A 57,671-nucleotide genomic window follows, 5' to 3' on the forward strand; every position below is an offset into this window, starting at 1 on the left:
CCGGCGACGGCGATCAACCAGCGTAGCGATGTGTGTGCGGTTCCCGCTGCTGCGGTGGTGGCGGAGGCGATGGTGGCGTTGGTCCTCGCTGAGGCCGCTGTGGAGAAGTTCGGTGGTGACTCGGTGGTCGAGATCCGCCGCAACCTGACCGGTTACCTCGACAGCCTGATCATCCGGTGAGCGCCGGCTACCAGGAAGGGCTGACACGGGTGAGCGCGAGGAGTGCGGCGCAGCGCAGCCCCGCAGCCGCGAACGGAGGGCTCCACCGGTGATCCCGGGCCGGGGCGCTGCGGTGACGTCCGCCGCGTGCCCCGGCATTGCCGCCTCCCGGCGCTACCGGCAAACTCCTCCCTGATCCGACTGAACTTTCGGCTTGCTCGGTGCGTTGAGAGGTCGAAGCCACAGCCTGTCGAGGAGCGCACCGGTGCCACTGACCTTCACGCCCCACCGCGAGCGGCTGGAACGATTTGTCGGTGGGGTGCGGCAGCGGTTGTCACCGCTGCCCGACGTCGTACGGCGACGGCTGTCGCGCCTGCCCGGCCCGCCGATCGTCGCGCGGATCATCGCCGGTCTGGTGGCCCTCGCGCTCGCTGTGCTGGCCGGTTTCGCCGCCACCACCGGGTTCGGCACGGCCACCGCCGACACCGTGGAGGGCAAGCCGGTCCCCGCCGACCAGGCGCCGCTGATCGCCCAGGCCGCGCTCTCGTGTCCGGCGCTCACCGCGCCCCGCCTGGCCGGGCAGCTCATGGCCGCCTCGGGTTTCGTGGCCGACGCGCGCACCGACAACGGTGGTTCCGGGGTGGCCGGGTTGACCGACGAGCTGTGGCAGCGGTGGCTGCCCTGGCCCGACGCGCCCCGCCTGGACGTCGCGGCGAACATCGTCGCGCTGGCCCACCACATGTGCGACCTCGTCGGGCAGGTCGCCCGGGGCGACGTCGACGGCGACACGTGGGAGCTGGCACTCGCGGCGCACCGCTCCGGGATGCCCGCGGTCCAGGCCGACCGGGGTATCCCCGAGGCGGCGGCCGGGTACGTGCGGACCGTCGTCGGCTACGCCGAGTGGTACTCCCGGCAGCCCGACTTCGACCGGGACGCGACGGGCGGGCCACCGACACCTGTCCCACCCGCGCCGACCGCCGGCAGCGCGCCGCGCCCCATCCCCGACGAGTACCTGTCGGCGGTCCTCGCCGCCGGCCGCGCCTGCCCGGCGGTGACCCCGGCCAAGATCGCCGGACAGCTCATGGCGGCGTCGGGGTTCAACCCGAACCTGCTCGGTGCGAACGGCGCGCAGGGCATCGCCCAGTTCCTCCCCACGGTCTGGAGCCGCTACGCGACGGCGGGTCAGTCACCGTGGGACGCCGCCACGGCCATCGCCACGCTCGGCCGGACCATGTGTGCCCTCACCACCGACCTGGGGGGACTCACCGCCGACCCGTACCCGCTCGCGTTGGCCGCCTTCCAGTGGGGTCCGGGGGTGCAGGCCGGTGGCGCCCCGGACCTGAGCATGGTGGACGAGAACGCCAGCCGGGTCCTGGCCTATGCCGCCTTCTACGCCCAGGATCCCCGGCTCGGCGGCCGGCCGTCGACGCGGCCTCCGCTGCCGGCCGGCACCCGGGGCCCGGTGCTGGCCCTGCCGCCCACGCCCGCCGGTGCGGGCCCCGGTCCCGGTCCCGGCGCCGGCACGACCAGGCCCGGTGCCAACCCGACCAAGCCCGCCCCGGCGGCCGCCGCCCCGTCCACGCAGGCAGCGGCCCGTCCCACCACCCCGGCGCCAGCGCCGGCGGCGTCCACCGGCTACCGCATCCGCGGGTACGGCAGCACCTGTGTGTACGCCCCCTCCACCGTCGACGGTCAGCAGTTGGTGATCTGGGACTGCAACAGCTCGGCCCGACAGAAGTGGACCTTCGGCGGTGACGGCACGATCCGGATGGGTTCGCTCTGCATGGATCTGGCGAACGCCTCCAGCGCCGACGGCACCCGCATCCAGTTGGCGACGTGCAACGGCGGCTGGGCCCAGAAGTTCTGGATCAACGGCTCCGGCGACATGGTCAACTCGGCGATCGGCAGGTGCGTCGACATCCGGGACTGGTCCACCGCCAACGGCACCGGCCTGCAGCTGTGGACGTGCAACGGCGAGGCCAACCAGAAGTGGACGAAGGTGAAGGCCTAGCCGGCGAGGACCGACGGGACAGCCGGACCGACGGGACGACGGGAGCACGGGACGGCCGGACAGCCGGAGCATGGGACAGCCGGACCGACCGGACAGCCGGAGGCACGGGACGGCCCGGCGGGACCAGTAGGGGCGGCGGGACGGGGCTGGTCAGCGGGGGCCGGTGGGGCGGCCGATCCGGGCCGACACGACCGCCGTCCCGTCGGCCTGCGCGACCGCGAAGAACGCCAGGGTGTCGACGGCGACCGCGATCTCACCGGTGACCTCCTGCGGCCCGGTCGTCGCCGTCCACTGTGCCACCTGGTAGGTCCGGGTGTCGGCGGCGACCGCGTAGAGCCGGTACTCGACCCCCGCCGTCAGGCCGACCACTGTGGCCCGTACGTCGGCGACCGGCCCGGGTCGGTCGGTACGGGCCGAGACGGTCACGGAGAGCCGTGCCGAGGCACCCACTCCCTCCACCGTCACTCCCGCGTTGACCGGGTTGACGGTGGACCGTCCGGCGACGGGTGCACCGCTCTGCTGCCGCTGCCCGAGCGTCACCCCCAGGGACACCGCCGCGACCATGGCGAGCGTGCCGGCGACGAGCCACCGCCGTCGCCCCCGCCGGACCCGGTCAGACTCACGGCCGGCCGGACCACGGCCGGCCGCGTCCCGGCTGCGCGGTCGATCGGTCGGGCCCGGCCGCGACGGCGCGGGAGCCGGACGTGACGACTCGGGCCGGCCGGGCGCGACATCTGCACCGGTGGCCGTGGCCGCGCCGTCCGCCCCGACGGCCACCGGACCGGTGGACACCGTCGCGGGGTCGGCACCGGACCCCGCGCGCGGAGCCGGGGTCGGGGTGGACCCGGGGTGCCCGGTCGGGGGCGGGGCGGGGGCGGAACCGGGCCGCTCGACCGGGACCGGGCTGGGGGCGGGCGGGCCGCCCGCCGTCGGGGTGGGACCGGACGGGCGGGCCGCCGTCGGGGTGGGACCGAGCGGGCCGGACGGCGTCGGGGTGGGAGCGGCCGGGCCGGCCGGCGTCGCAGCGGTGTCGGCGGTGAGTAGGCCGGCGACCTCACCGGTGGTCAGCCCGGAGAAGGCACCCACCAGCGGGCCCAGCCGGTCACACTCGTCCAGGCAGATCACGCAGGTGCCGAGGTGGCGTTCGAACTCCCACTCGTCCTGCGGGTCGAGGTCCCCCCACAGGTAGGGAGCGCACTGCTGCAGTGGGGCGTGGGCCACCGGACCGGGGGCGTCGCTGTCGCTTCGGAGGTCGGTCATGGCCTGTCAGCTCTGCTCGGGGAGGCAGCGCCTCGCGGCCCGCCGCCGCAATCGTATGCCATCACGGCCGTGGTGGACGTCTCACGCACCGTCAACCTCCCCGATCACGGCGCGTAGCGCGCGCAGGGCGTAGTGTGCCCGGGATTTGACCGTCCCCTCGGCGATGCCGAACGCCGCCGCGATCTCGGCGGTGGACAGTCCACGGAAATAGACGGCCTCCACCACCCGGCGGTGCTCGGTGCTGATCTTGGGCAGGGCGTCCCGGATGGTCTGCGCGGTCACCACCCGCTCGGCCACGTCGGCGGTCGCCGGCATCCGGTTGAGGTCCAGCGCGCCGACCTCGGTCGGGCGGGCCTGCCGGGCCCGCGCCACGTCGATGGCGACCCGGCGGGCCACGGTGAACAGCCACCGCCGTTGGGTCTCCAGGTCGTCGGCGAGGCTGTCGATGCTGCGCCAGGCCCGCATCATCGTCTCCTGGAGCAGGTCCTCGGCGAGTTGCCGCTCGCCGACGGCCAGCCTGAGCAGGAACCGGAACAGCGGCTCGGCATGCGCGGCGTGCAGCGCCTGCAGCCGCTCGTCGGGCGTCAGGTCGGTGGCGGGTGGTGGGACCCCGGCTGCGGTCGCCGCGTCCGCGTCGGCCGCCACCCCGATGCCGGCCCCGCCCGGCGCGTCCGCGTCCGGCACGCGAGAAAGACCTGCCAACCGGTGCCTCCCCAGCACGCTCACCGTCGGCGTGACCGGCTGCGCAAGCGCTCTCGCACCTCCGGTCCCACGTCGATCCAGGAGAGCATACGGGGCGCCCCCGGGCATGCCGTCGCTGATGTCACCCGGTCTGCGGCGACGCCGCCGGGTCCGACCCGGACGGTCCACCTGCCGGGCGGTCAGCACGCCCACCACCCGGTCCGGCTAGGCATGTGCCACCGCCGGCGTGACGTCCTCCGCCAGCAGGGTCCGCAGGTCCGCGACGGTCGGCCCGGTCAGGCCGCGCAGCCGACCGGCCTGCCGGGTCACCGCCTCGTCGAGGACCTGGCGGGCGTACCGGCCGTTGCCGAGGGCCCGGCCGGGCGGGGCCTGCTCGAAGTGCTGACGCAGGGCGGCCAGCGTCTCCCCCGGACAGTCGTACCCGCCGGAACGGGCCAGCCCCTCGAAGATGGCCACCAACTCGTCGGCGGTGTACGGGGCGAAGTGGACCCGGCGGGAGAACCGGGAGGCCAGGCCGGCGTTCGCGGCGAGGAACTGCTCGATCTCCGCTTCGTAGCCGGCGACGATCACCACCACCTCGTCACGGTGGTCCTCCATCAGCTTGACCAGGGTGTCGATCGCCTCCCGACCGAAGTCGTTACGGGCGTCGGGCGGTGCCAGCGTGTACGCCTCGTCGATGAACAGCACGCCACCGCGGGCCCGTTCGAACGCCTCCCGGGTGCGCTGCGCGGTGTGCCCGACGTACTCACCGACCAGGTCGGCGCGGGCCACCTCGACCAGCTGCCCGCCACGCAGCACCCCCAGCGCGGTCAACAGCTGCCCGTAGAGGCGGGCCACCGTCGTCTTGCCGGTGCCGGGCGGCCCCGAGAAGACCAGGTGCCGGGAGACCGAGGGTGCCGGCAGGCCGGCCCGCACCCGGGTCCGGGCGGCGGCCAGCAGGTCGGTCAGGTCGGCGACCTCCTGTTTCACCGCGTCCAGCCCGATCATGGCGTGCAGCCGGGCCAGCAGCGTGTCCACCGCGCCGGCCGGCGGTTCGTCGTCCGCCGGGCCCGCCGTCTCGTCGAGGTCCTGCGGCAGCAACTGGGCCAGCTCCACCCCCGAGGCGGCACCGCTGTCGGACAGCCGGAACGCCTGCCGGCTGACCATCTCCTCGAAGGTCTGCCGGGCCACCCGGGCGTTGCCGAACGACCCGGTACGCGGCATCGACTCGAACCACGACTCCAGGGCGATCCGGGTGTCGTACTCCAGGGCGTAGTGGTGACTGCTGCACAGCCGTTCGACGATCTGCACCAACTCCGGGGAGGTGTAACTCTCGAACTCGACGGTCTTGGAGAACCTGGAGGCCAGCCCCGGGTTCGCCGCCAGGAACGTGCGCATCTGCGCCGAGTAACCGGCGACGATCACCACCACCTCGTCGCGGTGGTCCTCCATCAGCTTGACCAGGGTGTCGATCGCCTCCCGACCGAAGTCGTGCCCCGATCCGCCACCGTCGACCGGGGCCAGGGTGTACGCCTCGTCGATGAACAGCACCCCGCCGATCGCCTCGGTGAACCGTTCGGTGGTCTTCACCGCCGTACCGCCGATGTGTTCGGCGACCAGGTCGGCGCGGGCCACCTCGACCAGTTGCCCGCCGGGCAGCACACCGAGGGCGGCCAGGATGCGGCCGTAGAGCCGGGCCACGGTGGTCTTCCCGGTGCCCGGCGCACCCGCGAAGATCATGTGCCGGGACATGGGTGGGGCGGGCAGCCCGGCGGCGGCCCGCCGCCGGCCGATCCGGTGCAGCCCGACCAGGGTCGCCACCTCCCGCTTCACCCCGGCCAGGCCGACCAGCGCGTCCAGTTCGGCCAGCAACGGCGCGGCCGGGTCGTCGGCGGGCGAGCCGGCGGGCGGTGCCGCCGACACCACCGGGGCGGGGTCGGCGACCCGCACCGGGCCGGTCGGATCGGGGCGTGCCGCAGGTGGCGACGACGGGGACACCGGCGTCGCCCCGGTCCCGTCCGCCGGGCCCGACGGCGTCTGCCCACCGTCGGTACCGACGAGTTCGACCGCGGCGGCGTCGACCGTGGTACGCAGCCGACCGCCCACGTTTCCCCGCAGCTCGGTCTCGACCAGCCGCACCGGCCGACGCGTCTGCACCAGCACCCCCGGGCCGGTGTTACCGAACACCTCGCACCCGGTCACCTCGCCCTGCGACTCCCCGCCCAACCACACCCCCGGCCCGTCGCTACCCCGCACCCGGCTGCGCCGCAGCTGCACCGTCGCCCCGCGCTGGGCGGTCAGCCCGGCGCCCCGGCTGCCGAGCACGTCCACGCCGGTGGCCCGCAGCCGCCCGCCCGACACGACGAGACCGGTGGCGCAGTCGCGCAGGGTCATCCCCTCCACGGTCAGCTCCCCGTCGGTCACCGACACACCGGCCGACCCGGCGTCGGTCACCGCTCCCCCGCGCGCCCGCAGCCGGGCCGACTCCGCCACCCGCAGCCCCTCCTGCGTCGGCGCGGTGACGGTCAGGTCGTCGACCTCGGGCCGGGAGGTGCCCCGGGCCAGCAGCCCGGACCGGACCCGGACGATCGTCACCTCCCGGGCGCTGCCGGTCGCCGCGTCGGCGAAGAGCAGGCCGACCCCGTCGGTGGCGGTCAGCGTGCCGCCCTCGATCCGGGGCGCCGCCGTACCGCTGACCACCACCGCCGCCCCGGTCTCCACCTCGACCCGTAACCCCAGGTAGCTGCCGGTGGCGGCGGCCTGGACACTCAGCCCGTGCCCGCTGCCGGCCCCGACGACGCAGTCGCGCAACGTCGGGTCGGCCGTCCCGTCGACCAGCACCGCCGGGCCGGTCGCCGTGCGGATCTCGCAGCCGGTCAGCTCGGGGCTGCCCCCGGTCACCAGCACCGGGGTGCCACCGGTGTCCACGATCCGGGTGTCGACCAGCCGGATCGTGCCGTCCTCGACCACCACGCCGGGGCCGTCGACGGCGGAGATCACACACTGCTCCACCAGCCCCCGGCCGCCGCCGGTGCACAACAGCCCGCTGCCGCGTACGTCGGTGATCGTGCAGCCGCGCAGCACCGGGTCGCCGCCGGTGACGGCCACCGCCACGGTGCCGATCCCGGCGACCGTGGTGCGGACGACCTCACCGGTGCCGGCGCGTTCGAACAGCAGACCCGCCCCGGCGGGGTTGCCCACCCGGCAGTCCCGCATGGTCAGCTCCCCCCGGGGCACGTGCACCGCGACGACACCACCGGCCCGTACGCCACACCGGGTGAGGTCCAACCGACCGCCGCCGACCTGAACGGCCGGCATGTGCCCGCCGCCACCGAGCAGCTCGATCCCGTGCAGCGTCACCTCTCCCGCGCCGACGTGCAACGCCACCCCGTCGCCCCCGTCGATGGTGACCGTGCCCGGCCCCTCCTCGGCGATCAGCGTGACGTCGCCACCGAGCTGGAGCTGTTCCCGGTACACCCCCGGCTGCACGACGACGGTGGCGCCGAACGGGGCGACGGCCAACGCGCCGGCGATCGTCGGCGGGCACCCCGGTTCCGTCTGGGAGACCGCCATCACGGTGCTGTTCACCCCTCACCACCCTCTCGTCTGGTTGTTCCCCCGCCCACCGCACCCCGCGCGCCGCCGCCCGGCCGACGGTGGGCGGGTTTCGTCGTACCGGCCCGCCCCGCCACCGGCATCACCCCGACGGCGGGACGAACAGCCGCCCCGCCCCGTCGACGCCGACCCCCACCGGCAACGGCGGGGTGCCGCCGCCCGGCACGTCCCCCACCCCGGCGACCGCCCGCAACCGTTGCAGCGTCTGCTCGCCACCCGGGGTCGGCCGGCCGGCCGGCAACTCCCGCAGGAACACCTGCCGCAGCTCGCGGTCCCCCACCGGCTCGTCCGCCAACACCTGGAAACAGGTCCCGGCGGGGAAGACCGCCGTACCCTCGGTCCGGGGTCCGGTGTGGACGCCGGCGGATGTGGTGCGGGCCCCGGTGCCGGCCGTGCCGAGTCCACCCAGCCGGCGGGCGCCGACGGACCAGATCACGAACTGCACCCCGGCGTCCGGCACCGACGCGGGCGTCGGGTCGACGTCGAGGAAGGCCGGCTCCACCAGCAGTGTGCCGGGCGGGTAGCCGCCCGGTGGTGCGACGGCCGCGGCGCGGAAGACCGGACCGAAGACCACCGGCAGGCGACGCAGCCCGTAGCCCACCCAGCGGGCCAGCACCGCCGCATCGTCGGCCGGCATGGCGTCGCCCCGCAGGACCGCGTTCACCGTCTCCCGTTCCCCGACGCAGTAGGCGCGGACGGCGACCAGGCCCGCCGGCAGGTCCGGCGCGCTCACCGCGGCCACCCGCAGGCCGGGTTCCTCCGCCAGGGTCCGGGTCACCACCTGCGTGTACGAGTCGTAGCGGCCGGCGAGGATCCGCCGCAGTGCCGTCCGGTCCCCGGCGGTGGGCGCACTCCCGTCCAGCCGGAACGTCACCGGGACCCGCGTCGGGCCCGGCGGGGCCGGCCGCGGTCCGGGGACGGCGGCCGGCGGCACGCCGGGGCCGCCGGCCACCGGGCCGGGTGCCGGTTCCGGTCGGCCCGGCACCGCGTCGGGCGTCCCGACCGGGATGTCCGGACGGCCGAGTGCCGGGGCCGGTTGGTCGGGAGCTGCGACGGGTGGCACGGTCGGGCCGGGGGTCGGGCTCTCCGGGCCGGGCGGGGGCGCGTCCGTCGGCTGCGGGGCCTGCGGACGACCCTCCCCGGTCACCTCCGGCGACGCGACCCGCAGCAGGTCGAGCCGGGGAGCGGCGATCCGCTGCCACCGGTCCACACAGTCCACCGGCACGGCTGCCGGGTCGACGGCCGACGCGGACACACCGACCAGGAGCACCCCCGGGGTGTCGCGGGCCGTACCGGAACCGTCCGACGGCACGGCGGCCGGCCCGGCCCGGCCGGCGGCGGTCACGACGGGCTCGGCACGGGTCATGGCGGGCGCGGTGCCGGTCGTGGCCGGCGCGGCACCGGTCATGGCCGGCGCGTCGTCAGGTGGTTCGGAGGTGGCGGGCGCGACGGGTGGCGTGGGGGACGCGGCGGGCAGGTCCGCCGGGGCGGGGAGCACCGGGCCGAGGTCGGTCACCGTGCGGGCGGTGCCCGCCGCCGGCCGGGGACGCCACCGGCGGAACGTTCCCGTGGTGGTCAGCAGCCCCGTCGCGGTGACCTCGACCCGGGCGTCACCGGCGACGACCGGAGCGCCGAGGGCGTCGGCGAGAGCCCCGAACAGCATCCCGGCCGTGGCCGGGTACGGTGCGTCCCCGCAGAGCACCACGGGTCGCCCGGTACGCCGCAGGGCGGCCAGGTGACCGGCGAGCACCCCGGGTGGCACCGGCCGCCCGTCCACCTGGAAGCCGCCCGCACCGAGCGCCACCTCGACCAGGTAGACGTCGAGCGGCACCGGAGCCTGCCGGCCCGGGTCCGCGACGTCGTCCCGCCCCACCGGCGTGCCGGCGGTCGGCGGGCCGACGGGGTCGGGCAGGAAGGACCAGCCACCGGGGACCGGTCGTCCCGGCGGGCGGCCCCGGTCACCGGCCGACTGCCCGCCGGGAGCACCCGGACCGCCACCACCCGCCGGTTCCGGCCGTCCCGCGTCCTCAACGGACCGGACAGGCCCGACGGACCGGGCGGGCAGGGTGGGTTCAGCGGACAGCGCGGGCACGGCAGGCGGGGCGGGTTCGGGGGCACCGGGGCGGCGCGGCCCGGCGGGCAGCGGCCAGGCGGCGGGCAGCCACGTGTAGCCGTCGCCGACCGGGGCGACCAGCCAGCCCTCGGGGCCGCCGACCGGCCGGGACGGCCCGGCAGGCGGCGGGCACCAGGCGGCGGGCGGGTGCTCCGGTCGGGCCGATCCGCCGTCGGCGACGATCCACCGGCGGGCCGCCGGCACCCCCCGGGTGGACACGGCCGGGGCGTCCAGCGGCACCGCCCCGTCGATCCCGAGATCCGTGGCGAGGCCGGCCGCCAGGTCCGGCACCGCCACCGGGTCGGCGTATCCGCCGAGCGGGACCAGCCGGAACCCGGCGGCCGACCCGCCGAGCTGACAGGGCAGCAGGTCGGCCAGGAGAGCGAACAGGTCCGGGCGGGCCGACACGGCCGCCGAGCAGAGCACCACGGTACGGTCCGGGTCGGCCGGCAGCCGGGCGGCCACCCCGGCCAGGGCGGCGTACGGCTCCGTGGCGGCGTGGACGAGGAGCACGGCACCGACGACGGCGGCGTGTACGGGGTCGGGCGGGTCGGTCATCGTCGGTCAGCCCGCCGTCCGTCGTACCCCGCCGGTGGCCTCGACCAGCGCCGCCCGGGAGCGGTGCACCGCCACCGCGTCCACGTCGGGGGGCGCGTAGCCGGCCGCCCGGATCGCCGCCAGCAGGCCCTCGTCCGGGGCGATCCGGTACCGGGTGAGGTAGTGCGCGGTGGCGGCGGACCAGATCCACCGGCCGTCGCCGAGCAGGTCCACCGGCACCGTGCGGCCCGGGGTGATCACGTCGGGCACCCGGGCCGGGCCGGTGAGCAGGGGGAACCCGGCGGCGAGGTAGCCGGCGACCCGGTTCGCCTCCGCGGTCGACAGTCGGGCCCGGTCGGGGCCGAACGTCGGGTTCCCGGTCGCGTCGAGGGTGTCGAAGGTGGCCGCGACGCGTACCCGCTCGGCCGGTCGGGCGGCCCAGAGCAGGACGGCCCCCGCGAGCGCCCGCCGGTGGTACGCCGGCAGCCCGGCGAGGTGCCCGAAGACCTCGACCAGCGGTTCGGTCTCGCCCACCGCCGCCAGGGCGGCCTGGAGCCGCGCGGTGAGCGCGACCGCCCCGGTACGGGCCTGAACCAGATAGACCCGCGTGGCCGACGGGTACGGCGTGGCCGACGCCGGGCGTCGCCAGACCCGCCACAGCCCGGCGGGCTGTGCCGCCCCGCCACCGAGGGCGCCGACGGCGGCCCGGTCGACCTCGTCCACGCCGTCGGACGCGACGTCCCCGACGGGCGGGTGCACAGCGGAGCTGGCCGACCCGGTCGGCCCGGCGGTGTGACCGTTGCCGGGCTGGCCGGGGTCGGTCGGCGGGTCGGGTGTCCAGAGGTAGGGCGGGGTGCGGTCGTCCCCGGCGCGGGGCAGGTCGGCGAGCAGGTCGTCGGGCGCACCGGCGGCGACGAGCACCCCGCTGAGCAGCAGCACGTCGGGGTCGGTCAGCCGGATCTGCCGGGCGACGGCGGCGAAGGCCACCATCCGGGCCACCTCGGTCACCGCACCGTCGGCCAGCCGGGCGCGGGCGGTGCCGAGCAGCGCGGCGGGGGCCTGCCCGGCGATCCGCAGCAGGAGCCGGTGCATCGCCGACGGCACGCTCATGCCTCCACAACGGGGGGTCCGCCGTGATGGTTCACCCCGGTCCGGTCGGGGTCGCAGATCGCCGCGAAGAGGTACGACAGCGAACGGTGCACCGCCACCGCGTCGAGGGTCGGGGCGGTGTAGTCGGCGGCCCGGATCGCCGCGAGCAGGTCCGGTTCGGGGGCGAACCCGTACTGGTCGGCGTAGTAGGTGACCGCCTCCGACCACAGCCACCGCCCGTCGCCCCGGACACCCGTGGGCACCGGGTCGGCGGCCGACGCCGGATCGAAGCCGTCAGCCGACCGGTGCGGGCTGGTCAGCAGCGGCACCCCCGCGCCGAGGTAGGCGACGACCCGTTCCGCCTCGTCGTCGCCGAGGGTGCCGGGTGGGTCGGCGGGGTCCGGTGGGGTGGCCGTCCGCAGCGGCCCGGCGGGGCGGTCCGCCCAGAGCAGCGCCGAGTAGGCCAACGCCCGCCGCTGGTACTCCGGCAGCTCCACCGGCTCACCGAACGCCTCCACCAGCGGATGCCGTTCCCCGGCCGCTTCCAATGTGGACCCGATCCGGGCGGCGAGGGCGACCGGCTCCGCGCCCTGCACGAGGTAGAGCCGCTTCGGCACCGGATACGGCGTGTCCACGGCCGGGTACCGCCAGGCCCGCCAGAGCCCCACCGGCCCGGGTGCGGCAGCCACCGCGGCGATGGCGACCCGGTCGAGGTCGTCGGGCGAGCCCAGGCCGTCCCCACCCACGGTCAGGTCCATGCTGTACGGCATCCGCCCGCCGGCCCCGGCCAGCACCTGTGGGCCCACCGGGGCCATCCCGTACGCCACCGGCGGGGCTTCGCCGGTGGACAGCCCGGCGAGCACGTCGTCGTCCGTGCCGGCGTCGGCCAGGAGCCCGGCGAGCAGTACCTGCTCGGGTGCGGTGAGCCCGACGCCCCCGGTCAGGCAGGTGAACGCCACCGCCTGGGCCACCTCGGCCAGCTGATCCGCCGCGAGCCACTGCCGGGCCGCGCTGACCACCTCGTCCGGGGCCTGCCCGGCGAGGCGCAGCAGCAGCCGGTGCACGGCGGTACGCCGATCGGTGGTCGGCCCGGTCGTCGTGGTCATGCCCCCACAACGGCCCCCGGGGCGTGCCGGTTCACCCCCGATCGGCCGCCGGTCGCGGGGTGCGCCGTCGGCGGCGTGGCGGGCTGCCGGGGCGGTCCGGTACCGGGGCGGGTGTGGTCGACCGCGCGCCGGGCGGGTACACCGGTAGTCCGGGGAGTCCGGTGACCAGGATGTCACCGAGACCCGGCACGACGACGGTGTCCGGCAGGGCCACCCCCGCCAGGACCACGCCCGGGGGCACCACCGTGCCCGACGGGACCGGACCGGCCGGCACCGTGCCCGGCGGGACGGCAGTAGCCGGACCGGCGTCCCGGTGGGCGACCGGGGGGACGGCGGTGCCGGCGGGTCGGTCGGCGGTGGCGACCGGGGCCGGCTCCGGGCGCGGTCGGTGTCGGGCGTTCGGCTCCCGCGTCGGCAGCATCCGGCTGGCCTCGTCGACGGTGATGACCGGGGTGTCGGCGGCGGCGAGCGCATCCAGGGCACGGGTGGTGTCGTCGACCGTCTCCGGGTCGGTCGCGTAGCTGTCCAGCGAGCCGGGTTCGGCCCGGTCGACCAGGGCCACGAAGTCACGGGCCGGGAAGACGTACACCTGCGCGTCGTCCGGGGCGGTGAACGCGTCGGCGTCGACCACGAACCGGCGTGCCACCGGGCCGTCGCCGGAGGGCAGACCCACCTGCGCGAGGTGGTCGGCCATCCCCCGGGCCACCCCGTACGCGGTCTCCGGCCGGGTGAACACGGCGACGGGGGCGTACGGGTCACCGGTCGTGACCTGTACCCGTCCGGTGGCCGGGTCCTGGTACAGGTCGGTCGACACCGCCTCCGCAGCCCCGCTCTGCTGCCCCCGGGGCACCTCGACGACCAGATGCAGCAGGACCTGACCGGGGCCCGGCCGGACCGTCCCGGGTCCGGTCACGCCCGTGGCGGACCGGACCGGGGTGGCCGGGCGGCGGGCCCCGGCAGCCGGCGCGTCGAGCACCCGGTCCGACACCGCACGCGGGTCGCCACCGGGAGCCTCCCGGTTGGCCAGTCGGACGAAGTCGGCCCGACCGGCCGCGATGCCGTCGCGGACCTGTCCGGCGAGGCCATGCATGGCACGCAGCCGGGGCCGGTCCGGCTCCCCGCCGTTCCAGAGGGCGCTCATCTGCTGCAGGGTGCGCAGCAGCGTCATCCAGTCGGCGAGCGGGCCCGGCGCCCCGGGGATCCCGGCGAGAGCGCCACGGCCGGGGTCGCGGCTGATCCGGAACGTGTCCAGGGCGGCGGTCGCCGCGTCGAGCAGCCCGTCGAGCATCGTCTCCCGGGTGTCCAGGGCGAGCCGGTCGAGCTGCGCGTCGGTGCGCAGACCCACCACCGCCAGCGCGTCGTCGAGGCGGGCGAGCTCTCGGTCTGTCGCCGCCTGGTCGGGCTGGGGACGCAGCCAGCCGGCCAGCACCCCGACCGCCCCGGCGGCCCGGTCGATCGCCGCGAGATCGGCGGTGCCGGCACCGAGCCCGCCGACCACCTCGTGGTACGCGTCGAGCGCCGCAGCGGCGGCCCCGAGGGCGCGTGAGTCCGCGACCGGTTCGGGGCCCCCGGTGACGCCGAACCACAGCGCCCCGAGGGCCTGGGTCAGCAGTTGCCAGCCGTAGACCTGCATGATCGGCCCGTCCAGCGCGATCCCGGTGGCGTCGCGCAGCCGGGTCAGCTCGGCGCGGAACCGGGCCAGCGCCGCGACGTGGTCCGTGTCGTCCGCCTGGTCGCCGTCGACCAGCGGCGTCAGGTCGAGGTCGCGGTGGGCGGCCGGGGCCAGCTCGATCAGCGGCGTCAGGTCGACGATCACGTCGAGCGTCCCGGTCGCGCGGCTGACCAGCTCGGCGACCTCGACGTCGCCGGTGCGCCACTGCTGCGCCCACCGGCCCACCAGCCACCGGAAGTCGTCCAGCACGCCGCGCACCTGGGCGGCGTGGGCCGCGAAGGGGGCGGCCAGGGCCGGCGTGACGAGCACCGGCAGCAGCCGGACCAGGACGCTGCCGAGCAGGTGGACGACGACCGCCGCCGCGGTCTCCGGTTCCCCGGCGGGCAGCCCTTCGAGGGCCTGCCGCGCCTCGGTGACGCGCAGCAGCACGTCGTCGCGGAGGTCCCGACCGTCGTGGACTCCGCCGACCGCGCTGCCGGACGTCGGGACGTCGGCGTACACCGGGCCGGGGAGCACCCGGCGCAGGGACAGCTCGATCTGCATCCGGATCTGCTCACGGACCCCGTCGACGACCCCGTCGAAGGCGGTGACCTCGACGAGGACCCGTACCGGGAGCATCCCGACGGGGAGCCGGGCGTCGAGCTGGCCCCGGAGGAAGTCGGCGGCGGCGTCGGCGAGGACGCGGGCCACGGCGTTGTCCCGGGAATCGGCGAGCAGCTCCGGGGGCACGCCCAGCACCAGACCGAACTCCACCGCCGTGCCGGCTGTCGCCGGCTGCGGCAGGCCGGCCAACCAGGAGGTGACCAGCGCGGCCCGCCGGGCGATCGCGTCGCGGGCCGGTACGGTCATCACCGCCCAGTCAGCTACCGGTTCAGCCGGGGTGAGCCGCTGGTGGCCCCCAACGGCCGTCGTCGGCGGGGTGTCGCCGAGCAGTTCCAGGTCCCACGGCCGGCGGAGCAGCTCCACCCGGTCGAGAACCGCCTGGACGGCGTGGTCCGCGGCGATCCGGACCGGGGCCTCGACGTCGAGGCGCTCGGGCCGGGTGCGCCAGGTGCGTTCCAGCTGGGCCGCCCTGACCGGTGGCACCGTCGGATCGGCTGCCGGAGGCTGCTGCCCCGGCTGGCCCGTCGTGCTCTGCGGTGCGAAGGGCGCGACACCGATCGGTCGGAGCACCGGGTCCACCGCCCGGTACTCCCCGTCGGTGTCCGGTTCGCCGACCAGCGCCGCCAGCAGGTGGAGGTGCCGCGAGCGCAGTCCGGCCCACCGCATGCCCCGTAGTTGGGCCTTCTCCTCGTCGGACAGCGCCGCCCGTTCCTCGTTGGACAGGGCGTCGGTGGGACGACCCGCGAGGTCGCCGAGCAGGCTGCCCGGCACGTGCGGGCGGTGCGGTGCGGTGGCGTCGCGGTACTCCTCGCGCAGGCCGAGCTGGTGGGCGAACTCGTGTACCAGGTCCTCCTCTGCGGCGTCGCGACGCCAGTGGAACTGGTCGATGGGCCCCTCGTCGATCACCTGCACCCGCAGGTGTGCGTCGTGCGGGGCGGCGGCCCGCTCCACGGTCACGTGCAGCAGGTCGCCGAACCGGTTGGGCAGCCGGTACGCCGTCGCGTCGGCGCTGGTGTTGAACACCCGGTGCACCTCCCGTTCGAGGGCGGCGAACATCGCCCGACCGGTGTCGTCGTCGAGCCACACCCGCACGGTCAGGTCGGTCACCGGCTGGCCGCCGTAGTGGAACCGGCGGGCCTCGAACCGCGATACGACCTCATAGCGGTCGTCCTGGGCGGGTCCGGGCCGGCTGACCGGGTCGACCCAGTGGTGCTCGCGGACCGCGACCTGTGCCATCGCGCGCCGGATCGTCCACTCCAACGGCTCGTCGTCCCCGCGCGGCACCGTGCCGGGTTCGGGGCGGGGCGGGGCCGGCTCCGCCCCGTCGGGCCCCAGCGGGTCCGCATTGCCCTGCGGCTGTTCCGGTGCCACGGTCGGGGCGGTGATCACCGCGCGCAGGTCGTCGGGGACGGCACCCGTGCGGCCCTTCTGGTCCGGCCGGAACACCCGCCATCCGCCGAGGCCGTCGTCGGTGGACACCATCCGGGCCGCGCCGGCGCGCGTCGTGATGTCGATGTCCACCCCGTGGGTCAGGACCACCGGTGTGACGAGAAGTCCCGGCTGCTCGGCCACCGCCTGTCCGAGCAGGTCGACCAGGGTCTGCGCCGCCGCGTGCGGCAGCGGGTGCCCGACGAGGACGAGACCCTCGACCGGTGTCGACTGGGCGATGACCGTCTCGACGACGGCCGTCGCCCAGCCGGGCAGGTACGTCGGCGCGTCGGGACCGGCGAAGATCAGCTGGCGGCTGCCGGACGCCCGGATCAGGGGCACCAGGTCGAGCACGTCGGGGTCCTCGGTGCCGAAGAGGGGCGGCAGGACGTGCGCCACGTCCGGCGAGTACAGGTTCAGGTGGACCGTCGTCGGGTCCAGCAGGTCGACCCGGTCGTCCAGCGGGACGAGCACCCCGTCGGGGTCGATTCCCCGCCGGATTCCCCGGTCGCTGTCGGCGTCGTACAGCGCCGGCAGGAACTCCAGCCAGGGCCGCGTGCCGTCGGGCCAGTCGACCCGCAGCTCCCCCGCATCCGCGTCCCACCCCGGCGTCGCCTCCCCGGCCAACGCGTAGACGGGCCGGCCGGTGAGGTCCGCGAGGCGTTGCAGGAAGACGTAGTGCTCGGGAAGGTCCACGTGTTGGACGACCCGGATCGCCGTCACCTCGTCGGAGACCGGCAACAGGGGGCGTAGCGACCAGTTCAGCGCGTACAGCGGCAACTCGACGGTGAGCAGGCCGGGCGGGCCTGCGTGCCGCCACATCGGCCAGAGGTCCCGGTCGGGCAGGGCCAGCTGGAGGCCCCCCGGACGCTCCACCGCCACGCCGGTGACCTGTAGCGCCTCGTCGAAGGCCGCCCCGGCCTCCCGGCGCAGGACCGCTGCCTCCACCTGGGCGGTGGCGCCGTCGACGTGCTGCGCGCCGAAGTACCGGACCTCCAGCACCATCAGCGGCAGCGCACCGTTGGACGTGTCGAAACCGTTGATCACGGTCATCCCGCCGTATCCGAGATGCTGCCGCACGTCTCCGCGGAGGTAGTCGATGATCGAATGTTGCTTGTTGTTGTTCTTCTCGTCGACGAAGGCGATGTTCTGGAGGAAGTCACCGACCAGCTTGACCCCGGTCCTCAGCTCGAAGCGCTCTTCGAGATCCGGGAACCGGTCCGTGAAGATCCCGCGGAACAACTGCGCGATCTCCGTGAAGTTGGCCTGGAAATAGGCCTGTGCCGCCGGGGACAACGCGTCGAGCAGCGTCCGCATGTCCTGCCGGGACAACGCCGCGACGTTCTCCTTGACCAGACCCCGGTGGAGCCAGGCTCCGGCGACGCCCGCGGTGTTGGAGTACAGCACGGTGGCGAAGCCGCGTAGCTCCGCGACGTCCCGGGGGTTGCCGCCCCCGTCGGCGAAGTGGTCGGCCACGGTGTCGGCGAAGGACAACGCGTCCTCCAGGTGGGGGCGGGCGTAGGAGGGGGACACGCTCGTCGGGCTGCGCCAGGTGTGCCGGGCGACGTAGGTCAGGAACGAGTGGGCGCCGGCGAGCGGGACCCCGATGCTGTGGTGCACCCGGGCGCCGGGCTCGCTGTCCGACGGGCGCGGGCCGACGTTCGCCTTGCGACCGAGCGGTGTCAGCGCCACCTGGGGGAGGTGGCCGGCGGCCTGCACCGTGCCCAGGAGCTGGGCGAACGGGACGGGCCCGGTGAGCGCCGACAGGGCCTGACCCAACGCGGTCATCGCCGGGTACAACGACTCGCCGCCGTGGTGGGCGTCCATCTCGGCGTCGGTGTCGGGCACGACGCCGACGATGACCTCCAGGATGGCGACGGCCTCCTTGGTCCGCTTCGGGCCCGGTCGCCGGTAGAGCTGGCCGTCGCCGCTGTCGCGGAAGTAGGTCTTCGTCTCCACCTCGATGACTGTCGTTCCCTTGGGGTCCCTGGCGAGCGCTTTCGTCCGGGCCAGATCGGGCAGCGTCTCGGCGGTGGCTCCCGTGAACATGTCGGTAGCCGCGCTGAGGTCGAGCATCTCGAAGAACTCGAACTCCGTGCCGTGGCCCAGGAAGGTCCGGTTCACCGGCGCGTCCACGATCGCCCGCGCCACCGAGGTCGAGGCGACGGGCGCGAACGTCCCGGTGTCGACGAGCGCCGCCGGATCGACAGTGCCTTCGGGATCCACCAGGACCGCACGGGCGGCGACCTCCGGGCCGAGGGCGTTGAGCCGGGGCAGCCGGTTGTCCGCCGCGGCCCCGGGCAGCAGCACCGCGCCCCGGTCACCGCCGAACTGCACCCACCGCACCGGATCGGTCTCCCGGTCCAACCGGTACCCCGCGAAGGCGTGCCCGGGGGCACTGCCCGGACGTTCCAGCAGGACGAAGACGGCGGTTCCGGGCACGGCGGCGACGAGCGCCCGCTCGACCTGCGCCCAGGAGTCCACCACCGCCCAGTCGGACCGGTCACCGGCGAAGTCGCCGGCCCACCGGGTGCCGATCGCAGCGTCGTCCCGGGTCCGACCGACTCGCAGGCCCGGCCGGACGAACCCGTCGATGCCCGGATGCAGGACGACCGCGAACCGGCGGGCCAGAGCCAGACACGACAACGGATCCTCGGGCGGACGCCAATCCGTCACCGAGCCGGCCGGACGGACGGCAGCCTGCACGTCCTGGGTCTCCTGCACGGCCGTCTCCAACCCCGCCAGCGTCAACGGGTGCCGTCCCCGGCCGGTCCGCCGGGGCACGCCGGCGTGACCGCCCGGATGGCCGAGGACGGCACCGTCGGACCCGGCACCGCTCTCGGCGTCACTGTCCGCGTCGCTGAGCACGGCGTCGCTGAGCACGGCGTCGCTGAGCACGGCGTCGCTGTCCACAGCGCCGTACCCGGGATCGCTCCCGGTCGTCGTGGGTCGCAGGGTCGCCGGATCGGTGCTCTCGCGCCAGAGGCCGGCCGTCGGGCGGGGCAGTTCGAGCGCCTCCTCCCGGGCCCGGGCCCGATCGAGCACGTCCGGTTCCGGGAGCCACGCCCGGTAGTGGCCGTTCGCCAGGTAGAGCAGCACCGGTCCCTCGCTGATCCGGGCCTCGGCACCGTCGAAGCGCGGGTTGTAGACCGTCCGGATCGACCAGCTGCCGACGTTCGCCTGCGCGTCGTCGGCCGCCTGATCACGGACCGCCGCCTGCGCGTCGTCGGCGGACCGGGAGTCGGCGGACCGGGAGTCGGCGGTCGGACGGGCCGACGGGACGGGGGTGGCCAGCACCACCGGGCGGCGCAGCGCCGCTCCGACCAACAGGACGAGGTAGTCGCCGGTGTCGGCCGCCCAGTCCGCCTGCCACCTGTTGACGGTCCGCGCGAGTTGGACGCGTACCCGCCGCTGTCCCCTGACACCCCGGCCCAGTAGTCCGCCGTCGGCGATCACCTGTTCCACCTCGGCAAGCCGGCCGTCGACGAGCAGGGCATGGATCTGGGCGCGCAGGCCGTCGGCGACCCGGAGGACCAGGGGGCGCAGGCGGGAGGGCAGGGTCACCTCGACGGGCCCACGGGCGTCCCGCCAGGCCTGGATCTCGTCGAGCTGCCCGTGGTACCCGTCGGGCAGCAGGCCGCGCACCTCGGGCAACGCGCTGACGACCACGGATTCGAGCAGGCAGAGGCCGTTGCGGTTGACGTCGACGACCTCCCCGGCGGCGGGGGGAGGAAGCGCGGTGAACTGGTTGTCGCTGACCGCACGGACCATCGACGGTGACGGTGACGGCCCGGCCGGGGCTGCCGCTACGACCGCCCCGGCCGGCGCCCGGTCGTCGACGACCGGGTCGACGGGGGCAACCGGCTCGACGGGAGCAACCGGCTCGACGGGAGCAACCGGCTCGACCGGGTCGACCGTCGGCGGGGCGGGTCGTCCACCGGGCGGCGTCGGATCGGCACCGTCGGTCGGGGGAAGCAGGACCGGGTCGGCTGCGGAACTCCGGCCGAGGTGGCCGGCGGCCAACGCCACCAGCCGTTCGACCTCGGCTCGAGCCTCCCACCAGCGGCGACGGGCCGACGCCTCCGCCTCGGCCCGTTCCGCCGCGTTCGCGGCGGCCGCCCTGGCGACCGTGTCGGCGGTGGTGCCGCCGTCGCCGGGGAACTCGGCGACCAGGGCGATCCGTTCCAGCTCCCGCCAGGACTTCAACGCCTTCTGGGCCTGCTTCGCGGCGTGGACCGCCTGCTCCAGGAGCCCGGCCACGACCACCCGGTCGACGGGCGCGCTCCCGGGTGCGTCACCGGCCAGCAGGTGGTCCAGGGCCTCGGCCTGATCGACCAGCACCGGCTGCGAGTCGGGCATGGTCACCTGCACGGCGGTACGGCGGGTGCCGGTGAGGTCGGTGTGTTCGGCGACGACGACCGTCTCGGTGGTCCACCACACCTTCGCCCGCGCGCCCTCGTCGTCCAGCCCCAGCCGCAGCACGTCGGTCCGGTGCGCGGCGGCCTCCTGGTGGCTGGAGTTGCCCGGCACGGAGACCCCGAGCGCCGGCACGACCCCGACCGAGGTGCCGAGGGTGTCCGGCAGGGCGGCGTCGGCGCGGGCCACCAGCCGGGCGTCGCCGTGCCGGCCGGCCCCACCGACACCGGAGTTCCCCTCGGCGGGCACGAGCACGGTGTCCAGCCGTACCGCGGTGACCCGGGTGTGCAGGACGAGCCGGTACCCGTCGGCGAGGGTGATCTCGTAGGGGCCGGCCATCCGGTGCGGGGTGGCGGCCCACAGGTGGGTCCGTCCCAGCAGGGTCATCAGCTGGTAGTTGAGGGTCGTTCCGGGCATCCCGACCGTCGGTCCGGTGCCGACGATCCGCAGCGCCCGCAGCGCGGTGGCCTGCAGGGCGGCGGCTCCGTTGAAGCCGAGCGCCGCATACCCGTCGGGCACCGGCACGGCGTCGGCCCGCCAGGCCAGCCAGTTGTCGGCCGGGATCGGCACCAGCCGCAGCGGCCCGTCCGTCCCGCCCACGGTCAACGGGGCGTCGGTCACCGCGGCCGGGTCGGGCAGCACGGTGGCCGGGCCGGCCGGCCGGTAGGTGAGGTTGAGGTGTTCGGCGGCGGTCTCGGTGCGCAGCGGCACGGTGATCTCGTGCCGGCCGATCTCCTGCCGGCGACGGTGGGCGGTGAAGACCAGCCGTTGTGGCCCGTAGTCGACCGGCAGCCAGGGGCCGGGGGTCTCGACGGCGCTGACCGCCCGGCCGAGGGTGACGTCGCTGGAGCGGCCGGCGGCGGTACGCCCCAGCACCCCGAGCGCGTTGAGCGCCGCCCGCTCGCCGACGTGTGCCACCGGGACCATCTCGTCGGTGACGGCCTCGCCCGACTGGCGTCCGCCGCCGACCTCGCTGACGGTGCTCAACTCCAGGTTGCTGGTGCCCGCCCGCAGCTCACCCACCTGTGGCGGGTCGGTGGCCGGTACCGCCCGGACGATGATCTGCACCGCCGGACGGCTGAGCAGCCCCGGGTAGCGCAGCACGAAGCTCAGGCCACCGTCGAAGAGGTCGCCCAGCTGCGCGGCGACGGTGACCGGGTCGGTGTGGTGCAGGACGGTGCTGATGTTCATGCCGGTGTTCCGGTCGTGGCCGACCAGTTCCATTCCCTCGTCGCCGCCGAGGCGCAGCGCACGCAGCCAGCCCAGCATGGCCTGACCGATGGCCGGGACGTCCACCAGCCGGCTGGTCTGGTGCATCACCTGCGCCGCCGGCGGGGTGACCTCGCGCGGCAGCCGCCAGCCAGCGGAGGTCAGGCCGAGGGCCCGCCGGTACTCCTCGGCCGATATCTGACCCAGCAGGGACACGTCGCCCACCTGCCGGTAGCGGGTGAAGGACCGGTCGGGCAGCACCCACTTCGGTTCGGTGAGCACCACGGCGAGGTGGACCCGCAGTCGACCGTGCACACCCAGCAGGACGGTCCGGGACTCGGAGTGCTTGACGGTCCGTTCGACCTCGGCGACGGCGAGGACCGTCTCGCCGTTGGTCCACTCGATCTGCCGCCGGCCGAACAGCCGCAGCGCCAGGGTCGCGGGCGGCTGGGTGGGGGTGCGGGCAGCCGGTTGGGTGGGGTTCGGGGCGGGTGCCTGACCGCCAGGCGTTTCCCCGCCCGCGTCACCGGGCTGGGCGGGGCCGCTGGGCTCGGCCGCCCGCCATGCCGCGCCGCCCCCGCCGACCTCCAGCCGGAACTGTCCACCCCGGTCCGCGGCCGAGCGGCGGACCGCGTACCCGGCGACCGCGCTCTCGTACCCGTCGCCGGTGACCGCGCCGGACGGCGTCTGGTCGTGGCCGATCACCTCGGCGAAGACGAAGACCGTGACCGGCACGTCGTCGCCGACGACCACGCTGGGGGCGTGCACCGGCTGGGGTTGCTGGGTCGCCGGGGCCAGCAGCGCCGCCAGGTGGCCCTGGTCGACGAAGGCGTTGAGCCACTGGTGCAGGGGGGTGCCGGGGATGTCGCCGCTGAACGCCGTGCCCCGCCGACGACCGCCGGTGCCGGACGGCAGGTGCCCGGCGTCCATGTAGTCCGCGGTGGCGCCCCGCAACGCGTCCAGCAGCTGCTCGCGCAGCTCGGGCAGGCCGTGGATGTGGTGGGTGACGGTGTGCTGGGCCAACGCCGCGCCGAGGTTGCGTAGCCGTTGCCGCGGTGGGGTCACGGCTGCGGGCAGGAGTTCACCGAGCGCCTCGCGCAGCACGATGCCCGCACTCGGTACGCCGACCGGCGTGGGCAGCACGACCGGCTGCGGCTGCCCGACCGCGATGGTCTGGGTGAACGGCACCGAGAAACCGAGTTCGAGGTCGATGGTGGCGTCGCCGGCGAAGCGCAGTGGCTGCGCCTGGACGGGGTGGTCGGCCAGCCACCGCCAGGTGTCGGCGAGGAACCCGCGGTACTCGACGATGACCGACGCCGACAGTTCCAACCGGACGTCGTCGGCGAACACGGCGACCGCGCCGCCGCCGATGCCGACGACGCCGGCCTTGCTGCCCTGGGTCACCTCGATGACGTCCCGCCAGACGCCCTGGAGCCGCAGGCCGATGCCGGCGGCGCCACCGAGCGCGTCGCTGCCCACCGACGCGCCCGCCTGCACGCCCGACGCGACGCTGCGGACGGCCCGGTTCGTCGCCGCCTGCGCCCGGCCCTGGCTGGTGCGCAGCTTCACCGTCGGCTCGTCGTCCTCCGACTCGCTCGACCCGCTGTCGCTGGGCTCGGGGAGGTCGGCGGTGACCGGGTCCGGGTGGGTGCCCCGCCGGCCGAGGTACCGGGGGGCGGTGTCCGGGTGGCGACGCCGGACCCCGATCCGCACCTCCAGCGTGCGGCCGGAGAAGATGTCCCGCACCCGCAGCTCGATCAGCAGTTCCCCGTCGGCGGTGGCCAACAGGCGTGCCGAGTAGCGGCTCGGGCTGTTCTGCGCCGCGAGGCGTTCCTCGTTGCCGAGCCGGTCCAGGGCCCGCCGGATCCGGTCGGTCTGCACCCGCGGGTTGTCCCAGTCGGGCAGGTACTGCCGGTACACCGCGTTGCGGTCGTCGTCGAGCAGTCGCCGCAGCCGGTCGGCGACCAGGCCGGCGACCAGGTCCCCGCCGTGCAGGAAGCCGCGTCCGATCCGCAGCCGGTCACCCTGCCACAGGTAGTCGGGCAGGGTACGCGGGTCGGCCGGGTCGGCCTCGACGGTGCCGGCGAGCAGGGCGACCAGGTCGCGGTCGGGCCGCGCCGACGGGGTGACCCCGGCGAGCGCCGCCACGTGCTGTTGCGGCATGACCAGCAGCGTCCGCACCGACACCGGCTGCGACCCGCGCCGCAGCCCCCGGTGTGCCAGCGACCGGGTGACCGACCGGTGCATGCTCCACTGCACCGTGCCGGTGTACTCGGCCAGGTAGAGCCTCAGGACGTGGTCGCCCGTCTCCTGCCCGGCGGTGGTCTCGACCTGCGGTGCGACGGCCTGCGCCCGGCGGTCGACGACCGAGAGGGTCGGTCCGGCGGAGAGCCGGAACAGGCCGAACGCCCGGCCGATCAGCACCGCGAGGAAGCCACCCCGGTCGGAGGCGGACTGCACCGACTGGCCGGTGGTGACCGCGGCCGCCGCGCGCAGCAGTGCCGATTCGGGCAGCTCACCGATCGGGGTCAGCCGGGTGAGCCGCAGGGCGGGCCGGACCCCCTGGGCGTAGGCGGGCCGGCCCAGCCACGAGGAACTGGTCGCGGTCAGGCCGGTCGCGCCGGGCTGTACCGCGTCGAGTGCCCGCTGGCCGCCCCAGAGCCGCCAGACCCTGAGGTTGCTCCCCCGGCGGGCCACGTCGGGGATGCCGGACTGCACGGTGGCCGCCAGGGCGCCGTCGTCGACGACCTGCACCGGGTAGCTCGCGTCGCGCAGGAACGCCGCCCCGGCGCGACTCACCGTCAGCGCGGTGCCGTCGCTGATCGGCCGCATCGTGGCCAGCACCTCGGGGGTACGGAACCAGAGGCGGTCGCCGTCGCCGGGCACCCAGGTGGCCGGGACGTCGGCCCAGGCCGGCGGGGCGGGCCGCTCGGTGATCTCGACCTGGACGAACACCGCGCTGCGGGTGAGGAACGAGTCGGGCACCCCGATCACCATGCCGTTGTCACCGGTGGTGAGGGACTGCCCGATCGTGCGGACGGCCCGGCTGCTCAGCACGCCACCCAGGATGGTCACCCCGACACCTCCGGCGGGGATCGGCACCACGACCCGGGCGGTGGTGGCCTGGGGCTGCGCCCACGTCGACGCCGACACACCTGCCGTCCGCCGGTCCTCGATACCACCCAGGCCGGGGGCGAGCCGCACCTCGTCGGTGTCGCTCGGCCGGGGTACGAGGCGTACCCAGGCGTACCGCTTGTCCCGGCCCACCCGGACCGGGTGGCCGGAGCCGTGGTGCAGGAACCCGGTGGGGTCGGCGGCCAGCGCGTGCAGCAGGGGCCGGGCGCTGGCCATGGTCACGCCCAGTGTGCCCAGTCGCCGGGTCACCTGGGCGGTGAGCCGGTCGCTCCAGGCCGGGTGGCCGGTGTGCGGCACCCCGATCAGCAGCGGCTGCGCGGTGACCGCAGTCCGTACCGCGGTGACCTGCTCCGCCGTGGGTTCCCGACCGGGCACCTGGCGGGCCTCGCCGGTCGCGTCGAGCAGCAGCACCTGGGCCCGGCCGGTGGACAGCGCCTCGGTGAGGTCGGCGTCGCTGAGCCCGACGGCGTCGACCCCGACGACCATGAGCTGGGCCGGCACCGTCGCCAACCCTGGTTCGACGACGAACATGAGCAGGTGTCCCGGCTCCTGCGCCCGGGGCAGGTACGCCAGCGCCACCGAGCCCGGGGCGGCGCGCAGCGCGGTGACGGTGGCCTCGACGTCGTGCAGTGGTTCGAACTGCCCGCCCAGCGCGGCGGCCAGGGTGCCGGGGATGGTCTCCGGGGTCACCGTGAGTTGCCCGCCGAGCGTGCGGGGTGTCCGCCCGAAGTAGCCGTCGACCAGCCGCACCATGGCCTGGACCAGGTCGGTGGCGTCGGCCACGACCAGCGCCGGGTCACCGGTGGCCCGGGTGAGGCCGGCCGGCGACGGGGTGAGGAAGTCGGCCAGGTCCATCGCGTCGCCGTGGGCGTCCACCGCCAGTACGGTGGTGCCGGCGCGGGTCAGCGCCGCGGCGGTGACCGGGTCGTCGGCGGCGGACCTGGCGAACACCCCCGGCCTGACGGGGTCGACCACCCGGGGCACCACGGCACCGTCCCGGTCGTCGGCGACCAGCCAGAACACCCGGCCGGGCGCGTCCGGCGGCTGCTCGTGGACCAGGACCATCGCCCCCGGCCGGCGGGTCAACGCCTGGATGAGCGAACCGGGACGGCCGGTGTCGGTTGCCACCGGCCGCCCGCCCAGTGCCTGGTGGAACCCGGCCAGGCTGAGCGTGGTCACCGCCGTTTCGGTCACCGGGAGGTCGCCGATCCGCCCGTGCAGGACGAGGTGGGCGCCGACCGCCCGGACCCGGGAGCTGTCCTCGGTGGCGTCGGCCTCGTCGGTCTGCACCGCGTCGACCCACCCGGCGAGCCGGGCCAGGGACGGTCTGCCCCGGCGGACCTGCCGACCGACCGCGAGGCGGGCCGCCGGCAGCCGGCGCAGCGCCTCCCCGGCGGCGTGCAGCGCCGCCGGGGACGGGCCGGCTGCGGCGGCTGTGGTCCCTTGCGTCGAGCCGGTCGACACCGACGCGGCGTCGGCCGGGCCGGACTCGGTCCCCGCCGCGCCGGTCGACGCGGAATCCGGGTCCCGGTCCGACGAGGCATCCTGATCCGGCTCCCGGTCCGACGGCGCGTCCTGGTCTGCATCCGACGACGGGTCATGGTCGGGGTCCGACGACGGGTCCTGGTCGGGGTCCGAGGGCAGGTCCGGGTCCTGGTCCGCCAGCCACTCCTGGGCGGGATACCGGGGCGGGTCGGATACGACCTGGCCGCCGAGCACCCGGTGGCCACCCGCGACGCGCACCGCCACCAGCCGTCCCCGCGCCAGCAGCATCCACGGCGGTTCGGTCAGCCCGTCGGCGTCGAGCGCGGTCAGCCGGTCGGCCGACTCGGCCTGCGGCCGTACGAGCGTCAGCGTGCCGTCGGGGGCGCGATGGACGAGGACCACGGCGTCGCCCAGCCAGACCAGGGCGACCGCGTTGTCCGGCAGCAGCCCCAGGGCCGTGACCGGCACCGGGGCGAACTGCAGCGCGTGCAGCCGTCGGGCCAGCAATGCCGGGTGCTGCCCCGACGCTCCGGGCAGACCCAGGTTGGTGAGCACGCGGCCCACCGACTGTTCGCCGGAGGGGCCGTCGACAGCGGCCCGCAGCCGGTCCATCCCGAACAGGGCCGAGGCGAGCCGGGCGGCCCGGTCCGCCAGGGTGCCGGCGGGCAGCCCGGACAGCCGGCCCCACAGGTTGACGCCGTCGGGCGGGATGGTCCCGCCCCACTCCTGGCCCAGGTCGTTGACCGCACCCGCCAGGTCGGCCAGCTCGGCGGTGACCGCCGCGACGGCCTGGTTGAACAGCTGGTACGCCTGAGGTCCCGTCATGACGTCGGGAACGCCGGTGCCCGGCCGGGGACGGTGGGCCTGCCACTGTCCGTCCCCGGTGCGGACCAGCACCACGGCCGACCGCGCGGCGAGCGCCCCGGCGAACTCCTGGGCCGCCGTACCGGTGTCGAGCAGCACGACGACGGGGAGGCCGGCGGCGGTGTCCGGCAGGATCGCCCGGTAGTCGTCGGCGGGCAGCGCGCCGCGCCCGTCGGGACGCCCGGTGGTCACCCCGTCGCCGCTCACCACGCCGGGTTCGACGAGTACGCCCCGTTCGCCCAGCAGCGGGCCCAGCCCCCACGCCCAGACCTGGTCGGGCATGACTCCCAGCAACGGTCCGTCCCGGTAGGGGACCGCGATCAGCTGCGGCGGCGGCACGTCGTCGGACGGTTGCCCGGTGTCGGTGGCGGGGGGTGTCACCTCCCACGCCAGCACCCGCCGGGCGGGGAGCCGGCCGGCGGGGGTCGACGTGATCTCGATGACCGACACGTCCGCGCCGACCCACCAGGCCGGTCCGACCGGCGGGCCGACCGGCACCGTCCAGTCGGGTACGACGGTGCGGTCGGCCGGGCGGATCCCGTGCTGGCGCAGCGGATTGTCGGTCACGGGCTGTCCGACTCCGACGAGACGGGCCAGTTCGAGCATCGCGAGCCGCCGGTCGTAGGACAGGTCGTCGGCGAGTTGGGTCGGCAGGGTCGCCGCCAGCGTTCCGTCCTCCTCGCTCAGGATGTCGTGCCCGACCTCGGCCAGTTGATCCCCGTCGATGAACCACCCGTGCAGGACGTGCTCCCCGTCCGGACCGGGTGCCATGACGCGCATCACCGAACCCTCCGGCAGGGTGTACACGGGGTCGTCGGCGCTGATCTCCTCGACGGCGACGAAGGCGACGTCGGTGACGGCGGGGCCGTCGGGCTGGTCGACGTCCCGGGCGGCCACCGTGTCGGCCAGGAACCGCACGGCGGCCCGTGGCAGCGCCAGCATCGTCGGGGCCGGCACGATCTGCTCCCGGAGCATCGGGTCCGTGGCGGCCAACCCGGCGATGACGTACGCCAGGTCCGCGCCGGTCAGCACACCGATCCGCTGTTCCTCGTCGGACCACGCGTACGCCGTCCACGTTCCGGGGTCGCCGATCGTGGAGCGGGTCACCACCGCGAACACCGCGTCGAAGATCTCGGGGATCTCCGCGATCGACTCGACCTCGCCGGGCACCACGATGATCCGGGTTCCCTCGGGCAGTCGCTCCGTCAGGACCGCCACCGCTTCGGCCGCGGGGAAACCCGCCCGGACGCCGTCGACGATGTCGTCCATCTCGGTCACCGGCACCACGGCCACCCGGGCCGCAGCGCGCAGGGAGGCCGGCAGGCCGGAGCGACCGGGCGACCAGAGCACCACGCCGTCGCCGTACCGGTCGGCGGCGGGCACGGCCGACGCCGGCATGCCCACGGCGAGCAGGGATTCATCCTCGTCGACCGGGAACTCCACGGCGGCCATCTCGGCGCCCAGCCACACCAGGGCCTGGGCGTCGTCGACCGCATCCGGGTCCACCGCCCAGCCCAGGCTGCGCCACGACGGGTTGTCGCGGATCGTTCGGATCAGGTCGTCAACGTGGTCGGCCGGGATCGGCAGCCCGCCCAGCGTGAGGTGGTCCGGATAGGGCCGGCCCACGTCCGCCGCCCGCGCCGCCCGACCCAGGTCGGGCGTCCAGCGGACGACGGGGCCGGTGGCGATCCGGTCGCGGAGGAAGTCGGTGACCGGGGCGATCGTGGCCTGGTCCACCGTGACCAGGTGAAGCTCCTCGCCGGACCAACGCTGGAACACCCGGACCTGGTCGACGGGGACCCGCAGGGTCAGGTCGTGCCGGTGCTGGTCGGGGCCGCCGACGAGGACCAGCCCGTCGTGGCCGGCCTCGGCCGCGAACGCCTCGGCCGAGGCCCACCGGTCCAGGGGGAGGTGGAGCTGACCGTCGACGGTCTCCTGCCCGTACGGCCGGCCGAGCAGGTCGAAGACCGCGCGCAGCAGCGCGGTCTGTGTCGGGGTCCGGCGGCGGGCCTCGGCCGCGCTGAGCACCACGGCGTCGAACTCGTGCCGGAGCTCGCGCAGCAGGTCCGCGCTGTCCGGGCCGGTCAACTCCAGCTGCCAGCCGGGGAGTTGGTAGACGGCGGTCCAGCCGGCCAGGTCGGCGTCGGGCGCGAGCACGCCGACGCCCCGCTCCAGCAGCCGCTCCACGAACGGGCTCCCCTCCGGCGGCGACCGGTCGAGCAGGACGACCCGGGGATGCGCCCGCAACGCCTCGCTCTCGATCACCTCGTCGGCGGTCACCTCCCAGCCGTCCCCGGTCAACCGGTCGCCGTCGAGCTGCCCGGTGGCGACGACCAACCCCCGACCGTTCAGGTCCTCGTGCTGCGGGACGGTGACCGGCACCCGGACCTCGGGCGGTTTCGGGACGAAGTAGACCATCGGATGATCGACGATCTTCCGGGCGGCCGTGTCGACCAGCAACAACGTCTGACTCGGCGACTCGGCGGACTCGGTCCAGATCACCCCCTCCCGGGTGGACCGGCCGGCGAACAGTTCCTGCACCTGCGCCAGTGCGGCGGGCGACACCGGGACGAAGCGGTGACCGGCCCCCGGCCAGGCACCCGGGGTTTCACCGATGCTCCGCGCAACCCTGTCCCGATGTGCCATCGCCAGCAGGAACTGGTCCCAGGGATAGGTCCGGCCCGGGTCGAGGACGGCCAGCCAGGACTGGATGCGCGACCAGGGCTCGCGGATCACCCGCCAGGTGTCGGGATGGTCGGCGGCGTACCTGCCGTCGAAGAGGAACTGCGCCCAGCGCGTCCCCCCACGGGTGGTCTGGAAGGACTGCACCAGCTCCGGACTGGGATCGGTGATCTCGATCAGCACGCGGTGCCTCGGTAGCACGGCTGGATCGATCAACAGGACCCCGGCCTGCCGCAACTCCGTTCGGATGCTCGCGACGTCTCCCCCTTCCGTCCGGGCGAGCAGCAGCCGCACGGGTTCGGTCGGCGTGGCCAGCAGCCCGCTGTCGAAGATCTCGGCGAGCCAGTCGTCGTCCTCGTAGATCCGCAGGGCGGGGTCGGCGAGCAGCGCCTGGGCCAGCTCACGACCCTCGACCGGGTCCGCGGCGTGCAGGGTGGCCCGGGCGAGCGCGCCGTCGAGTTGGGTGACGAGCTGGCTCACCTCGGCGCCGGTGACGGCACTGGCGCCGAGCACGATCCAGTGCACGTCGGCGGGCAGCAGCGTCGGCAGGACGACGATGGCGGAGGCCCGTACCGCCTGGATGAAGGTGGAATCCACCACGGCGGCGTGGTCGAGGTCCGGGAAGAACAGCACCCGGGTGCCCCCGGTGGTCGGCAGCCGGGCCAGGTAGTCGGCCGCGGTGTAACGGGTGCCGTCCGGGGTGACCAGCGCGTCGGACGACCCGGCGTCCAGCCGGCCGGGCTGTACGACGATCCGGTGTGCGCCCCGCCAGCCGTACCGGTCCACGTAGGTCACCAGCACCCCGGAGAGCAGCTGCCATGGACGCCGCAGGATCAGCTCGCGGACCGGTTCGTGCTGCCAGTAGTCGGCCAGGGGTGTGTCCTCGGGCATCGCGAGGAACGCGGCCAGCCCGGCGGCGTACGCCGGGGTATCCCCGAACGTCTCCCAGAAGGTCTCCCGGATCGCGGCGAGGACGCGGGCCTGCAGCATCGCCCGCTCGATCCCGTCGAGCGGGCTGTCGTCATGCTGGTCGGACCGCTCGGCCAGGATCCCGGCGGTCTCGGTCTGCTCCGTGTCCTCGATCACGTACTGCCAGGCCCGGCGGACCATCTCGGGCGGGTCCGTGATCGGCTGGGCCACCGGGCCGTCGACGAAGTCGTTGCGCCACAGCGGGACCACGGTGATCAGGCGCGGTTCGACGTCGAGCGACGCCCCTGGCGGCGGTTCCACCAGCGCGTCCACCTCCAGCGCCGGCTGGTCCTCGACCGCGGGCAGCGACAGCCGGACCAACCGGATGGTGTCGGCCGGGGCCGCCACGGCCAGCTCCACCGGGGCCGCCCCGGTGGTGCCGGTCACCGTCGACGGCCATCCGCCGCGCAGCAACCAGCCCCGGTGCCCGCCGAGACCGTCGGCCAGACCGATGTCCGCGACGGTCACCCGCCGCACCGGGCCGGGCGGGGTGGACTCCGCGCGCAGCGGCGTCGCCGCCCCCGGCTCCGCCGTACCCTCGTGCCGCCGGTCCGGCGACGACGGCTCGTACGCCGGGGCCGGATCGCCGGCCGTGTAGTCGGGTGGGGCGACGTACGCCTGCCGGACCCGCTCGGGCAGGCCGGCGAGCTGCGCCCGGGACAGCTGCCCGGCGGGGGGTACGGGGAGCCGGAAGCGGAGCCGGGGTATCCGTACCGGCTCGGCGGGCACCTGGGACTCCTGCATGACCACCACGCTCAGGTGGGCCGGTGCCGCCTGGCCCGCGTCCAGGCGGCGGCGTAGCTCCCGCTCGACGGAGCGACCGAACGCCACCGCGTTCGCGTCGTCGTCGCTGACCACGGTGAGCACCAGCGGCGCCCGCGGGTCGACGTCGATGGTCGGCACCCACAGCCCGCCGTTGTGCCCGCCGGCGAAGAAGGCGTCCAGCATCGCCTCGGGCAGCACCCGCCCGCCGAGCAGCAGCGCACGTTCGGCGTCGGCGAGCAGGACGAGCAGGTGCTGGCCGGGCAGGTCCACCGCGTCGACCTGCCGGATGAGCGTGGTCATCGTCGTGGCCAGGTTCTCGCCGTCCCAGGGCCACAGCACCCCCCGCCGCTTCGGGCTGCTGGCCACCCCCCGCCAGGCGGACTCCTTGCCGCTGTCGACGGTCCGGCCGCCGTCGTCGGTCCGGCCGCCGTCGTCGGGGACGCCGACCGGGGTGGCCGGGGTGACGAGTGCGTCGGGGACCCAGGCGTCGTAGTGGTCGCTTCCGTTGTAGAGCAACCGCACCGGCGTCCCGTCGCCGTCCGGCCAGAGCACCGTCACCGACGGCGGGTCGAGCCGCCCCTGCCACACCGGCCGATCGAGCGCCGCACCGATCACCAGGGGCAGCACGTCACCGACCCGGCCACCGTCGTCCGGATCGTCCTGGCCGGGCAGCAGCCGCTGCCAGTCCCAGGTGTCGACCGCGTCGAGCAGGGTGGTCTGCACGTCGTATCCGACCGGGAACAGCCAGGTCGTGGCCACCTGGTCGAACAGCTCGACCATCGCCGGGGAGGGGTCGGCCACCCGCCGCCGGATCTCGTCCCGCAGCGCCGTGTCGATGTCGGTCAGGTCGGTGTCGTGGACGCCCGCGCGGCGTACCCGAAGCAGCCGGTCCACCGCGTCCGGCGGCATGCCCGCGATGTCGGCCATCGCCTCGGGCGTCGCGACGGCCACCGCACTGAGCAGGCAGAGCCCGTCGCCGATGATGCGGATCCGGTCCCACCCGGTCGGCGGAAGCGGGGCGTTGGTCAGCCGTACGCCGTCCGGGTCGGCATCACCGGCCCGGCTGGCGTACCCGACGAACGGCACGGCGAACGGCGCGTCCGACCGGGCGGGGTCGACGATCTCGTCGTTGACCACGTCCCACGCCCCGGTGCCGTCGGGCACGAACAGTGCCCACGGCCGACCGTCGACCGACACCGGCAGGTGCCCCGTCGTCCCGGCCACCACCAGGTCGCCCTCGGGCGCGTACACGTCGGTGTCGCGCAGGTCGGCCAGGCGCTGCACGGACCGCGCGCCGATCCGACCCGCCGCGCAGGACAGCAGCGCCAGTCGCCGGCCGTCCCGCTCGGGCGACTCCAGCATCGTGTGCAGCTCGTCGACGCTCAGGGTCACCTCGCCGGTACGGCCGTCGGTGTGCCGCAGTGGCACCCGGAACCGGTCGCCGGCCCCGTGCACCAGCACCGTCACCCCGTCGGTCGCGGCGGGTAGCCGAGGGTCGCGGGCCATCCGACGCCATTCCCGGTCCGACAGCAGGGCGATGCTCCCCGGTCGGCCGGGCACGTCGTGCGTCACCACCCGGCTGCCGCCGTACCACCAGGTCCCGTCCGGGTCCTGCCGCAGGCCGCCGGTGGCAGGCCGGGCCGCCCGTGCGGCCGGGACGGACCCGCGCGACCGTCGCCGGTCCTGGCCGGTACGACCCCGGCCGGTACGTTCCTGACCGGCACGCCCGGTCGACGCGGTGTCCCGGCGACGGATCCGGTTGGTGTAGGCGGGCCCCGGCTCGGTCCAGAGCACCGCCCGGCGGCGTTGCCCCGGGGTCGCCGGGCGCTGCGTGCCGCCGGGTGCCTTCGAACGGCCCGCGCCCCGGCTGCTCTGGTCGACCCGCACCATCCGTGGCGGAATCCCCTCGGTCCGCAGTCGCGCCGCCACCATCGTGCCGACCAGCTCCGCCAGCGAGGCGGCCCGCCGCCGGCCGGTACGGTCGGCCTGCCGCCGCCGTAGCAGCCGGGAGCCGTTGCCGCCGCCCTCGATCCGGACCCGCACCACCCGGGGCCGGTTGGATTCCCAGGCGCGGCGGGCCTGGTCGACGACCTGGTCGACGAACAGGTCGAGTTCGGGCAAATGCCCGTCCTCGGCCGCCCGCTGGCCGGGGGCGAAGTCGATGGTGACGGTGGCCACCGGTCCGGCGTCGTCGGGCGTGTGCCGGACCGGGACGACGTCCCGGTCGAACCGGCCGCCGACCGCCGCCGCGACGGTGCCCAACCAGCCCTGCACCTCGTCGGCGTGCACCGTCGGGCGGGTCGCCCCCATGTACTGGGCCGAGCGGTCGTCGACCTGCCAGCGCCGGGCCGACTCGTTCCAGGTCAGTTCGCCACCGACCCGGGCGTGCCGCTCGATGGCCCGGCCCCGCGCGTCGAAGCCGACCGCGAGCCCCGCGTGGCCCTGCCCGCCGAGCTGTTCCCGCAGCCGCTCGGCGGTCAACTCCGGATCGTGCTGCCGCATCCCCGCCAGCAGTGCGCGGAAGTCCCGGGGCCGCAGCGCTGCGGCGGCGTCGGCCGCACCGAGGTAGATCTCGCCGTCCTCGGCCACCACGTAGCGCCAGGACCGCGCCCGCGCCGGGTCGAGCAGGTGGGCGGGGAAGTCGGCCAACCGGTACCAGAGCGGATTGAGGCGTACGTCGCCGGTGTCGTCGCGTTCGCCCGGCGTGATCCGGGCGGCCCGTACCGCCGGCCCGTAGGTCTCGTCGAGATCCACGACGACCGGCGACTCGTCCGGGACGTCGGCGATGCTCAGGGAGTCGGGAGTGTCGGGGGTGACCGGCCTTCCCGGGGTGCCCGGCACGCCGAAGAGGTCGACGACGACCGGATCGTCGGCGGTCGCCGATGGGTCGACGATGACTGGAGGGGTCGGATCGTCGGCGGTCGCCGATGGGTCGACGACGACCGGAGTGGTCGGATCGTCGGCGGTGGCCGGCGGGTCGACGACGACCGGAACGGTCGGATCGTCCGCAACAGTCGGCGGGTCGGCGACGATCGGGGAGTCGGGAGGGGCCGGAACGTCCCGAGCAGCCTGGCGGTCGGGAGTGTCGGTGGCGGGGAGACCGGCGGGGGTGGGGGTGTCCGACCCGGCGGACGAGGCGTCGAAGTGGTCACGGTCGTTGTGGTAGACCGACACCGCTGCGGCGTCCGCCGGCCCGTACACCGCGCGGACCCGGCCGTCGGCACGGCTGCGCACGCTCAACGACACGTCGAGCGCGTAGGCCAGCAGGGGCAGCAAGGCCAGACCGACCGGTTCCGACCAGGAGCGGGACCAGTCGCGTACGGCGGCCAGGAGCACGGCGAACTCCTGGTCGGTCAATGGCCCGGCATGGAAGCCGTACCAATCGAGGTAGGTGGTGCGCAGGTCGTCGTCGGTCAACCCGGTCAGGTCGGTGAACCCGTTGCGCTCCAGCACGGCGATCCGGTCGGCGCGGGAGACCAGGTCGGGTTCGACCCGTTCCCGGTCTGCCAGTGCCTGACGGACCTCGGGGATCACCGTCGGTAGGGCGTCGCGGTGCATGGTCAGATATCCGGCGACGAGATCGATCATGGCGTCGGCGGTACGACCCAGTGGTGCGTCGGCGGGGACGGGCACCGCGCCGATGGAGAGCTGTTCGGCATGCCAACCCACCGCCGCACGCACGTCGTCGGGCTCTGCCAGCCACTCACCCACCTGCGGCGACAGCAGCTCGGCAGCCGCCAACCGATGCGACACCAGCCCCGGCGCGGACGTCAGGACCGCGTAGGGCAGACACCGCCCGTTGGCCGGCACCCGCACCAGGTCCGCCGGCAGCTCCTGGACGGTCCGGGTGGCCGGCTCGGCCGTCGGCACGGTCACCGGCTCGACGGGCTGGCTGGTGGTGGGGTCCGGGGGCGTCGGTTCCGGCCGGGACATGCCGTACCGGCTGGTGCTGGCGGGGTCCACCAGGGCACTCACGGTAGCCGTGCCGCCCGGCGTCACCGGCACCGGCATTCCCTGCCCGTCCCGCACGATGACCCGGGCGCCCACCGGCAGTTCCGGCGGTTCGCCGACCGGCCGGACCCGTCGGCCCTCGGTCGCCTGGGTCTCCACCCAGAACAGCTCGCCACCCTCATTGACCAGGGCGAAGGCGTGCCGTGGGGCGTTCGGTGGCTCCACCAGCACCGCCGCCACCGCGTTCGGGCCGGCGGCACGGACCGGGCCGAGCACCTGCGCCCAGTCGGAGACCGGCTGCCAGTCGGTGCCGAGCTGCGCGGCGAGGTCCCGCTCCGGACGGGCGGGGTCGACCGCCGTGTCGTCCCGGGTCACCCGGGGCAGGGCCGAGAACTCACCGACCACCGCCGCCAGCCGGATCACGCAGTCCGCCGCCGTACCGTCGTACGGCGGCAGCACGGCGGCAAGGCGCTGTTCCAGCGCGGCCCGGCCTTCGGCGGAGGTGCCGGTGGCCTGACCCGGCGACACCGGGTCGACCACCGACGGCGCACCGGGCACGGCGGTCGTCCCCGGTTGCCCTCCGGTGCCCGGCCCACCCACCGGGGGCGCGTCGACCGGCTGCGGTCCGCCCGCCCAGGAACCGGTCACCGGCCGTCCGGGGGCGGTGGGGGCGGCTCCGGATGCCCGCCCGCCGTTCGCCGACCCCCCGGTTTCGGGCTGTGCCACGGTGGCCGGGACCGGCCCCGACCCGGCGGACCGGACGCCGGAGGGCGCACCGCCAGCTGCGGCACCCGGCTGGCCGGCGGCCGTGCCACCCGATTGGCCGGCAGCCGTGCCACCCGACTGGCCGGCGGTCGAACCGGGCAGACCGGCGGCCGGGGTCGGGCCCACCGGGGCAGCCAGGTCGGGCCCGGCAGCCGGGTCGGGCCCGGTGGACGGGTCGGGCCCGGTGGACGGGTCGGGCCCGGTCAGCAGGTCCGGCGCGGTCAGCAGGTCCGACAGGCCAGACAGGTCGGGGCGGTCGGTGACGGTGAGGCCGCCCGGGTCCACCGGCTCGGGCCCGGCCAACTCCCCCGACGGCGTCGACACACCGTCGGTCGGCCGGGGCCCGGCCGCGTCGGCGGCGTCGGAACCGCCACCGGCACCCGGACGGGCCGTCGGTCCGGTCCCGCCGGCCCCGGAGCCCGCGCCTCCCCGGCTCGCACCGCCGGGGCCAGCACCACCTGGGCCCGCACCGCCGGGCGGCATCCCGCCGGGGGCCGTACCGCCGGTGCCGGTGCCGCCCGCGCCGGTCACGCCGGCACCCGCCTCGGGAACGGCGGCCACCGCCTCGGCGTACGAGGGTGGTTCGTCGTACGCCGGCAGGCGGACCGGGTCGTACGCGGGCAACTGCTCGTCCGGCACCGGGTCCGCAGGCGCCGACGGGTCCGCCTTGCGGTCCCGGTCACCGGCGGTGGCCTTGTTCAGCTGCTGACCGATGGCGGTGCCGGCGACGCTCGCCACCCCGGAGAGCGCACCCGCGACGACGGCCGCCCCGTCGGCGTCCCACTCGCCGGTCGTCATGCCGTTGTAGACGAACTCGGTCAGCCACTCGCTGATGCCCTCGTTGGCGACCTCCTGGGCCGCCTCACCCGGCCGGAAGCCGTGCGGGTCCGGGGTGTTCGACGAAGCCGTCAGCCCGACCCGCCGGCCGATGTTGGTCGACCGGACCAGCCGCTCCAGCCCCTGCATGAGCCCGCCGAGGCCGAGACCGACCGCGCCGCCGAGCGAGCCGACCTCGGCGGCGGCACGGGTCAGCTCGTTGTTCCAGCCGTCCCGGGTGTGGTTGCGGATCTGGTAGAGCTGCACCAGCCGGTCCATCACCGTCTGGAGGCCGATCCCGACGGCCTGCGCCATGGCGACCTGGAACAGGACCCGGGTGGTGACGTTCTGGAAGATGACCCGCATGATCACCCGGCCGACCGCGAGTCGGGCCAGCGCGGCGCCCGGGTTGATCCAGGCGATCGCCAGCGCCGTCAGCAGTTCCACCATCAGGGCGAGCAGCGCCGCGATGATCATCAGCTTGGCGTACTGCACCTCGGTGGCGGTGCCCCGGTAGCTGTCCCCCATCCGGTTGGTGTACTTCGACACCAGACCGAGGTAGCCCGGGCTGTGCAGGACGTAGCGCTCCATCGTGTCGACGAAGGAGTCCTCGGCCTGCCCGTTCACCCCGGCCCGGTACGCCCGTACCCCGTCGCCGAACGTCTCGCTCGACGTGGCCACCTGCTCGGCGGCCTGCCGCAGCGCCTCGGCGGTGGCGAAGAGGTTGGTCTCGTCGGCCTTCGGGAACTTCTCGCCGACCAGGAACCGCAGGAAGTTGGCCAGTTCGGCCGAAACCTCGATCGCCACCGGAGACCACCCCTCGTCGTCACGCCGTTGTCAGGTGTTGCGCCAGAGCACTGAAGGCCCGTGCGCCGGGGCACTGCCCGCCCGGGGCGGGCACCGCCGTCGGCCGTTAGGTGTGCCGCCCGCTGTTGACCCCGCCGGAGATGTCGGCGTTGGTCGACTCCATGTCCGCCAGGAGTCGGCCCAGTTCCCGCAGGTCCTCCTGGTAGCCCTGGGGCACCGCGCCGAGCAGCTTGATGAGGTCCGCGCCGACCGACGCCTTCGGCAGGTTCGCCACGATCTCGTCGATGTCCGCGTACGGTTCTCCGACAAGTCCGGGATGGTCGGTGTCGCTGCGCCGCAGCGCCCGCTGGACCCGGTCCAGTTCCTCGGTGAACGGGTCGAAGTTCGGGTTGGTCAGCCGGCCGGTGTCCGCACCGATCGGCCCCACTGCCGGGGGCATCAGTGGGCTCCGGCCGGGGGCGTCGGCGTCGGGTCGTCGTCCGGCCCGACCGTCCGGAACATCTCGTTGAGCAGTTGGTCCATCGGCAGCGGGCCGTGTTCCGGGTCGGCCCCGCCGGTCAGCAGGTCCATCATGGGCAGGCCGGCGGGGAGCAGCGACTCGAACGCGGCGACGGTACGGGCCATCGCCTCGCCCCGGGCCGCCTCGATCGTGTCGACCAGCAGCTCCCCCAGCTCCGGACCGGCCATCGACCGGTACGCCGAGGTCGGAAACTTGATCCCCGTGACCGCTCCCCGACTGTCGACGGTCACCGCCACCGCCCGGTTCTTAGCGGTGACCGTGCTGTAGACGGTGTGCAGGCCACCCTGGATCTCGTCGATCGCGGCCTTCTGCCGTTCGAGTTCGGCGAGCGCCTGCTCGACCTGGTTGGACAACGGACTCGACATCTGTCCTCACCTCCGGTTGTCTCTGCGGTTCGTCTGCTGCGGGGCACCACGACGGTCGACCCGTCGTGCGGTGCCGACGGCGGTCAACCCCGGCCGCGCGCCTGTTCCCGGCCGTGCACCACCGGGCCGGCGGTGGGGGTCTGCTCCACCTGCACCGGTGTCGCCACCGGCCGCCGCCTCGGCGGGTCGGTCCGGCCGACCACGGCCGCCGTACACGTCGGGTCGGCTCCCCAGGCCTGCTCGTCCTCGGTCAGCCGGGTGGTGCGGCGGGTGTCGTCGCCCTCCCGGCCCGGTGCGCCGATCGGCGGCAGGACCGGCGGCCCGAACGGCCGGCCGCCGAGCTGGCCGGGTGCCGGGGGGCCGCTGCCCGCCGCGCCCGACAACCCCTGGCCACCGGTCACACCGGACGACCCGGCACCGCCGGGCAGCCCCGCGCCTGCGGGCAACCCCGCGCCGCCGGCACCGCCGAGCGGGCCGGCGAGCAGGGCGGCGAGTTCCCGGCCGACGGCGGAGCCGCCGACGGCCGCCCGCGACGGCGGGGCGACCGGCCCGTCCGCCAGGTCACCGATGTCGACGCCGCCGCCGGCCCAGTCGCCCAGCGCGCCACCGGAGCGGCGGTCGCCGTCCGGGACGCCACCGCCGGCCCGTCCGCCGATCACCGGACCGACGCCACCGGCCAGACCACCCACCCCGGCCAGCGCACCGCCGGCCCAGCCGCCCACGCCGCCACGCCCCAGGGCACCGATCGCGCCGACGCCGTCGCCGGTCGCCCCGGAGGTGCCGAGGACGCTGAAGTCCGCGGAGTCGCCGGCCAGGCTCGTCGCGCCGAGCGCCGACAGACCCGCCCCGCCGAACCCGCCGACGCCCGACGCGCCGAACGCGCCGATGGCCGCCGGGCCGCCGCCGAGAGCGGCACCCATCCCACCGGCTCCCGAGGAGGAGGACGAGAACGACAGGTCCGGCCCGCCGCCGCCGGCCCCGTCGAAGCCGGAACCACCACCGCCGGACCCGTCGAACCCACCGCCGCCGGACTGGATGGTGGACCGCACCTCGTCGGGGGGTGGAGCGCCGGTGGGGCCGTCCGAGGTGCCCGGCGGTGGCGGCGGTTGGTCACCGCCGCCGGGCGGTCCCGCGAACCGGTTGACGATCCCGCTGGTCTCCCGCAACGCGGTGACGAGCTGCGCCAACGCGTCGCGCATCGCCAGGTCGAGCCGGACGAGCTGGCGTAGCCAGGCGGTGCGCAGCAGCACGTCGAGACCGGTCCAGCCGGCCGCGGTGGTCAGGTCGAAGGTGCCACCGACCGGCCCGGTGCCGTAGGTGTCCGGGATGGTGACCCCGACCGCGTTCAGGCTGCCCTGGTCGACCTGCGCGAGGATGCTGCGGACCGCGCTGAACAGCGCGGTCGGGTGGTACGTGTTGAACCACTGGTGGGTGTGGTCGCTGAACTCCCGCCACGCGTCGTTGATCCGCTCGCGGAACATCAGCAGGTCGTTGGACTGCCGAAAGACCCGGTCCGACCAGGCATTGCTCTCGTTGGTGGCGTTCATGTCCCGGGTCAGCCGGTCGATGTCGGCGTGCAGGGTGTTCAGCGCCGCCACGAAGACCGCCGAGGCCGAGCCGTCGAACCCGGAACCGGCCCCGCTGATCCCGTCGCGCAGCACCCGCAGCTCGGCGGCGGTGGTGAGCAACGTCTGCTCGACCCGCCACAGCAGGTTGCCGGCGTCGGTGAAGCTGCGTTCGCTGAACCAGCCGTTGGTGCCGGCGTACAGGCGGGTGAGGGCGTTGACGCTCGCCCGGTAGAAGCTGTCGAACGCGGTGGCCGGTGGGGGGCCGCCGGTCCCCTCCCAGAAGGTGACGTGGCCCCGCACGATCTCCCAGAGGTCCCGTTGCGGGTCGTCCACCCCGGGACCGACCCGGCGGTAGCCCATCAGTTCACGGTCCCCCGGGTCGATCGTGGGGCGGGTGCCCCGGTCCAGCTCCTGGGTCCGTCGTTCGACGAACCGGACCCAGGTGACCCCGTGGCCGGCCACCAGGTTGCGGTCGATCAGCGTGCCGCTGCCCTGGTCGGTGCCGTCGCGGCCCTCGTTGAGGACGTCCTGGAGCATCCGTTCCCAGGTCCAGCCGGCGTACTCCGGGTTCGGGGCGGTCACCGCGCGGCCCGCCCGGGTCGCCGGTCAGCCACGGCGACGTCCCGTCGTACGGGTGGGGCCGGGCGACTGGCCGGGTCGGCGTGGCGCGGCCGGCATCGTGGTGGCCGGTTCCTCGGCGTGCTCGGAGCGGCCGATGACGGCCATCCCGCACTCGGGGTCGGTGCCCCAAACGTCCTCTTCCTCTTCCAGCCAGGTCTTGCGTTCACGGTCCTTCTCCCCCTGCTGGCCGCCCCCACCCATGCCTCCCATGCCGCCCATCGGCGGCATCATCGGGAACCCGCCGGCCGCTGAGCCGGCGGAGTCGACGCCCCGCGCCCCGCTGCCACCGGGCCCGAGCCCGGCCGGTTCGCCGAGCAGTGCGGCCAGTTCGCTGCCGAGGGCCACCCCGCTGGTCGAGGACTCGCCCGGCGAGCCGCCGCCCAGGTTGCCGACGTCGACACCGTCCACGTCGGTCGGGAACTGCGCCGACGGGTTGGTCGTGTCGTCGCCAAGGCCACCCGCCCCGCCGCCCTTGACACCGCCCACGCCACCGGAGCCGCCGGAGGATCCCAGGTTGCCCAGCCCACCCAGGCCGGGGGTCAGGCCGGGGACGACGACACCACCGCCGAGTCCACCGCCGCCCGCCGAGCCGGAGCCGGTGCCACCGCCCAGGTCGCCCCAGTCGATGCCGCCGCCACCGAGACCACCCAGCCCACCGCCCGACCCACCGGTGCCGAGCTCGCCGCCACCATCGAGGCCCAGGCCACCGGCCCCGCTCCCCCCGCCCGACCCGAGGCCGGACCCACCACCCAGACCGAGATCGCCACCGCCGCCCAGCCCGGAGCCACCGCCCAGGCCGAGGTCCCCACCGCCACCCAGGCCGAGCTCGCCGCCACCGCCCATGCCCAGGTCACCACCGCCACCCAGGCCGAGGTCCCCACCGCCACCGCCCAGGCCCAGGTCACCGCCACCGCCCACGCCCAGGTCACCACCGCCACCGCCCAAGCCCAGGTCACCGCCACCGCCGATGTCGGGGCCGCCACCGCCGTTCAGATCCGGACCGTTGAGGTCGGGGGTGCCGCCCGGCGGCGGGGTGGTGCCGGTGGTGGTCGGTGGGGGCGAGATGACGCTCACCAGGTGGGTGACGGACCGCAGCCGGGTGGTCAGCCGCGCCAGCTCGGTACGCATCGTGGCGTCCAGCTCGTGCAACTGGCCGAGCCAGGCGCCCTTGATCATGTTGTCGACGCTCTGCCAGCCCGCCTCGGTCATCAGGTTGAACGTGCCGCTGTTCACCGAGCCGTTGCCGTACGCGTCCGGCAGGGTGATCGTGACCTGGCTGAAGTTGCCCGTCCTGACCTCGGTGACGATCTTCTTCAACGAGTCGATCAACGTGGTCGGGTTGTAGCCGTTGAACCACTGGAAGGTGTGGTCGCTGAACTCCCGGAACGAGCTGGCGATCTTGTTGCGGAAGGTCGTCATGTCGTCGACCACGTCGTCGACCTGATCGGACCAGGCCCGGTCGGTGCTGTTGGCGTTCATGTCGACGGCGAGCCGGTGGACGTCGCGCCGCATGTTCGCCACCGCACCGATGAACACCCCGGAGGCGTTTCCCTGGAACCCGGAGGCGTCGTCGCCGACCCGGTCCAGGATGGTCTTCAGCTCCCGTTCGGTGCTGACCAGGCTGGTCTCCACGTCGTGCAGCATCTTGGCGGCGTCGGTGAAGCTCTTCCAGCTGAACACCGGGTTGGTGCCGCTGGTCAGCCGTTGCAACGCGCCCTCACTGGACTTGTAGAAGGTCTCGAAGGCGCCGCGCGGGGAGGGCGCCCCCTCGGTCTGCGAGTCACTGAAGACGATCTTCACCTGGATGAACTGGGTCCGGGTGGTGTAGTGGGGTTTCCCGTCGCGCACCGAACCGACCGTGCTGATCCGGTAGAGGAAGAACTCGTTGCCGTCGAGCGAGTCGATCCGGTTGGTCACGTCGCCGTCGCTGGGCGGCTGCGAGGACTCGGTCACGTCGTCCAGGTGGTCGACGAGACGCAGCCACCGCACGTCCGGGCCGGCCACCAACCGACGGTCCAGCATGGTGCCGCTGGTGCCGTCGGGGCCGTCCCGGCCCTCCCCCAGCACGTTCTGGAGCATCGATTCCCAGGTCCACTGGGACATGTCCTGGTACGGCGCGGTCACCGGATCACGCCGTCGGGTTCGGGGTGGGGTTGGGCGGGGTGCCGGTGTTCGGCGGGGTGCCGGTGCCGGGCAGGAACTCCAGGAAGCGCTCGGCGGTGATCGAGTTGAGCGACTCGATGTAGTCCGAGTTCGCCAGCAGTTCGGTCAACCCCACGGCGAGGCTGTTCATCGTGGTCCGGTGCGTGGTCATCCGGGCCAGCAGCGTGTCGCCGGTCTTGTTGAGCTGGTCACGGATGGTCTTGCCCGGCTCGAAGTTGTTCGTGCCGGCCGAGACGACCAGGTCACGCAGCGTCTGCGAGACGTACTGGCCCTGCCCGGAGGTGGCGGTGTCGACCGCGTCCCGCAGGCTGTTCAGCTTCGCGACGAGCTGGTTGATGTACGGCTCGTCGATGACGATCGGCATCTGGTGCTCCGTTCCGTGAGGTGGGGGCGGGCGGCCCGGTACCGCCCGCCACACCGAAGGTCAGACGTTGCCCTGGAACAGCGCGGCACCCCGCGCGTCGCCCAGCCGGTAGTTGTCGTGGATCTGGTCCAGCCGGGACGAGGCGTCGGCGAGCGCGCGGCGCATCTCCTCGATCCCGGCGTTCCACTTCGCCTGCGCCGCGGTGAACGCCTCCCGGGTGTCACCGGAGTTGGCGCTGACGTACGTCTGGACGACGGTGTTGAGTTCGTCGATCGAGTTCTGGATGCTGTTGGTCACGCCCTGCAACTCGGCCGAGCTGTCCAGCAGACCGTTGGGGTTGAGTCCGTACGACGGCATGGGTCGTCCTTTGTGAGGGGTCGGTCGGTGGTCAGGTCCAGCTCGCGGAGAGGGCGTTGTCCTGCTCCACCTGCGCGCTGGTCTGGTAGTGCGAGGTCATCGCGGTGTTCAGGTCGAGCAGCCCCTGCTTGACCTTGCTCAGTCCTTCCAGCCACTGCTGGATGGAGGTGGTGAAGGCGGTCTTGGCCTCCCCACGCCACTGGGTGTCCAGGAAGCTGGACGTGTTGTCGACGGCGCGCTGCGCCGCGTCGCACTGGGCGTCGGTCTGGTTCATCGCCGAGATGGTGCTGCGGATAGTTTGCTCGTCTACCTCATTGCCGAGTGGCATCGGCGCTCCTTCCGGTTGGGGCGGCCGCGGCGGTTCCGCGTCGCCGGTTCCGCTGACCGGCCGGTCTCATCCGACGACCCGGGCGGGGTCGAGGGCGGGTCCGGTCGGCAGCAGATCGATCAGGTCCGGTGACACCACGGTCGCGGTCGCGGGGGCGTAACCCAGCCGCTCCGCCACCGCCGCACCGGCGAGGGGGTACTTCACCCCGGCGTCGGTCACCAGGTGGTAGCCGGTGCCGGGCTGCCCGGCGCGACCGGTGACCACCAACCCGCCGCGTCCCGGGGTGACCGCCACCGCGTCGGCGGTGTGCGCCGTCCGGGTCACCCCGACGCCGCCCCGGACGATGCCGGTCGCCGGCACCGGCCGGGCCGCCACGACCCGGGGGCGACCGTCGGCACCGAACCGCAGGCACCAGGCCAGACCGGTGGCCCGGGAGGCCGCCGCCGGCGCCACCGCCGGCAGTTCCTCGGCCACGGGTGGTCGGGCCGCGAGGGGCAGCCGGGCCAGTGCCGCCGGGCTCAGCACGGTCGGGACCACCGCGCGGCCGCCGTACCCGGCGACGGTCGCCGGGTCGGCGGCCAGCAGCGCGTACGCCAGGGGGGTCAGCCGGGCCAGCCCGTCGCGGCGCAGCAGGTAGTGCCGTTCCGCCCCGTCGGCCGGTCGGGCGGTGAACAGCTGACCGATCCGGGTCGGTTGCCCGTCCACCTCCGGCCCGGCCTCGCCGCGCCCCGGCACCGCCACCGGCCCCAGGTCCACCCCGGCGGGGACCAGGTCCAACCAGGCCGCCGGTACGGTGACCGGCGGCCCGTCGTGGCCCAACACCGCCGGCAGCCACGGCGCGGTGAGCCGGAACCGGTGACCGTTCCAGATCAGATAGCCGGCGGTCGGGTCGCCGGTGGGCCGGGCCAGCACCGCCCGGTCGGCGGCCAACGGGGTCCCGTCGGCCGCCGGGGCGACGGACAGGGTCAACGCCGTCGTCTCGGTGCCGGCCAGATCCGTGGCGCTGGGCGCGCACGCGGTCCACCCGACCCCGGCCAGGCCACTCGTCGGCAGCACGTCGGGGGCGCCGACGATGCCCAGCGGCTGCCCGTGCGCCACCCCACGCAGCGACTTCGCCGACACGGTGACGACGGCGAGTTCCTCACCGAGCAGCAGCCGGGCCGAGGCGTAGTTGAGCACCGGGCGCAGCCGCCCGCCCAGGTAGAGGTAGCGCGAACCGGTCTCCTTCTCCACCACCAGCGACCCGGCCTTGCGCCAGGCGGTGGCCCCACCGGGGGAGAAGAAGCCGTACAGGGTGAAGCCGCCCATCACCAGTGCGGCGACCAGGACCCCGGCGAGCAACCCCACGGTGGTCCGCCGGTGCGGCGTCTCCAGGCCGTCCGGTTCGCCGGCCACCAGTGCGGCGGTGAGCCGGCCCAGCAGGTGCGACTGCGCCTGCACCTGGTCACGTCGGGACTGCACGACGTCAGCCCCCGATCGCCCGGAAGTAGTCGTACACGTGCAGGACGGCGAGCCCGATCGGCAGCAGCGCCACCGCCGCCGCAGTCAGGGTCAGGTCCCCGACCCGCCCCCAGTACGGCGTCACCCGCCGCCCGGTGAGGCTCCGCCCGGCCAGCAGCAGCGCCGGTACGGCGACCGGCAGCACGCCGAGCGCCACCACCCGCCCCAGCGGTCCCGCACCGGCCAGGGCCTGCACGGCGACCGCGGTGGGTCCGACCAGCGCGGGCACCGCCTGGGTCAGTCGGTGCCAGGCGCTGGTCATCGGTCGGGCGTTGAGCGACCAGACCAGCGCGACCAGCAGCACCAGGGTCGTCTCCGCCCAGCCCGCCCGGTACGCCACCGGCAGCAGCGCCAGGGCGGTGGCCGCCGACAGCCCGGCGTACAGGGCGGTCATCAACCGGTCGACGGCCCGCGCCCGGTCCATCAGGGGGCCGGCCGGTTCCGGGTCGATGTCCTCCTGGAGGTGTTCGGGTCGGGTCGGCAACGGGGCGAGACGCAGCCCGGCGAGGCGGAACGCGAACAGGGGCACCGTCAGCACCAGCGCGGTCGCGGCCACCGCCACCACCGCGCCCGCCTGCGGCCCGGTGCGCCCACCCACCGTGGCGGCGGCCCCGCCGAGCACGCCCAGCAGCAGCGCGGTGGACCCGGCGACGAAGACCGGGGTGGCCGCGCCGAGCAGTACGGCGGCGAGCACCGCCACCGCCGCCCCGGTCGCGGTCCCGCCCAGCACCTGCGGCCCGGTCAGCCCCGGCCCGACGGCCGCGCCGTCACCGGGCAGCACCAGCCCGGCCAGACCGGCGTAGCCGGTAGCGGCGACGGCCAGCAACACGCCGAACCCGCGCTCACCGCCGGCCCGGACCACCGCGGCACCGCCACCCAGCGCCACCGTCGCCACCGCCAGCGCCGCCACCGCCCGCAGCAGCACCGGTCCCGGCATGAGCAGGGCCACCAGGCCGACGCCGAGCAGCAGACCGGCCAGCGCCAGCACCACCGGGCGGATCAGCTCGGGACGCCACCGGCCGGGCCGGTCCCGCACCCCCGTCGCCATCCCGTCGACGAGGTCGTCGAAGTCGACCTCGGGCAACTGGTCGGCGCGCGGACGCAGGTGGACCAGGTCACCGTCGCGCAGGTCGAGCGCGGTGACGGTGCTCTCCTCATCCAGCGGGGGGGAGCCGGCGCGTTGCAGGACCCACCCGCCGTGGCTCAACCCCGTGTCGGCCAACCCGTCGCCGAGGTGGTGCAGCAGCGCCGGCAACAGGTCGGCGACGACCACCCCGACCGGCACGGCCACCTCGATCTGCCGGCTCGGTCCGCGTACGACCAGCCGGCACATCTGCTCGGTCTCGGTGCCCGTCACGGCTCCTTCAACGGAGCCGCCCGGAGATCGTTCAACGGCTCTGCGGAATTTTCTTTTCGCCGTCGCCCCGGGAAACCGGATCGACCCGCAGCGGCCCGCGCTCCGTTGTGGAGGGGGGCCGACGGCCCGGGTGGAGGGAGACGACCATGGGTACGGTGCTGTTCCGGCGGCCGGCGCGACGCAGTGGGCCGGAGATGCCCACCGGCGAGTTGACCCTCCAGGAGCCGCCGGAGCTGAGCGAGCCGCAGCAGAACGGCGCCCGGCAGGCGATGATGGTGCTGCCGATGGCGCTGATGACCGGCGTGATGATGCTGATGTTCATGGGCCCGTCGCGGGGCCCGTTGACCTGGGTGATGGCCGGCATGATGGCGGTGGCCATGGGCGGGGTGATGATCGGCTCGGTCATCGCCAGCAGCGGGGAACGCAAGCAACGCCACGGCGGTGACCGCCGTGACTACCTGCGTTACCTCGCCCAGCACCGCCGCCGGGCCCGCCGGTTCGCCCAGGACCAGCGCGACTCCAGCCTGTGGCGGCACCCCGACCCGGCGTCGTTGTGGTCGCTGGCGATGACCACCCGCCGCTGGGAGCGCCGCCCCACCCACCCGGACTTCCTGGAGATCCGGGTCGGCACCGGTGAGCAACGGTTGGCGGTCCGGATCGCGCCGATGCAGACCAAACCGGTGGAGGATCTCGAACCGGTCGCCGCGAAGGCGCTGCGCCGGTTCATCCGGGCCTACAGCACCCTGCCCGACCAGCCGGTGGCGTTGTTCCTGCCGGGCTTCGCCGAGATCCGGGTGACCGGGGACCGGGCGGCGGCGCGGGCGTTGCTGCGGGCCCTGCTCACCCAGCTCGCCACGCTGCACGCCCCCGAGGAGGTGCGGGTGGCGCTCTGCGTCGACCCGGACGGGTTGACGGCATGGGAGTGGGTCAAGTGGCTGCCGCACGCCCAGCACCCCGCCGAGCAGGACGCCGCCGGTGGGCTCCGGCTGGCCGCCGACGGCATCGAACGCCTCGAACGGCTGCTCGGCGCGGAGTTCACCGGCCGCCCCCGCTACGAGGCGGGTGCCACCCCCGACCGGGACGAGCCGTACGTGGTGGTGATCCGCGACGGCGGCCGGGTGCCGACCGGTCACCGGCTGACCACCGGCGGCTACCGTAACGCGGTCTTCGTCGACCTCGACGACCCGCCGGTGGCGACCGGGAAGGGCATCATCAACCTGGAGGTCGCCGACGGCACGCTGACCATGCTCGGGCGCGACCGGGTGGGCCAGGAGACCCGGCAGGTGCTCGCCGCCCCCGACCTGCTCGGTCCGGCGTCGGCCCGGTCGGTGGCCCGGCTGCTGTCGCCCTACCGGCTGGCCGTCGCCACCGAGCTGGCCCCCGAGCCGATGAAGGCCGACTTCGACCTCGGCACGTTGCTGCGTATCCCCGACCTGGAACGGTTGGAGCTGGCCGCGCTACGCGAGCGGCGCGGCCCCGACGAACGGCTGCGGGTGCCGATCGGGGTCGACGCCACCGGCGCCCCGGTCGAGCTGGACATCAAGGAGTCCGCCCGGGGTGGCATGGGTCCGCACGGCATGCTGATCGGCGCGACCGGCTCCGGCAAGAGCGAGCTGCTGCGTACGCTGGTGCTGGCGCTGGCCGTGACGCACTCCTCGGAGACGCTCAACCTGGTCCTGGTCGACTTCAAGGGCGGTGCCACCTTCCTCGGCCTGGACCGGTTGCCGCACACCTCCGCGGTGATCACCAACCTGGCCGACGAGGCGGCACTGGTCGGGCGGATGCGCGACGCCCTGCACGGCGAGCTGGTACGCCGGCAGGAGCTGCTGCGGGCCGCCGGCGGCTTCAGCTCGGTGCTGGACTACGAGAAGGCCCGCGCCGGTGGTGCCCCGCTCGACCCGCTGCCCACCCTCTTCGTGGTCGTCGACGAGTTCTCCGAGCTGCTCGCCGCGCACCGGGACTTCATCGACCTGTTCGTCATGATCGGCCGGCTCGGCCGGTCGCTGGCCGTGCACCTGCTGCTGGCCAGCCAGCGCGTCGACGACGGCCGGATCGGGCAGTTGGAGTCGCACCTGTCGTACCGGATCGGGTTGCGGACCTTCTCGGCGATGGAGTCCCGCTCGGTGATCGGGGTGCCCGACGCCTACGAGTTGCCGGCCGCCCCGGGCAACGGCTACCTGCGGATGGACGTGTCGACCCTGCTCCGGTTCAAGGCCGCGTACGTCTCCGGGGAGTACCGCCCCCGCCGGGCCCGGGTCCGCCAGGACGTGGTCCAGCGGCAGGTGGTGCCCTACCGGCTGGACCTCGTACCGGCGGAGAACCCGACCCCGCCGGCTCCTGCCGACCAGCCGACCGACCCGGACGGGCCGCCCGTGCCCGCCGCGCCCGCCGCGCGCAGCGTCTTCGCGATCGTCACCGACCAGCTGGTCGACTCCGGGCCGCCGGCCCACCAGGTCTGGTTGCCGCCGCTGGCCGACTCCCCCACCCTGGACAGTCTGCTGCCGGCCCTGGCCCCCGATCCGGACCTCGGGCTGGTCGCCACGGACTGGCCCGGCAACGGCCGGCTGGTGGTCCCGCTCGGCTTCATCGACAAGCCCTACGAGCAGCTGCGTGACCTGCTCACCGTGGACCTGTCCGGGGTGGGTGGGCACATCGGGGTCGCGGGCGGCACCCGCAGCGGCAAGAGCACCCTGATCCGTACGCTGATCTGCGCGTTGGCGCTCACCCACCGCCCCACCGAGGTTCAGTTCTACTGCCTGGACTTCGGCGGCGGCACGCTGGGCACCGTCGCCGGGCTGCCGCACGTGGGCAGTGTCGCGGGTCGGCTCGACACCGACCGGGTCGGCCGGACCGTCGCCGAGGTCACCGGCCTGATCAACCAGCGGGAGCGGCGCTTCACCGAGCAGGGCATCGACAGCATCCAGACCTACCGGCAGCTGCGGGCCGACGGCCGGGTCGCCGACGACCCGTACGGCGACGTGTTCCTGGTGGTCGACGGCTGGTTCACGTTGCGGCAGGAGTTCGAGGCGTTGGAGGTGGCGCTACGGCAGATCGCCGCCCGGGGGCTCAACTTCGGCGTCCACCTGATCGTCAGCGCGGCCCGCTGGTCGGAGGTGCACCACAGCATGCGTGACCAGCTCGGCATCAAGCTGGAGCTGCGCCTCGGCGACGCCGTGGACTCCGCCATCGACCTGCGGCTGGCGGCCACCGTGCCGCGTGCGCCGGGGCACGGCCTCACCCCGGAGAAGCTGCACTTCCTGGGGGCCCTGCCGCGCATCGACGGCAACCCGGACCCGGACAGCACGGCCGACGGGGCACGGGACCTCGCCGGCACGGTCGCCGAGTTCTGGTCCGGGCCGGTGGCGACGCCGGTGCGGACCCTGCCGGCGGTACTGCCCGCCGCCGAGCTGCCGCCGGCCGAGGGTGACCTGTGGGTGCCGCTCGGCCTGGACGAGGCCGACCTGAAGCCGTACTGGCACGACTTCTCAGAGCTGCCGCACCTGACCGGGCTCGGTGACAGCCAGAGCGGCAAGACCAACCTGCTGCGGCACCTGGCCCGCCTGATCGTCGGCCGGTTCAGCCCGGCCGAGGCCCGGATCCTGATCGTCGACTACCGGCGGCAACTGTTCGACTCGGTCCCGGCCGAGTACCGCCTCGGCTACTCGGTCTCGACGGACTCCACCCGGGAGACCGTCGCCGACGCGGTGGTGGGGCTCAAGGGCCGGCTGCCGGGTAAGGACGTCAGCCCCGAGCAGCTGCGCCGCCGCGACTGGTGGACCGGGCCCCGGCTGTTCGTCCTGGTCGACGACTTCGAGATGCTCGCCGGGCAGGACAACCCCCTGCAACCACTGATCCCGTACGTCCCGCACGGCGTCGACATCGGGTTGCACGTGGTGGTCGTGCGGGGCACCGCGAACCTGATGCGGATGTCGATGGACCCGTTGCTGCGGCGGCTCCAGGAGGCCAGCAGCCCGGACCTGGCGCTGTCCTGCCCACCCACGGAGGGGCCGCTGCTGGGCGGGGTGAAGGGCCGGCACCTGCCGCCGGGGCGGGCGATGGTGCTCACCCGTCGGGGACACCGCGTGATCCAGACCGCATACGTCGAGTCTGATCCCGGAGTCAGTGGCGGCGGCGCCGACGCAGGCCGACGGTGAGGGTGGCGAGCGTGAGGATCGTTGCCAGCACGGCGATCGCACCGGCAGGGCTCCGGCGTTCCACGGTGGTGGCGGGGCCGGCCAGTGTCGCGTTCACCGCCGCCGCCGGATTGATCATGCCCCAGCCGTACCACGGGTCGGGTCGGCCCGCCGCCGCCGTCGAGGCCCCGTCGGCCGTGGCCCTGACCCGGGCCGCCGCCGCGACGGCATCCAGCCGGGGCTCGCTGGCCCGGACCAGGGCCACCAGACCGGCGACGAAGGCGACGGCGTAGTCCGTGCCCGTACCCTGCACCTCCCCCGAACCGATGCCGAGGCTCACCACGTCCACCCCCGGTGCCACCACGTCGACCTCGCCCGACCGGTAGACCTCGGCCAACCGGTCGTCCGGGCCCACCGCACCGACCCGCAGCACCCCCTCCGGCAGGGTGGTGCCCGCGGGGGCCGTCGCCGCCCGGGCCGCCACCACCACGGTGGTACCCCGGGCGACCGCCGTGCGCAGCGCCGCCACCACCCGCTTGTCGGTGGTGTCCACCGACGCGCCGATCAGGGCCACCCCCGCACCTGCCGCCGTCGCCACCCGCAGTGCGGTCACCAGGCTGGCCGAGTCGGCCGTCCCTGCGGACCGGCCGATCCGGACCGGCACGATGGTCGCCTCCGGGGCGAGGCCGACGAAGTCGGTGCCCCGCTGCCGGCTGGCGGCGACGATCCCGGCCATCGCGGTGCCGTGGCCCGTGCAGTCCCGGTCTCCCCGGGAACCGTCGGTGGGGTCCACGGTGGCGTCCGCCCCGGGTCGCACCCGGCCGTCGAGGGCCGGCAGGGCACCGTCCACCCCGGAGTCGATGACGGCGACCGTGACGTTCGCCCCCCGACCCCGGGTCCAGGCCACCTCCGGGGTCAGCCGCAACTGCGCCCAGGGCACCCCGCCGATCCGCCGGCCCGGGGCCACCGTGCAGACCACCTCGCTGGCCGGCGGTACGGTCGGTCGGGGGCGGCGCGACGCCCGCGGGCTGGCCGGGGTGAACACCGGCAACGGACCGTAGCTGACCTCGGCACCGACCGCGTCCCACGGCACCACCAGCAGCCAGCCCTGCCGCAGCACCGCCGGATCGGTGACCGGCACGCCGTCCGGCTGGACGCGTCCCTTGTTCAGCGCGAAGATCTCCAGGTAACGCTCGGCGTCGCCGAGGACCCGCAGCGCGACCTCCCAGAGGTGTTCGACCCTCCCCTGCGCTGCGCCGACCACCACGTACTTCACGAAGCCGTTAGGTGCGACGGCCCCACCGGGCAGGTCCGGCGGGGCGGCGGCGGTGGGTGCCGGCGCGGGCGCGGCCACCGCCGGCACCGCCGGGACCATCGTGGAGGCCAGGAGGCCGAGCCAGCACAGCAGCAGTGCGGGCAGTGGGCGGGGCCACCGGACCCGGTGGCGTCCGGTCACCGCAAGCGGGCGGGACAGCGCTACCTCCCAGCGTCGTCGTGGCCCGCCCAGGCTACGGCGTCCCGCTCGCGCCCCCGATGTCCGGTCGATTGCGATTCGACCAACCCCCACGGATGGCGGAGAACCCGTGCTGAACAGATCGCCGGTCGCCGCCGTTGTAGGCACCGGCCGGGGAAGGGCTCCCCCGGTGCGGACGGAGGAGGGAACCGTGCACATCCCGACCGCCCCCGGTGGCGGACGACCACCGGAGCAACCGGCGACCCGGCATGCCACCCACCACGGGTGGCTCGGCACACTCCTGCCGGCGGTGGCGGTCCTGGCCGCCCTCACCCTCACCGCCGGTCCCGCCGCAGCCGGTGCGGCGTCGGCCGGCCCGACGCCGGCCAGCGCGACACCGGCCGGCCCGACGCCCGCCAGCGCGACACCGGCCGGGCGGTACTACGTGGTGGGGCCACCGGTGGCCGGCCAGCGGGAGTACCTCTACCAGATCGCGGCCAACACCCTCGGCGACGGCAACCGGTACCGGGAGATCTTCGAGTTGAACCGGGGCCGCCGGCAGCCCGACGGGGGGCGGCTCACCGACCCGGCCGAGCTGCGCCCGGGCTGGGTGCTGGCGCTGCCGCCCGACGCGCGGGGGACGGGCGTACGCACCGGTCCGCTCCCGCCGACCGGCGGGGCCGCCCCCGCACCACCGGAGACTGCCGACCCCGGGCACCACGGTCGACTGGTCGGGCTCGCCGGCCTCGCCGCCGTCGCCCTGCTCGTCGCCACCCTGCTGCGCCGGCCGGTCCGGCGGCGTGCCCTGCCCACCCGGCCCCCGCCGCTCGCCCTCGACGCGGGCCGGGTGGCGTCTCCACCACCGGCCGTCGAGGTCGACCCACCCACCGAGGTCGATCCGCCCGCCGAGGTCGACCCACCCACCCAGGTCGGCCCGCCCACCGAGGGGGTGCCCACCGTCGTGGCCGTCGCACCTCTGCCGGAGGGGCCGCGACAGCGGGCGGATCGGCCGGCACCGGCGGATCCGGGGCACCGGCCCGGCCCGGTGCCCGTCGCCGACGTGCTCCCGCAGCCCCCGCCCTGCGTGGCCGACGACCTCGACACCGAGGTGACCTCACCCTCGGGCACCCTCGCGGTCCGGGTGCCCGGGGTCGCACCGGGCGGCCGGCCGCACTACGCCTGGCAGCTCCCGGCACAACCCCCGCCGTCGATGCGGCTGCCGGTCCGGCTCGGCCACCGGCGGGGCTGGGCGCTCTGGATCGACCTGGCCGGCACCCCGGACGTGTTCACCGTGACCGGCCCGGGCGTGGCCGCCCGGCAGCGGGCGCGGACGCTCGCCGAGCAGGTGTACGCCGCCGGGCACACGGTCACCGTGGTCGGCGACCTGTTCGGACCGGACCTGCCCGAAGGCTGGGCACACCGGGCGGCCTTCCCCACCGACGAGGCTGATCTGCCGGACGGCCCCGGGGTGTTGTGCACGGCCGCCCTGTCCGGCCCGGAACTGACCTTCGCCCACCGGATCGCCACCCTGACCGGGCACCGGCTGGTGCCGGTCGTCGTCGGCCGGGCGCTGCGGGCCCGTTGGGCGGTGACCGTCCGGCCGACCACCGCCCCCGCCGCTGTCGCCGAGCTCGTCGGTGCCGTCGTCCCGGGCAGCGGCGGTAGCTCGGCCCGCGAGGGCGGTTTTCCCGTCGAGCGTGGTGAACCGTGACCGGTCGCGCACCGTTGTGGGCCCGGGGGGCCGCGTCCACGGCACCTCCGGGCCGGGGCGTCACGCCGACCGCTGCCCACCCACGACGAGGAGACGGTGCATGACCCGGCTGCTGCTTTCCTGGGCCCGTTCGCTGGGTTGCCTCGTGGCGACCGGCGTGCTGGTGATCGCCCCCCTCACCCCGGTCCGGGCGGCCCCACCGCCGCCGCCGACCTATGTGAAGTACTACCCGGTGGGCGCGGGGTCGGAGAGCACGGGGTCGGAGGGCGCGGTGACGAACCTGACCGGGGTGGCTGCCCGGTTCCTGGCCGACCCCGACCGGGCCGACGAGATCTACCGGCTCAACGAGGGCCGCCGTCAACCCGACGGCGGGCGGCTCACCGCCGTCGGGCAACAGTTGGTCGCCGGATGGTTGCTGGTGCTGCCCTGGGACGCCTTCGGCGACGAGGTCCGCTACGGTCTGCTGCCGACGGACCCGCCGAAGGCGGCACCGGCCCGGCCCGCTCCCCGGGCGGGCACCCCGACGTGTGCCGCTGCCACCTCCGGCGGCGGCGGGTCGAACTGGGCCGCCACGAAACTCTCCACGGCACGCGCCTGGGAGCACGGCACGGGGGCCGGGGCGCTGGTGGCGGTGGTCGACTCCGGCGTCGACGGCGAGCTTCCGGCCCTGGCCGGGCGGGTGGCACCCGGGTCGGACGTCATCACCGGCAAGGCCCGCGCCGACACCGACTGCCTGGGTACGGGCACCGCGATGGCGAGCGTGATCGGGGCGGACTCCGGTACCGGCTCGCCCGCACCGCCGGCGGTCGGCGTGGCCCCGGAGGCGGCCATCCTGCCGGTCCGGATCGTCGCCGACGGCACCGGCGCCGACCCGTCGCGGACCGCCCTCGGGATCGAGGTCGCCGTCTCGGCCGGCGCGACGGTGATCGCACTGGGCGGGTACGCCAGACTCACCGACCCGGCCGTGACGGAGGCCGTGCGCTCGGCGGTGGCGCACGACGTGGTGGTGGTCGCCCCGGCCACCACCGACGGCACCGCGGCCGCCGCCCAGGAGGGTCTGCTCCGGGTCGCCGGGGTCGGCCCCGACCTGCGGCCCGTGCTGGCGTACCCGGCTGGTGGGGTCGACGTCACCGCGCCCGGCCTCGACGTGGCGACGCTCGGTGTCGGTGACCCCGGCCCCCGGGCCCGTACCGGCACCGAGTACGCCGTCGCCTATGTCGCCGGGGTGGCCGCGCTGGTCCGCTCGGCGCGGCCCGGGACGAACGCCGTGCAGGTGGCGCGTCGGATCAGCGCCACCGCCGACCCGGGGACCCGGTCGAGTCCGAGCCCGGAGAACGGCTGGGGCCTGATCGATCCGCTGGCGGCGGTCAGCCCCGACCCGGCTCAGGCGGTGCCGCCGGCCCGGTCCGGTTCCGCCCTCTGGCCGGCGTTGGTGGCCGGCGGGCTCGGGCTCTTCCTGCTGGCGGTGGTGGGGGTGTTCGCCAGACGGGCCCGACGGCTCACCCACCACGGACCGGCCACTGTCGAGGTCGCCGCACCGGTGGTCCTTGCGGTGCCGGCGACGCACCACGAACGGCGGAGCCTGCTCGTGCCGGACGTCCGGCACGAGCCGCCGGCACCAGTCGCTGCGCAGGTGCCGGCGGCACCGCAGGCACGGAGGACACCGCAGGAACCGGTGGTGCCGCAGGAAGCCGTGGCACCGCAGGAACCGGTGGTGCCGCGCGAGCCGGGGGCAGTGCGCGAGCCGGGGGCGCTGGCGTGACCGGTGCGGGCCGCCGTCGTGGTCGCGCCGTCGTGGCCGGGGTACTCGTCACCGTCGGGGTGCTCGTCGCCCCACCGGTCCCGGCCGCCGGTGCCGGGGAGCCACCGTCGCTACCCACGACGGCGGGCGGTTGTGTCGGGCCGTCCCCGGTGACGGCCCGGGAAACCCCCTGGGCGTTGCGCCTGCTCGCCCCGCAGACCATCTGGCCGTTGACCCGGGGCGCCGGGGTGCTGGTCGCCGTCGTGGACTCCGGCGTCAGCGCCGCCGCACCAGCCCTGGCCGGTGCCGTACGACCGGGTGTCGACGTCACCGGCGGGCGGGCGGACAGCGACTGCGCCGGCCGGGGCACCGCGCTGGCCGGGATCGTCGCGGCCCGGCCGGCCAGTGGTGAAGGTCCCACCGGCCTCGCCCCGGAGGCCGGGATCCTGCCGGTCCGGATCACCGACGCGAACCGGCGGATCAGCCCGGCCCGGCTCGCCACCGGCATCCGGCGGGCCACCACCGCCGGGGCGGACGTGATCCTCGTCGCCACCGGGGTCACCACCGCGACCCCCGACCTGGCCGCTGCCGTGCAGGCAGCGGTGGACCGGGACATCCTGGTGGTCGCCGCCGTCACCGACCGGGGTGGGGACAACGGCGGGGACCCGCCGGTCGGCTATCCCGCCGGGTTCGCAGCGGTGCTGGCGGTGAACGCGGTTGGTGTCGACGGGGGGTCCGGTCCGGTGGCGGCCGGCGCGGGCACCGACCTCGCCGCCCCGGGAGCCGGGCTGGGCGTCGCCCCGCGCGGGTCCGGCCACTACACCGTCGGTGGCGCGGCCGTGGCCGCCGCCTACGTCGCCGGGGTCGCCGCGCTGGTCCGGTCGTACCATCCGGAGCTGTCCCAGGCCGAGGTCCGCGCCCGCCTGGAACGGACCGCGATCCCCCCACCGGGCGGCGGGCCGGACCCGGGCGTCGGCGGTGGGACACTCGACGCGTACGCGGCGGTCGCCGCGCTCGCCCCCCGTCAGGCCGGCCCGCCGGTGCCGGTCCCGGCGGAGCGGGTCGACGTGCCCACCGTCCCCGGGCCGTCCCGCTCGGCACGGGTGGCCGGCCTGACCACCGTCGGCGCCCTCGTGACGACCCTGCTCGTGGCTGCCGCCGCCCGCTCCCGCCGGACCCGGCCCGCCGGGAACGGCGACAGGTGAGGGTGGGAACGGCCGGTGTCGCGGGGATCAGTCGGCGGCCTCCGCGCGGTGCCGACCGTGCGCGCTGCACCAGCTCTGGCAGCCGTACGCCTGGCTGACGGTGGCCGTCTTCGCGCTCCCGCTCGCGGTCGTCGCCCGACGGCCGGC

The 57,671-nt window shown here is 75.3% G+C and carries 22 protein-coding genes and 1 pseudogene; 6 read left to right on the forward strand and 17 right to left on the reverse strand.

Annotated elements, in window-relative coordinates; translation table 11 throughout:
- Both AB0B63_RS00005 and AB0B63_RS00010 read left to right on the forward strand, forming a co-directional pair.
- A pseudogene (locus AB0B63_RS00005) lies at nt 1-180 on the forward strand (chorismate synthase); the annotation flags it as partial.
- A 244-nt stretch (nt 181-424) separates the two neighbouring features.
- A complete protein-coding gene (locus AB0B63_RS00010) occupies nt 425-2,170 on the forward strand; it encodes a ricin-type beta-trefoil lectin domain protein (protein WP_357013081.1) in 1,746 nt (581 codons plus the stop codon).
- Nucleotides 2,171-2,320: 150 nt separating this feature from the next.
- On the opposite strand, the gene AB0B63_RS00015 is transcribed toward AB0B63_RS00010, so the two are convergent.
- The 16 genes from AB0B63_RS00015 to eccD all read right to left on the reverse strand — a co-directional run bounded on the left by AB0B63_RS00015 (nt 2,321) and on the right by eccD (nt 47,281).
- Complete coding sequence (locus AB0B63_RS00015) at nt 2,321-3,430, reverse strand: hypothetical protein (RefSeq protein ID WP_357013083.1); 1,110 nt, start codon at nt 3,428-3,430, stop codon at nt 2,321-2,323.
- An 81-nt stretch (nt 3,431-3,511) separates the two neighbouring features.
- Entirely contained in the window at nt 3,512-4,114 is a 603-nt protein-coding gene (locus AB0B63_RS00020; protein ID WP_357013087.1) for a sigma-70 family RNA polymerase sigma factor, read from the reverse strand.
- Nucleotides 4,115-4,336: 222 nt separating this feature from the next.
- Nucleotides 4,337-7,699, reverse strand: a complete 3,363-nt coding sequence (locus AB0B63_RS00025) for an AAA family ATPase (protein ID WP_357013090.1) — start codon at nt 7,697-7,699, stop codon at nt 4,337-4,339.
- A 109-nt stretch (nt 7,700-7,808) separates the two neighbouring features.
- Nucleotides 7,809-10,397: a hypothetical protein gene (locus AB0B63_RS00030; protein ID WP_357013092.1), complete on the reverse strand. Its 2,589-nt coding sequence runs from the start codon at nt 10,395-10,397 to the stop codon at nt 7,809-7,811.
- Nucleotides 10,398-10,403: 6 nt separating this feature from the next.
- The gene (locus AB0B63_RS00035; RefSeq protein WP_357013094.1) at nt 10,404-11,486 is read right to left on the reverse strand and encodes a hypothetical protein; all 1,083 of its coding nucleotides are present in this window, start codon (nt 11,484-11,486) and stop codon (nt 10,404-10,406) included.
- Entirely contained in the window at nt 11,483-12,571 is a 1,089-nt protein-coding gene (locus AB0B63_RS00040) for a hypothetical protein (RefSeq protein ID WP_357013097.1), read from the reverse strand. The genes AB0B63_RS00035 and AB0B63_RS00040 overlap by 4 nt, the downstream gene beginning before the upstream one ends.
- A gap of 31 nt (nt 12,572-12,602) precedes the next feature.
- The gene (locus tag AB0B63_RS00045; RefSeq protein ID WP_357013099.1) at nt 12,603-38,138 is read right to left on the reverse strand and encodes a toxin glutamine deamidase domain-containing protein; all 25,536 of its coding nucleotides are present in this window, start codon (nt 38,136-38,138) and stop codon (nt 12,603-12,605) included.
- Between the two features lie 106 nt (nt 38,139-38,244).
- Entirely contained in the window at nt 38,245-38,577 is a 333-nt protein-coding gene (locus tag AB0B63_RS00050) for a hypothetical protein (protein WP_208567479.1), read from the reverse strand.
- A complete protein-coding gene (locus AB0B63_RS00055) occupies nt 38,577-39,023 on the reverse strand; it encodes a YbaB/EbfC family nucleoid-associated protein (RefSeq protein ID WP_357013103.1) in 447 nt (148 codons plus the stop codon). The genes AB0B63_RS00050 and AB0B63_RS00055 overlap by 1 nt, the downstream gene beginning before the upstream one ends.
- Before the next feature lie 83 nt (nt 39,024-39,106).
- Complete coding sequence (locus AB0B63_RS00060) at nt 39,107-41,173, reverse strand: hypothetical protein (RefSeq protein WP_357013105.1); 2,067 nt, start codon at nt 41,171-41,173, stop codon at nt 39,107-39,109.
- A gap of 24 nt (nt 41,174-41,197) precedes the next feature.
- The gene (locus tag AB0B63_RS00065; protein WP_357013107.1) at nt 41,198-43,336 is read right to left on the reverse strand and encodes a hypothetical protein; all 2,139 of its coding nucleotides are present in this window, start codon (nt 43,334-43,336) and stop codon (nt 41,198-41,200) included.
- A 4-nt stretch (nt 43,337-43,340) separates the two neighbouring features.
- Nucleotides 43,341-43,739 (reverse strand): hypothetical protein, encoded by a 399-nt coding sequence (locus tag AB0B63_RS00070; RefSeq protein WP_208567483.1) that lies wholly within the window; start codon nt 43,737-43,739, stop codon nt 43,341-43,343.
- Nucleotides 43,740-43,799: 60 nt separating this feature from the next.
- On the reverse strand, nt 43,800-44,096 hold the full coding sequence (locus tag AB0B63_RS00075; RefSeq protein ID WP_208567484.1) for a WXG100 family type VII secretion target: 297 nt from the start codon (nt 44,094-44,096) through the stop codon (nt 43,800-43,802).
- Nucleotides 44,097-44,127: 31 nt separating this feature from the next.
- Nucleotides 44,128-44,424, reverse strand: coding sequence for a WXG100 family type VII secretion target (locus tag AB0B63_RS00080; RefSeq protein ID WP_204923310.1), 297 nt, complete (start codon nt 44,422-44,424; stop codon nt 44,128-44,130).
- A 66-nt stretch (nt 44,425-44,490) separates the two neighbouring features.
- Entirely contained in the window at nt 44,491-45,885 is a 1,395-nt protein-coding gene (gene eccB / locus AB0B63_RS00085; protein ID WP_357013110.1) for a type VII secretion protein EccB, read from the reverse strand.
- Nucleotides 45,886-45,889: 4 nt separating this feature from the next.
- Nucleotides 45,890-47,281, reverse strand: a complete 1,392-nt coding sequence (eccD, locus tag AB0B63_RS00090; protein WP_357013112.1) for a type VII secretion integral membrane protein EccD — start codon at nt 47,279-47,281, stop codon at nt 45,890-45,892.
- Between the two features lie 146 nt (nt 47,282-47,427).
- Here eccD and eccCa point away from each other — a divergent pair, with 146 nt between their 5' ends.
- Nucleotides 47,428-51,435 carry a type VII secretion protein EccCa gene (gene eccCa / locus AB0B63_RS00095; protein WP_357013114.1) on the forward strand — a complete coding sequence of 1,336 codons (4,008 nt, stop codon included), beginning with the start codon at nt 47,428-47,430 and terminating at the stop codon, nt 51,433-51,435.
- On the opposite strand, the gene AB0B63_RS00100 is transcribed toward eccCa, so the two are convergent.
- A complete protein-coding gene (locus AB0B63_RS00100) occupies nt 51,401-52,870 on the reverse strand; it encodes a S8 family serine peptidase (protein WP_357013116.1) in 1,470 nt (489 codons plus the stop codon). The two genes, eccCa and AB0B63_RS00100, sit on opposite strands and share 35 nt — an antisense overlap.
- Nucleotides 52,871-53,078: 208 nt before the next feature.
- Here AB0B63_RS00100 and AB0B63_RS00105 point away from each other — a divergent pair, with 208 nt between their 5' ends.
- From AB0B63_RS00105 to AB0B63_RS00115, 3 genes are all read left to right on the forward strand, one after another.
- Nucleotides 53,079-54,578 carry a hypothetical protein gene (locus AB0B63_RS00105; RefSeq protein WP_357013118.1) on the forward strand — a complete coding sequence of 500 codons (1,500 nt, stop codon included), beginning with the start codon at nt 53,079-53,081 and terminating at the stop codon, nt 54,576-54,578.
- Nucleotides 54,579-54,678: 100 nt separating this feature from the next.
- Nucleotides 54,679-56,340 (forward strand): S8 family serine peptidase, encoded by a 1,662-nt coding sequence (locus AB0B63_RS00110; RefSeq protein ID WP_357013120.1) that lies wholly within the window; start codon nt 54,679-54,681, stop codon nt 56,338-56,340.
- A 32-nt stretch (nt 56,341-56,372) separates the two neighbouring features.
- Complete coding sequence (locus AB0B63_RS00115) at nt 56,373-57,524, forward strand: S8 family serine peptidase (protein WP_357013123.1); 1,152 nt, start codon at nt 56,373-56,375, stop codon at nt 57,522-57,524.
- The last annotated feature ends 147 nt before the right edge of the window (nt 57,525-57,671 follow it).

Source organism: Micromonospora sp. NPDC049081 (assembly GCF_040648835.1).
In the GTDB taxonomy this organism is placed as follows: Bacteria; Actinomycetota; Actinomycetes; order Mycobacteriales; family Micromonosporaceae; genus Micromonospora; species Micromonospora antibiotica.

Coding starts and splice junctions, on each gene's coding strand:
- AB0B63_RS00050 (WP_208567479.1), bottom strand. CDS start 38,577: ATGCCCCCGGCAGTGGGGCCGATCGGTGCGGACACCGGCCGGCTGACC.
- AB0B63_RS00075 (WP_208567484.1), bottom strand. CDS start 44,096: ATGCCGTCGTACGGACTCAACCCCAACGGTCTGCTGGACAGCTCGGCC.
- AB0B63_RS00015 (WP_357013083.1), bottom strand. CDS start 3,430: ATGACCGACCTCCGAAGCGACAGCGACGCCCCCGGTCCGGTGGCCCAC.
- AB0B63_RS00070 (WP_208567483.1), bottom strand. CDS start 43,739: ATGCCGATCGTCATCGACGAGCCGTACATCAACCAGCTCGTCGCGAAG.
- AB0B63_RS00030 (WP_357013092.1), bottom strand. CDS start 10,397: ATGACCGACCCGCCCGACCCCGTACACGCCGCCGTCGTCGGTGCCGTG.
- eccCa (WP_357013114.1), top strand. CDS start 47,428: ATGGGTACGGTGCTGTTCCGGCGGCCGGCGCGACGCAGTGGGCCGGAG.
- AB0B63_RS00080 (WP_204923310.1), bottom strand. CDS start 44,424: ATGCCACTCGGCAATGAGGTAGACGAGCAAACTATCCGCAGCACCATC.
- AB0B63_RS00110 (WP_357013120.1), top strand. CDS start 54,679: ATGACCCGGCTGCTGCTTTCCTGGGCCCGTTCGCTGGGTTGCCTCGTG.
- AB0B63_RS00040 (WP_357013097.1), bottom strand. CDS start 12,571: ATGACCACGACGACCGGGCCGACCACCGATCGGCGTACCGCCGTGCAC.
- AB0B63_RS00055 (WP_357013103.1), bottom strand. CDS start 39,023: ATGTCGAGTCCGTTGTCCAACCAGGTCGAGCAGGCGCTCGCCGAACTC.
- AB0B63_RS00035 (WP_357013094.1), bottom strand. CDS start 11,486: ATGAGCGTGCCGTCGGCGATGCACCGGCTCCTGCTGCGGATCGCCGGG.